The sequence below is a fragment of the Actinoplanes sp. NPDC026670 genome, assembly GCF_040638175.1.
Taxonomy (GTDB): Bacteria; Actinomycetota; Actinomycetes; order Mycobacteriales; family Micromonosporaceae; genus Actinoplanes.
This window is the reverse complement of sequence record NZ_JBEZXU010000078.1, coordinates 1-54,392: the sequence shown is the minus strand read 5'-3', so window position 1 is coordinate 54,392 and position 54,392 is coordinate 1. Positions and strand designations below refer to the sequence as shown.

Annotated in this window: 50 protein-coding genes; 33 read left to right on the top strand and 17 right to left on the bottom strand. The window is 71.1% G+C overall.

Going from position 1 to position 54,392, the window contains the following annotated elements:
- Nucleotides 1–17: 17 nt before the first annotated feature.
- Entirely contained in the window at nt 18–896 is an 879-nt protein-coding gene (locus AB0E94_RS45115; RefSeq protein ID WP_360340243.1) for an AAA family ATPase, read from the bottom strand.
- Nucleotides 897–1,072: 176 nt separating this feature from the next.
- On the opposite strand from AB0E94_RS45115, the gene AB0E94_RS45110 reads away from it, so the two are divergent.
- The 6 genes from AB0E94_RS45110 (at nt 1,073) to AB0E94_RS45085 (ending at nt 7,431) form a co-directional block, all read left to right on the top strand.
- On the top strand, nt 1,073–2,545 hold the full coding sequence (locus AB0E94_RS45110; protein WP_360340240.1) for a dynamin family protein: 1,473 nt from the start codon (nt 1,073–1,075) through the stop codon (nt 2,543–2,545).
- Entirely contained in the window at nt 2,533–4,314 is a 1,782-nt protein-coding gene (locus tag AB0E94_RS45105; RefSeq protein ID WP_360340237.1) for a dynamin family protein, read from the top strand. Before AB0E94_RS45110 ends, AB0E94_RS45105 begins: the two co-directional genes overlap by 13 nt.
- A gap of 1 nt (nt 4,315) precedes the next feature.
- Nucleotides 4,316–4,762 (top strand): hypothetical protein, encoded by a 447-nt coding sequence (locus AB0E94_RS45100; RefSeq protein ID WP_360340234.1) that lies wholly within the window; start codon nt 4,316–4,318, stop codon nt 4,760–4,762.
- A 73-nt stretch (nt 4,763–4,835) separates the two neighbouring features.
- On the top strand, nt 4,836–6,212 hold the full coding sequence (locus AB0E94_RS45095) for an MFS transporter (RefSeq protein ID WP_360340231.1): 1,377 nt from the start codon (nt 4,836–4,838) through the stop codon (nt 6,210–6,212).
- Nucleotides 6,212–6,571, top strand: coding sequence for a GntR family transcriptional regulator (locus AB0E94_RS45090; protein WP_360340228.1), 360 nt, complete (start codon nt 6,212–6,214; stop codon nt 6,569–6,571). The genes AB0E94_RS45095 and AB0E94_RS45090 overlap by 1 nt, the downstream gene beginning before the upstream one ends.
- Nucleotides 6,572–6,804: 233 nt before the next feature.
- A complete protein-coding gene (locus AB0E94_RS45085) occupies nt 6,805–7,431 on the top strand; it encodes a hypothetical protein (RefSeq protein WP_360340225.1) in 627 nt (208 codons plus the stop codon).
- A 476-nt stretch (nt 7,432–7,907) separates the two neighbouring features.
- On the opposite strand, the gene AB0E94_RS45080 is transcribed toward AB0E94_RS45085, so the two are convergent.
- Entirely contained in the window at nt 7,908–8,552 is a 645-nt protein-coding gene (locus AB0E94_RS45080) for a TetR/AcrR family transcriptional regulator (RefSeq protein WP_360340222.1), read from the bottom strand.
- 44 nt (nt 8,553–8,596) lie between these two features.
- Between AB0E94_RS45080 and AB0E94_RS45075 the strand changes: the two genes are divergently transcribed.
- Together AB0E94_RS45075 and AB0E94_RS45070 are read left to right on the top strand one after the other, a co-directional pair.
- Complete coding sequence (locus AB0E94_RS45075) at nt 8,597–9,952, top strand: MFS transporter (RefSeq protein WP_360340219.1); 1,356 nt, start codon at nt 8,597–8,599, stop codon at nt 9,950–9,952.
- Nucleotides 9,953–11,095: 1,143 nt separating this feature from the next.
- Entirely contained in the window at nt 11,096–11,437 is a 342-nt protein-coding gene (locus AB0E94_RS45070; protein ID WP_360340216.1) for a hypothetical protein, read from the top strand.
- On the opposite strand, the gene AB0E94_RS45065 is transcribed toward AB0E94_RS45070, so the two are convergent.
- Entirely contained in the window at nt 11,426–12,073 is a 648-nt protein-coding gene (locus AB0E94_RS45065; RefSeq protein ID WP_360340213.1) for an SGNH/GDSL hydrolase family protein, read from the bottom strand. The two genes, AB0E94_RS45070 and AB0E94_RS45065, sit on opposite strands and share 12 nt — an antisense overlap.
- On the opposite strand from AB0E94_RS45065, the gene AB0E94_RS45060 reads away from it, so the two are divergent.
- Entirely contained in the window at nt 12,072–12,224 is a 153-nt protein-coding gene (locus AB0E94_RS45060; protein WP_360340210.1) for a hypothetical protein, read from the top strand. The two genes, AB0E94_RS45065 and AB0E94_RS45060, sit on opposite strands and share 2 nt — an antisense overlap.
- A 161-nt stretch (nt 12,225–12,385) precedes the next feature.
- Here the strand turns inward: AB0E94_RS45060 and AB0E94_RS45055 are convergent, their stop codons facing one another.
- Nucleotides 12,386–13,090 (bottom strand): class I SAM-dependent methyltransferase, encoded by a 705-nt coding sequence (locus tag AB0E94_RS45055; RefSeq protein ID WP_360340207.1) that lies wholly within the window; start codon nt 13,088–13,090, stop codon nt 12,386–12,388.
- 65 nt (nt 13,091–13,155) lie between these two features.
- Here AB0E94_RS45055 and AB0E94_RS45050 point away from each other — a divergent pair, with 65 nt between their 5' ends.
- Nucleotides 13,156–13,674, top strand: a complete 519-nt coding sequence (locus tag AB0E94_RS45050) for an alpha/beta hydrolase (protein WP_360340204.1) — start codon at nt 13,156–13,158, stop codon at nt 13,672–13,674.
- Here the strand turns inward: AB0E94_RS45050 and AB0E94_RS45045 are convergent.
- The 4 genes from AB0E94_RS45045 to AB0E94_RS45030 all read right to left on the bottom strand — a co-directional run bounded on the left by AB0E94_RS45045 (nt 13,671) and on the right by AB0E94_RS45030 (nt 18,034).
- The gene (locus AB0E94_RS45045; protein ID WP_360340201.1) at nt 13,671–14,552 is read right to left on the bottom strand and encodes a DUF3626 domain-containing protein; all 882 of its coding nucleotides are present in this window, start codon (nt 14,550–14,552) and stop codon (nt 13,671–13,673) included. The two genes, AB0E94_RS45050 and AB0E94_RS45045, sit on opposite strands and share 4 nt — an antisense overlap.
- Nucleotides 14,553–14,554: 2 nt before the next feature.
- Nucleotides 14,555–15,391 (bottom strand): undecaprenyl-diphosphate phosphatase, encoded by an 837-nt coding sequence (locus tag AB0E94_RS45040; protein ID WP_360340198.1) that lies wholly within the window; start codon nt 15,389–15,391, stop codon nt 14,555–14,557.
- A 61-nt stretch (nt 15,392–15,452) separates the two neighbouring features.
- Entirely contained in the window at nt 15,453–16,382 is a 930-nt protein-coding gene (locus AB0E94_RS45035; protein ID WP_360340195.1) for a tyrosine-type recombinase/integrase, read from the bottom strand.
- Between the two features lie 5 nt (nt 16,383–16,387).
- Nucleotides 16,388–18,034 carry an ABC-F family ATP-binding cassette domain-containing protein gene (locus tag AB0E94_RS45030; RefSeq protein WP_360340192.1) on the bottom strand — a complete coding sequence of 549 codons (1,647 nt, stop codon included), beginning with the start codon at nt 18,032–18,034 and terminating at the stop codon, nt 16,388–16,390.
- A gap of 151 nt (nt 18,035–18,185) precedes the next feature.
- Here AB0E94_RS45030 and AB0E94_RS45025 point away from each other — a divergent pair, with 151 nt between their 5' ends.
- Nucleotides 18,186–19,247, top strand: a complete 1,062-nt coding sequence (locus AB0E94_RS45025; protein WP_360340189.1) for a hypothetical protein — start codon at nt 18,186–18,188, stop codon at nt 19,245–19,247.
- On the top strand, nt 19,247–19,576 hold the full coding sequence (locus AB0E94_RS45020; protein WP_360340186.1) for a PadR family transcriptional regulator: 330 nt from the start codon (nt 19,247–19,249) through the stop codon (nt 19,574–19,576). The genes AB0E94_RS45025 and AB0E94_RS45020 overlap by 1 nt, the downstream gene beginning before the upstream one ends.
- A gap of 112 nt (nt 19,577–19,688) precedes the next feature.
- Here the strand turns inward: AB0E94_RS45020 and AB0E94_RS45015 are convergent, their stop codons facing one another.
- Together AB0E94_RS45015 and AB0E94_RS45010 are read right to left on the bottom strand one after the other, a co-directional pair.
- Entirely contained in the window at nt 19,689–20,579 is an 891-nt protein-coding gene (locus AB0E94_RS45015) for a dihydrodipicolinate synthase family protein (protein WP_360340183.1), read from the bottom strand.
- Nucleotides 20,580–20,606: 27 nt separating this feature from the next.
- Nucleotides 20,607–21,380 (bottom strand): endonuclease/exonuclease/phosphatase family protein, encoded by a 774-nt coding sequence (locus AB0E94_RS45010; RefSeq protein ID WP_360340180.1) that lies wholly within the window; start codon nt 21,378–21,380, stop codon nt 20,607–20,609.
- A gap of 116 nt (nt 21,381–21,496) precedes the next feature.
- On the opposite strand from AB0E94_RS45010, the gene AB0E94_RS45005 reads away from it, so the two are divergent.
- Complete coding sequence (locus AB0E94_RS45005) at nt 21,497–22,258, top strand: TSUP family transporter (protein ID WP_360340177.1); 762 nt, start codon at nt 21,497–21,499, stop codon at nt 22,256–22,258.
- 19 nt (nt 22,259–22,277) lie between these two features.
- On the top strand, nt 22,278–22,751 hold the full coding sequence (locus tag AB0E94_RS45000) for a heme-degrading domain-containing protein (RefSeq protein WP_360340174.1): 474 nt from the start codon (nt 22,278–22,280) through the stop codon (nt 22,749–22,751).
- Between the two features lie 91 nt (nt 22,752–22,842).
- Here the strand turns inward: AB0E94_RS45000 and AB0E94_RS44995 are convergent, their stop codons facing one another.
- Nucleotides 22,843–24,513: an FAD-binding dehydrogenase gene (locus AB0E94_RS44995; protein ID WP_360340171.1), complete on the bottom strand. Its 1,671-nt coding sequence runs from the start codon at nt 24,511–24,513 to the stop codon at nt 22,843–22,845.
- Nucleotides 24,514–24,652: 139 nt separating this feature from the next.
- Here AB0E94_RS44995 and AB0E94_RS44990 point away from each other — a divergent pair, with 139 nt between their 5' ends.
- The 4 genes from AB0E94_RS44990 (at nt 24,653) to AB0E94_RS44975 (ending at nt 29,918) form a co-directional block, all read left to right on the top strand.
- The gene (locus tag AB0E94_RS44990; RefSeq protein ID WP_360340168.1) at nt 24,653–26,128 is read left to right on the top strand and encodes an IucA/IucC family protein; all 1,476 of its coding nucleotides are present in this window, start codon (nt 24,653–24,655) and stop codon (nt 26,126–26,128) included.
- A gap of 22 nt (nt 26,129–26,150) precedes the next feature.
- The gene (locus AB0E94_RS44985; protein ID WP_360340165.1) at nt 26,151–27,689 is read left to right on the top strand and encodes an IucA/IucC family protein; all 1,539 of its coding nucleotides are present in this window, start codon (nt 26,151–26,153) and stop codon (nt 27,687–27,689) included.
- Entirely contained in the window at nt 27,682–28,812 is a 1,131-nt protein-coding gene (locus AB0E94_RS44980; protein WP_360340162.1) for an alanine racemase, read from the top strand. Before AB0E94_RS44985 ends, AB0E94_RS44980 begins: the two co-directional genes overlap by 8 nt.
- Before the next feature lie 530 nt (nt 28,813–29,342).
- Nucleotides 29,343–29,918: a hypothetical protein gene (locus AB0E94_RS44975; protein WP_360340159.1), complete on the top strand. Its 576-nt coding sequence runs from the start codon at nt 29,343–29,345 to the stop codon at nt 29,916–29,918.
- Nucleotides 29,919–31,195: 1,277 nt separating this feature from the next.
- On the opposite strand, the gene AB0E94_RS44970 is transcribed toward AB0E94_RS44975, so the two are convergent.
- Complete coding sequence (locus tag AB0E94_RS44970; protein ID WP_360340156.1) at nt 31,196–31,627, bottom strand: GNAT family N-acetyltransferase; 432 nt, start codon at nt 31,625–31,627, stop codon at nt 31,196–31,198.
- A 711-nt stretch (nt 31,628–32,338) separates the two neighbouring features.
- Between AB0E94_RS44970 and AB0E94_RS44965 the strand changes: the two genes are divergently transcribed.
- Nucleotides 32,339–34,282 (top strand): endo-1,4-beta-xylanase, encoded by a 1,944-nt coding sequence (locus AB0E94_RS44965; protein ID WP_360340153.1) that lies wholly within the window; start codon nt 32,339–32,341, stop codon nt 34,280–34,282.
- A gap of 64 nt (nt 34,283–34,346) precedes the next feature.
- Complete coding sequence (locus tag AB0E94_RS44960; protein WP_360340150.1) at nt 34,347–35,072, top strand: hypothetical protein; 726 nt, start codon at nt 34,347–34,349, stop codon at nt 35,070–35,072.
- A gap of 149 nt (nt 35,073–35,221) precedes the next feature.
- Here the strand turns inward: AB0E94_RS44960 and AB0E94_RS44955 are convergent, their stop codons facing one another.
- The 3 genes from AB0E94_RS44955 to AB0E94_RS44945 all read right to left on the bottom strand — a co-directional run bounded on the left by AB0E94_RS44955 (nt 35,222) and on the right by AB0E94_RS44945 (nt 39,034).
- Nucleotides 35,222–36,349 carry a threonine aldolase family protein gene (locus AB0E94_RS44955; RefSeq protein WP_360340147.1) on the bottom strand — a complete coding sequence of 376 codons (1,128 nt, stop codon included), beginning with the start codon at nt 36,347–36,349 and terminating at the stop codon, nt 35,222–35,224.
- Nucleotides 36,350–36,437: 88 nt separating this feature from the next.
- Entirely contained in the window at nt 36,438–37,538 is a 1,101-nt protein-coding gene (locus tag AB0E94_RS44950) for an aminopeptidase P family protein (protein WP_360340144.1), read from the bottom strand.
- Nucleotides 37,535–39,034 (bottom strand): MFS transporter, encoded by a 1,500-nt coding sequence (locus AB0E94_RS44945; protein WP_360340141.1) that lies wholly within the window; start codon nt 39,032–39,034, stop codon nt 37,535–37,537. Before AB0E94_RS44945 ends, AB0E94_RS44950 begins: the two co-directional genes overlap by 4 nt.
- An 88-nt stretch (nt 39,035–39,122) precedes the next feature.
- Between AB0E94_RS44945 and AB0E94_RS44940 the strand changes: the two genes are divergently transcribed.
- From AB0E94_RS44940 to AB0E94_RS44925, 4 genes are all read left to right on the top strand, one after another.
- Entirely contained in the window at nt 39,123–40,373 is a 1,251-nt protein-coding gene (locus AB0E94_RS44940) for a threonine/serine exporter family protein (RefSeq protein WP_360340138.1), read from the top strand.
- A 138-nt stretch (nt 40,374–40,511) separates the two neighbouring features.
- Nucleotides 40,512–41,924, top strand: a complete 1,413-nt coding sequence (locus AB0E94_RS44935; RefSeq protein WP_360340135.1) for an APC family permease — start codon at nt 40,512–40,514, stop codon at nt 41,922–41,924.
- Nucleotides 41,921–42,334: a hypothetical protein gene (locus AB0E94_RS44930; protein ID WP_360340132.1), complete on the top strand. Its 414-nt coding sequence runs from the start codon at nt 41,921–41,923 to the stop codon at nt 42,332–42,334. The genes AB0E94_RS44935 and AB0E94_RS44930 overlap by 4 nt, the downstream gene beginning before the upstream one ends.
- Nucleotides 42,334–43,671: a dipeptidase gene (locus tag AB0E94_RS44925; protein ID WP_360340129.1), complete on the top strand. Its 1,338-nt coding sequence runs from the start codon at nt 42,334–42,336 to the stop codon at nt 43,669–43,671. Before AB0E94_RS44930 ends, AB0E94_RS44925 begins: the two co-directional genes overlap by 1 nt.
- A 54-nt stretch (nt 43,672–43,725) precedes the next feature.
- On the opposite strand, the gene AB0E94_RS44920 is transcribed toward AB0E94_RS44925, so the two are convergent.
- Both AB0E94_RS44920 and AB0E94_RS44915 read right to left on the bottom strand, forming a co-directional pair.
- On the bottom strand, nt 43,726–44,196 hold the full coding sequence (locus AB0E94_RS44920) for a hypothetical protein (protein WP_360340126.1): 471 nt from the start codon (nt 44,194–44,196) through the stop codon (nt 43,726–43,728).
- 98 nt (nt 44,197–44,294) lie between these two features.
- Complete coding sequence (locus tag AB0E94_RS44915) at nt 44,295–45,230, bottom strand: hypothetical protein (RefSeq protein ID WP_360340123.1); 936 nt, start codon at nt 45,228–45,230, stop codon at nt 44,295–44,297.
- Nucleotides 45,231–45,416: 186 nt separating this feature from the next.
- On the opposite strand from AB0E94_RS44915, the gene AB0E94_RS44910 reads away from it, so the two are divergent.
- From AB0E94_RS44910 to AB0E94_RS44870, 9 genes are read left to right on the top strand one after another with little or no spacing between them, the layout of a single operon-like run.
- Nucleotides 45,417–46,436 (top strand): LacI family DNA-binding transcriptional regulator, encoded by a 1,020-nt coding sequence (locus tag AB0E94_RS44910; RefSeq protein WP_360340120.1) that lies wholly within the window; start codon nt 45,417–45,419, stop codon nt 46,434–46,436.
- Between the two features lies 1 nt (nt 46,437).
- Entirely contained in the window at nt 46,438–48,027 is a 1,590-nt protein-coding gene (locus AB0E94_RS44905; protein WP_360340246.1) for an FAD-dependent oxidoreductase, read from the top strand.
- 12 nt (nt 48,028–48,039) lie between these two features.
- Complete coding sequence (locus AB0E94_RS44900; protein ID WP_360340117.1) at nt 48,040–49,266, top strand: sugar ABC transporter substrate-binding protein; 1,227 nt, start codon at nt 48,040–48,042, stop codon at nt 49,264–49,266.
- Complete coding sequence (locus AB0E94_RS44895; protein ID WP_360340114.1) at nt 49,263–50,150, top strand: sugar ABC transporter permease; 888 nt, start codon at nt 49,263–49,265, stop codon at nt 50,148–50,150. Before AB0E94_RS44900 ends, AB0E94_RS44895 begins: the two co-directional genes overlap by 4 nt.
- Nucleotides 50,140–50,964: a carbohydrate ABC transporter permease gene (locus tag AB0E94_RS44890; RefSeq protein ID WP_360340111.1), complete on the top strand. Its 825-nt coding sequence runs from the start codon at nt 50,140–50,142 to the stop codon at nt 50,962–50,964. The genes AB0E94_RS44895 and AB0E94_RS44890 overlap by 11 nt, the downstream gene beginning before the upstream one ends.
- A gap of 18 nt (nt 50,965–50,982) precedes the next feature.
- A complete protein-coding gene (locus AB0E94_RS44885) occupies nt 50,983–51,687 on the top strand; it encodes a hypothetical protein (RefSeq protein ID WP_360340108.1) in 705 nt (234 codons plus the stop codon).
- A gap of 51 nt (nt 51,688–51,738) precedes the next feature.
- A complete protein-coding gene (locus AB0E94_RS44880) occupies nt 51,739–52,041 on the top strand; it encodes a hypothetical protein (protein WP_360340105.1) in 303 nt (100 codons plus the stop codon).
- 46 nt (nt 52,042–52,087) lie between these two features.
- Nucleotides 52,088–52,570 carry a hypothetical protein gene (locus AB0E94_RS44875; protein ID WP_360340102.1) on the top strand — a complete coding sequence of 161 codons (483 nt, stop codon included), beginning with the start codon at nt 52,088–52,090 and terminating at the stop codon, nt 52,568–52,570.
- Between the two features lie 60 nt (nt 52,571–52,630).
- The gene (locus AB0E94_RS44870; protein ID WP_360340099.1) at nt 52,631–54,235 is read left to right on the top strand and encodes a peptide chain release factor 3; all 1,605 of its coding nucleotides are present in this window, start codon (nt 52,631–52,633) and stop codon (nt 54,233–54,235) included.
- The last annotated feature ends 157 nt before the right edge of the window (nt 54,236–54,392 follow it).

Sequence of the window (54,392 nt, the reverse complement as noted above, 5' to 3'; positions counted from 1 at the left end):
GCGAGGTGCCGGGCGGCTTAGGCGGGCGGGGTCAGGTCGGCCAGCCGGGCGTGCAGGTCGGCGCGGGCCGCGGTGTCGAGCAGCCCGGCGGCGGTCTCGGCCACATACGCCGACACCGGCAGCAGCGACCCGCCCGCCTCCGCGGTCACCAGGCCGGCCGCCAGCAGGTCGGCGGCGCCGGTGCCGAGCAGCGCCGGGGCGGCCGGGCGACCCAGCAGGCCGAGCGCGGCCAGGGCGGTACGCGCGGGGCGGGGCAGGTCGGCGAGGGCGGCCGCGATCGCGTACGCCACCTGGTCGATGTCCTCGCCGATCGGCGCGCGGCCCGCGGCTGCCTGCCGGGCCAGCGCGATGATCGCGAGGGGGTTGCCGCCGGCCCGGGCAACCACCGCGGCCGACGCCTGCTCGGGCAGGCCACCGGCGGTCTTACGGACCAGGGCGGACGCCTCGTCGGGGGTGAGCGGCGGCACCGGCAGCCACCGGGTCGCGGCGTCGCGCAGGGCGGCGGCCAGTGGCTCGGCCAGCCGGTGCGGGGTACGCACGGCCACCAGCACCCGGCAGGTGCGGGCCAGGTGCGGCAGCGCGGCGATGGTGGCCGGGTCGGCGTGCTGGAGATCGTCGAGGACCAGCAGCCCGCCCCGGACCCGGGATCGAACCGCTTCGGCCAGCAGCGGCACGTCGTCGGCGGGCAGCCGGGCCCGCACCGCCCGCGACAGGGCCAGCGCCGGGACCTCGGACAGCATCGCCAGGCCGCCACCGAGGTGGGCGGGGCCGGGCACGGCCGCCGCGATGCGCCGCAGCAGGGTGCTGCGGCCGCAGCCGGGCGGCCCGGACAACACGACGAGGGCAGGCGCCTGGCGCAGAGCGGTACGGGCGGCCACCTCTGGCTCGTCCGTCACCTGCGCCCTCCCATCCGTGGAGCGGACATCACTGGCACGATCTCGGGATCCCGGTCACGGGGTCTGCCTCCGTAGGCTCTGCGAGACTGCGGTGAACTACAGGAGGGCCCTTTCGTGACGCCGACTTCCGCGATAAGCACATTGTCGCCGACGGTGTGCTGCGCTGACGAGTCGAAGTGAACGGGCCGCTCACCTCCGGAATCGCGACTCTCTGTCACGAGATCGTCACCCGGGTTTCCTCCGATGCTGGTCAACAGGTCCAGCAGATTAGCAACCGCCTTCACGATCCGTTACGTGTGGCGATCGCGGGCCGCCTTAAAGCCGGAAAGTCGACACTAGTCAACGCACTGATCGGGCGTCGGGTCGCCCCCACCGCGGCCGGCGAGTGCACGCGCGTGGTCACCCGGTTCCGTTACGGGCCCGCCGACCGCATCGACGTGGTCACCCGCGACGGTGACCGGCGCAGTCTGCCGCTGGACGAGGACGGCATGGTCCCGGACCGGCTCGGTGTCCCGGCCGCCCGGATCGCGTACGTCGACGTCGCTCTCACCAGCGACCGGCTGCGGGACCTGACCGTCGTGGACACCCCCGGGCTGGCGTCGACCGACACCGCCGGCAGCGCCCGCGCCGAGGCGGCCGTCGGCATCGACGACGACTCCGCCGGCGAGGTCGCCGCCGCCGAAGCCGTGGTGTACGTGTTCACCCAGGCGGTCCGGGCCGACGACGTGCGCGCGCTGCAGGCGTTCCACACCGCGTCGGCGCGGCTGGCGACCAGCCCGATCAACGCCATCGGGGTGCTCAGCCGCATCGACACCCTCGCCGGCGGGGCGCAGGACCCGTGGCCGGTGGCCGGCCCGCTGGCCCGGCAGCAGGCGGGGCTGCTGGCCCGTACCGTCGGCGATGTCGTGCCGGTGGCCGGCCTGCTGGCCGAGACCGCCGAGGCCGGCCGGCTGACCGGCGCCGACCGCGACGCGCTGGCCCGACTGGCCGCACTGGACACCGCCGACCTGGGATTGTTGCTGCTGTCGGCCGACCTGTTCCGCAGCCGGCCCGCCCCGATCGGCGCCGACCAGCGCGAACGGCTGCTGACCCGGCTCGACCTGTACGGCATCGGGTTCGCCTGCGCCCAGCTGGCCGCCGAACCCCGGCTGGGCACCGGCGAGCTGGTGCGGCGGCTGTCGGCGGCGTCCGGGCTGACCCGGCTGACCGCCACCGTCGACCAGACGTTCCGCTGGCGCTCCGACGCGATCAAGGCCGGCTGGGCGCTGACCCGGCTGGAACGTCTCGCGTCGCTGGACCAGCAGAACCGGGCCACCATCCGCGACGCCGTCGAGCAGGCGCTGCGTGACCCGGCCTACCATCGGCTGCGGCTGCTGGACGCCGCCCAGCGGGCCGCGACCGGCACGGTGCCGCTGCCGGCCGACTGGGAGCAGGAGCTGATCCGCCTGGCCACCTCGACCGACGCCCGCTGGATCCTGAACCTGCCCGGCGCCGGCAGCACCGACCGGGCCGCCGCGGCGGTCGCCGCGGCCGGCCGCTGGCGTGCCTACGCCGTCGACGGCGCCGGGCCCGCGCAGGCCCGGATCGCGCAGGTCGCCCACCGCGGTTTCCAGCTGCTCGCCCAGGAGGTGCGCCAGTGCAGGATCTGACCCCACTGCTCGACGGCGCGGTCCGCGACACCATGTCCTACCTGCGTACCGCCGACCCGGACGCGGCCGCCGACCTGGCCCAGCTACGCCGCGCCCACCTGACCCGGCCCGGGGTGGTCGTCGTCGGCGAAACCAAACGCGGCAAGAGCTCCCTGGTCAACGCGCTGCTCGGGGTGCCCGGCCTGTCCCCGGTGGACGCGGCCGTGACCACCGCCGCCTACCTGAGTTTCGTGCCCGGCGACACGTTCACCGCCCGGGCGTGGCTGCCCGGCGGCGAAGAGATCGAGATCGACAACCTCGACGACTGGGCCCGCGGCCGGCAACGGACCCGCAAGATCGAGGTCACCCATCCGGCGCCGCTGCTGCGCTATCTGACGCTGCTGGACACCCCGGGCGCCGGCGGCCTCGACCCGGTGCACGCCACCATCGCGCTGGACGCGGTCCGCCGGGCGACCGCGCTGCTGTTCGTCGCCGACGCCTCCGCTCCCCTGTCGCAGCCGGAACTCGACTTCCTGGCCGCGGCCACCGAACGCGTCGACGCCGTCGTCTTCGCCCTCACCAAGATCGACGCGTTCGGTCAGTGGCGGACCATCGCCGAGGACAACCGGTCGCTGCTGCAGGCACACGCGCCCCGGTTCGCGGCCGCGCCCTGGTACCCGGTGTCGGCCCGCCTCGCCGAACTCGCCCTGACCGCCGACGCCGCCACCCGTGACACCCTGGCCGCCGAGTCGAAGGTCCCGGCACTGCAGCACGCCCTGGTCGAACTCGCCGGCCGCGGCCACCAGCTGCGCCTGGCCAACGTGCTGCGCGCCGCGCACCGTGACCTGACCCGGCTGCGTGAGGTCGCCGACGAACGGGTCCAGGCAGCCGCCGCCGACGCCGCCGCGCAGGCCGCCACCCGCGCCGAACGGGCCGCGCTGGCCGCCCGCAAACGCACCGAGTCACGCCAGTGGACACTGAAACTCAACGCCGAGATCCAGCACGCCCGGGTCGCGGTCGTCGGCCGGCTACGGACCCGGCTCACCGAGGTCCAGCACGACTATGCGACCCGCATCGACGAGGCCAAGGGCGAGGCACTGACCGCGCTGCCCGACGACCTGGACACCCAGTTGCAGGCGGTCGCGGCCGAACTGTCGGCCACCCTGGAGGACACCTACCGCGACGTGGCCGAGAAGGTGCTGGCCGACACGTTCGACCCGGCCCGGGTCAGCGCCACCCTGCGGCACACGATGACCGCCGGCCCGCCCCGCGACGGCTCCGGCGACAACATGCTGATCGCCCTGTCCGCCGGCGGGATCGCCCTGATCGCCGGCCGCGGCGCGATGCTCGGCGTGTCGGCGCTGGGCATCGCCGGGGCCGGGCTGCTGATGCCGTTCGCCGGCCTGGGACTGGGACTGGCCGCCGGCGGGTACGTCATCTACCGCCGCCGGGTGCACACCGACCGGCGCCACGCCCACACCTGGCTGCGCGACGTGCTGTCCGAAGCGCGGGCGGCGCTGACCGACGAGATCAGCGGCCGGTTCACCGACCTGCAGTACGCGCTGTCGGTCGCCCTCGACGACGCCATCGAACGCCGGCTACGCGAACTGGACGCGCTGATCGCCGAGATCGACGCGGCCGCCGCCGAGGACGCCGCCGGCCGCGCGAAACGGCGGGCGGCCGCCACCAGAGACCGTGACATCGCGGCGGCACGCCTGCGGGCCGCCGACGAAGCCCTGCTACGGGCCCGTTCCCTCACTCCCACTCCCACCGACGAAGGACAGGCCTGAGATGACCGACCACTGGGACCACCACGACGACGACGGGTTCGACCTCGACCTGCCCGACGACCACACCCCGCTGCACGAGCCCCTCGACCACGACACGTGGGATCTGCCCGACACCGACGACGCGCCGCACATCCCGCACGTGCCGGAGCTGCCCGACCTGCCCGACGAGGTCGCCACGGTCGTCGCCGGCGACACCGTGTTCCCGCCGGCGCTGGAGGTCGACCTGCCCGAACCGGTCGACGGTTTCCCGTGGACCGACGCCACCACCCTGGGCGCCGCCGACCCCACCGGCTTCCTGCCCCCGGTCGAGAACGTCACCCCGGAGGAGCTCGCCTCGTACGCCGGCATCGAGATCCCCGACGGCGCCGACCCGTGGACGGTGCTGGCCGCGTCCGACGATCCCGCGACCGCCGCCCTGGCCCGGTGGTGGACGACGGGTGAACAGTGATCCGCGTCTCCCCATAACGTCCCGGTGATGGCATCATGACCGCGCACCGACCACATTCGTAGGAGCGCACCAGATGGCCGTCGACGGCACCACCACCCCCCTCGCGAGCAAGCGGGAACGCACCGGCTGGTATTTCTACGACTGGGCGAACTCGGCTTTCTCCACCACGGTCATCACCGTGTTCCTCGGCCCGTTCCTGACCAGCATCACCGAACGGGCCGCCGGCTGCGCCATCGACGCCGACACCTGTGACGGCACCGTGCACCCGCTGGGCATCCCGGTCGCGGCGGGCTCCTACTACGCGTACCTGGTCAGCCTGTCGGTGCTGTTGACCGTGTTCGTGCTGCCGGTGATGGGCGCGATCGCCGACCGGGCCCCGCGCAAGAAGCCGCTGCTGGCCGTGGCCGCGTTCACCGGCGCCGCGGCCACCGTCGCGATGGCGTTCGTGACCGGCGACCGCTACCTGCTCGGCGGGCTGCTGTTCATCATCGCCAACATCAGCTTCGGCGCGGCGATCGTGGTCTACAACTCGTTCCTGCCGCAGCTGGCCGGCCCCGACGACCGCGACCGGATCTCCAGCCGCGGCTGGGCCGTCGGCTACCTCGGCGGCGGGGTGCTGCTGCTGCTCAACCTGGTCGCCGTGATGAGCCTGTCGCAAGAGGGCAACCCGCAGCGCACCCTCGACCTGGCCCGCTGGTCCATCGTGTCGGCCGGCATCTGGTGGGCGGCGTTCACGATCGTGCCGCTGCTGTGGCTGCGCGAACACCCCGGCGCCGTCCTGAAGGCCGAGCCGGGCGGCAACGTGCTCACCGACGGGTTCCGGCAGCTCGGTCACACCATCAAGGGCATGCGCGCGTACCCGCTGACGCTGGCGTTCCTCGGCGCGTACCTGATCTACAACGACGGCATCCAGACGGTCATCGCCCTGGCCAGCCAGTTCGGCACCGAGGAACTCAAACTCGAGCAGTCGGCGCTGATCCTGACCATCCTCATCGTCCAGTTCCTGGCGTTCGGCGGCGCGCTGGCCCTCGGCGCGCTGGCCACCCGCATCGGCGCCCGCAAGACCATCCTGATCGCCCTGGCCCTGTGGCTGGGCGTGGTGTCGGCCGCGTACTTCCTGCCCGAAGGCGAACCGATCCCGTTCATGCTGCTCGGCGCGGGCATCGGCATCGTCATGGGCGGCAGCCAGGCCCTCTCGCGGAGCCTGTTCTCGCAGCTCATCCCGGCCGGCAAGGAAGGCGAGTACTACGGCTTCTACGAGATCAGCGACAAGGGCACCAGCTGGCTCGGCCCGCTGTTCTTCGGCCTGATCTTCCAGCTCACCAACAGCTACCGGGCCGGCATCGTGTCGCTGGTGGTGTTCTTCCTGCTCGGCGGTGTGCTGCTGGCCCTGGTCCCGATCCGGCGCGCCATCGTCGCGGTCGGCAACACCCCACCCAAGCTGATCTGATGAACATCACCATCGACCCGGCGTCGGCGACTCCACCGTACGAGCAGGTCCGCCTGCGGATCGCCGCCCTGGCCGCCGACGGCGAACTGGCGGCCGGCACCCGCCTGCCACCGGTGCGCCAGCTCGCGACCGATCTGGGTCTGGCGGTCAACACGGTGGCCCGCGCCTACCGCGAGCTCGAACAGGCCGGCCTCGTCGAAACCCGGGGCCGGCACGGCACGGTGATCACCGCGAAAGCCACCAACACCTCCGGCCAGGCCCAGCGCGCCGCCCTGGCCTACGCCGAACGGACCCGGGCGCTGGGCATCCCCGCGGAGACCGCTTTAGCACTGGTCAAGGCCGCTTTAGAAGATCAATGACGGTTGGCGGTACGCCGTCGGCCGCCCCACGCCGAACCACACCCGCCCGGGTGGTGCACCGCGACGCGGCCGGCCGGTCCCGCCCGCCAGCGCGTCTTTCGGGCGGAATCCCGGCTCACCGGCGTGGGTCCCTCCGCAAGCCGGGAACGTCGCCATCACGGGCCGGTGGTCGTTGCGCAGCGGGATCGGTTGATCGCCGACGGTGGTTGCGTGGGCGGGGCAGGATGTTGCCCGTGCCCCGCAATCGCCTGATCCTGCGCCAGATCTCGCTGTCTGCCGGCGCGTTGGCGATCTGCCTGTCGGCGTGGGGTGTGGCGGGTTTCCTGGCCGGTTCGGGTTCGCCGGTTCTGACCGTGGTCGCGGTGGCGCCGATGCTGGCCGGCCTGATCGTCCCGGTCCTGGTGTGGTTCGTCGGTGAGGACCCCCGCGACCGGCGCGGCGGCTGGTTCGTGGCGATCGGCGTGGTGACGTTGCTGTTCGCGGTAGCGGCCGGCGCCGGGGTCTCCGGCGCCTACCTGGAGCTGGCCGGCGACCGCGTGCCGGTCGTGGTGACCGCCGGTGACGACGTGTCCGGCGACGGCTACCAGCTGGTCGAGGTGTCCGCCGCGTCCACTGGCGAGGACCTGGGCGAGGTCCTGTTCTTCGCCGACCGTGACCTGCGGGCCGGCGACCGTCTGGTGGCGGTCTTCGATCCGCTCGGCTGGTTCCCCCCGGCCACCGGCCAGCCGTCCCCGGCCCGGTCCCGTTCCACGTACGCACTGGCCACGGTGGCCGCTCTGCTGCTGACCGCCTTGACGGCCCTCCGGATCCGCCGGGACGTGAACCGCTACGACTTCACCGGCAGCCGCCGCCCCCGCTGACCCCGCCCCACAACCGCCAGCCGTCGCTCACCGCGCTTTCGAGCACCGAATTCCGTCGCTGAACGACGGCCGGCACCGGCGCCGCGACCCCCACAACCGTCAGCCGTCGCTCACCGCGCTTTCGAGCACCGAATTCCGTCGCTGAACGACGGCCGGCGCCAGCGCCGCGACCCCCACAACCGTCAGCCGTCGCTGACCGCGCTTTCGAGCACCGAATTCCGTCGCTGAACGACGGCCGGCGCCAGCGCCGCGACCCCCACAACCGTCAGCCGTCGCTGACCGCGCTTTCGGGCACCGAATTCCGTTGCTGAACGACGGCCGGCGCCAGCGCCGCGACCCCCACAACCGCCGGCCGTCGCTCACCGCGCTTTTGGGTGCTGGATTTCAGGGCTGAGCGACGGCTGGCGGTAGCGCGGCGGCGGCCGCGTCGTCGGAGGCTGGGCCGGGTGGCTGCGGGGGACGGTCGTAGGTCGGGGTCAGGGGGTCAGCAGGCCCGTCACCAGGGCTCGGAGGCCGGAGGGGTAGGTGTCGGTGGTGGCCAGGGTGGGCCACTGGTCGCCGATGGCGGCCAGGTGCGGCAGCCGGGCCGGGTCGAAGCCGGTGAACGTGATGTCGCGGTAGGCGGCCGGGCCGGCGGAGTGGGCGCGGACCAGGATTTCGCCGACGGTGTAGTACCAGATGCTGCGGAACACCGTCACGGCCTGTGCGGGGGTGCGGCCGGCGGCGATGGCGGCGCCGACGATGGTGTCGACCAGGTGCAGGGCCGGGTCGCCGAGCAGGCCCACGAAGCCGTCGGTGGTGAGGATCTCGGCGGCCCACGGCCAGCCGGCCAGCGCGTCGTGCATGGCGGTGGCGGCGGCCACGATCCGGTCCGCGGGGTCGTCGGGCAGGTCCGGCGCCGGCAGTTGGGCGGCGTATTCGTTGAGCAGCAGCAGGAGCAGGTCCTGCTTGTCGCGGACGTGGTGGTACAGGGTGGTGGGCCCGATCCCGAGTTCGGCGGCCAACCGCCGGACGGTGAGTTTCTCCCAGCCGTCGGCGTCGATGAGCGCCCGGGCGGCGGCCAGGATCTGCGGGCGTGAGGTCACCGGTGGCCGGCCGGTCCGGCGCGGGGTTGCGGGCACCCGACCATCTTGATGCATAGATGTCCCCCTGCTACTTTCGGAACATGTTCCGAAAGTCGGGTGTCATTCTCGCCACCGTCGCTCTCGTACAGTTCATGGTGTCGCTGGACCTGTCTGTCGTGAATGTGGGACTCCCCCGCATCGCCGCCGGGCTCGGGTTCAGCACACTCGGCCTGACCTGGGTGATCCACGCCTACGCCCTCACGTTCGGTGGCCTGCTGCTGCTCGGTGGCAAGGCCGCCGACCGGTACGGCCGCAAACGCCTGCTCCTGATCGGCCTGGCCGTGTTCGCGGCCGCGTCACTGGCCGGCGGATTCGCCCAGCAGCCCGGCCAGCTCGTCGCCGCACGCGCCGCCCAGGGCATCGGCGCCGCAGCCCTCGCCCCGGCCGCGCTGGCCCTGCTCAGCGCCGCGTTCCCAGGTGGCCGCCCGCGGGTGCGGGCGTTCGGGGTGTGGGCGGCCGTCAACGCCGCCGGCGGCGCGCTGGGAGTCCTGATCGGCGGACTGCTCACCGAGTACGCCGGCTGGCGCTGGGTGATGTTCGTCAGCGTCCCGATGGCGCTGGCCGCCCTGGCGATGGCCTCGCGGGTCGACGACGTGCCACCGAACCCCGGCCGTGACCCGGACGTGGCCGGGGCGCTGCTGGCCACCTCCGGGATGCTGCTTCTGGTGTACGGCATCGTCCGTACCGAAATCTGGCCGTTGATTGTCGCTGTCGCCCTGCTGGCGGGGTTCGTGGCCGTGCAGCGGCGCACCACCCGTGATCCGCTGATCCGGTTCGGTCTGCTGGCGAACCGGTCGGTGGCCGGGGCGAACCTGTTCAACCTGCTCGCCGGCGCGGCGATGGCGTCGGCGTTCTACTTCGCGTCGCTGTATCTCCAGCAGGTGCTGGGGCACGGGCCGGCGCTGACCGGGGTGATGTTCCTGCCGTTCGCGCTGGCCGTGGTGGCGGGCGCGGTGGCCGCGGTGCGGCTGGGCTACCGGCTGCCGGGCCGGGCGCTGCTGATCGCCGGTGGGCTGGTGACGGCGGCCGGGTTCGCGTTGTTCGGCCGGATAGGGGTGGACGGCTCGTTCGCCGCCGATGTGCTGGCGCCGTCGGTGATCGCCGGTTTCGGGTTCGGGTTCTGTCTCGGGCCGGTGGTGTCGATCGCCACGGCCGGGGTCGCCGATCACGAGTCGGGCACCGCATCGGGGCTGCTCAACAGTTCCCGGCAGGTCGGCGCCGCGCTGGGCCTGGCGGTCCTCGGCACGGTCGCCGACCGGCATCCCGGCGCCGGAGGGTACGCGCTGGGCCTGACCCTGTGCGCGGTGCTGATGGGGGCGGCAGTGCTGATCGCCGTGACCGTCCTGCCACGCCGGGTCGCAGGCGCCGGTGATCCGCAGCCGGCAGCCCACCGGTAGGCCGCCGGCTGCGGATCAGGTCTCCGATTCGTCGCGCGGCACCTCTGGGAGCCGGCGTTCCTGCTGCTCGGAGCAGCCGCGCCGAGCAGCCTGCCCGGAGCCCGCGGCCGTAACTGCCTGCCGTCGCCGGTGCGGCCGCTGGACGCGACCACCCACACCGCCGTGCTGCGGGCCCTGGCGACCGTGGACGCCACCCCACCCGCCTGACACCCGCATTGACCACCTCCTTCCTGCGCCGCCCCCGCGACCACCTGTTCCGCAGTTCGTCCGCAGGGTTCCGCTGGTGGAACAGCGCATCGCGCCGGCCGGGATGCGGCCTTCGGTGGGAGAGCCGTCGTTCAGCGCGGTAATACCGTCCGCATTCCCATGCTCAGCGACGGCCGGGTGGGGCTCGCGGCTCTGGTGCTGCCGGGTGGCGTGAGTTGCGGGTAGGCAACGTCGACCAGCGCACACGTTGGCCGATCGTGGGCTCCTGTAGTTGCCGCAGCGGGGACGGGCGCACACGTTGTGCCGATTGTGAGCGTTCATCCACGCCGGGGCGACGACGCAAGCACACGCAACGTCAATGTGTGCGCCCGTCGTCGCTGGTGCGGAGCCTGTTGCTTTTTGATCGCAACCCGCAATCTCGGCCCAGCGGAAAATGGATCACCGAGGCGGGATCGGCCGTGAGCCGCCGGCACAGCCGTGTCTTTCTGATCACGGTGAGCGACGCTTCTAAGAGCAACAGGCTCACCGGCCGCCGCGTCCCGGGGCGCCGTCGGCGCTCGATCTGCCGGGACTGTCCGATGCCGGGCGGCCGACGCTGCTGCCGATCTTGTCCGGCTGATCGTGACCGCTGTCTTGCGGGCGAGGCAGCGGTCACGATCAGCTGGATCTTGTCCGGCTGGCTGTCACTGCTGCTTCGGCGTTCCGGAGACAGCGGTGACGACCAGCTGGACGTGATCCACCGAAGATCGGACAGTCTCGATGTGACCGGGCGGTGAGAGCGCCGGCAGCGGCTGAGGCGCGCCTACGGCAAGGACGAGACCGTGATCGCGGGAGCTCTGTGAACGCACGGTCAGGAACGGACCGGCTTGAGGCGGGGCCTGGCCGGACGGGCCGGCCGGGGCGCCGGCTCGGAGGCCTTCGGCGATGATGGTGCGCGTGGATTCCAGGGAGCTGACTGATCGGGAACGGGCAGTGCTGACAGCGCTGCTGGCCGTGGATTTCGTGGGGGCGGCGGCGTTGCGGGAGCAGGCCGCCGCCGTCCGGGTGGTCGACGGTTGTCCGTGCGGGTGCCCGACGATCCATTTCGCGGCCGGCGGTGGCCCCGGTGTGATTGCGAAGGTGAACGGCTATCCGCGTGGGTCACACAGCAGTCTGTTCCTCTACACGGTCGTCGGCGCCGACGACCGTGAGCTGCTCGGCGGCATCGAGTGGGCCGGGATCGACGAGTCGCCGGCTGAGTTCCCGCCGCCGGAGTCACTGGAGTTGTCAGTCAGCTGAAAGGGTGTCCCACCAGGTGGTGCGGATGGCGTGGGCGCCCCAGGCGTTGGGTTCGATCACGCCGCAGAACCACAGGTCCCGGTTGGCCGGCCGGGCGTCGGTGCCGGTGATGTCCCCGGCGGTCGCGCCGTGGCCGGTGAACGCGGCGTGCACGTCGGCGAGCAGTGTGCCGTGGCGGGTGGCGAGGTCGGCCAGGATCGTGTTGAGGGCGCCGATCCAGTGTGGGGCGTTGGGCCACGGGGTCAGGCCGGGTGCGGTTCCGGTGCCGTCGCTGGGGTCGTAGACGGTGGTGAGCACGATCCGGCTGGTGCGGGGCAGCTTGGCCAGCACGGCTTGCGCCTGGGCGGCGAACCGTCCGACGACGGCTGCGGCGGCGGTGTCGTCGCCGTAGGCGGTGAGCAGGTCGTTGCCGCCCATGGTGATGGTGACCAGGTCCGGCGGCGCGGTCAGCTGGGGCAACTGGCGGTGCAGGATGTCGGCGGTGACGGCGCCGTCACGGGCCAGCACGTCCAGCGTCCAGTCGTCGCCGGTGTCGCCGAGGGTGTGGTGCAGCAGGCTGGCCGCGCCGTGGCCGGGCCCGCCGGCGTAGTCGTCGATCGACATGGAGTCGCCGAGGGCGACGTAGCGGCTGGTCATGGTCATCGATGATGAGCGTCGAAACCGCCGGGGGCGAACGATTTCCACCGAGACCGGAAATGATCACCGCGCCGTGAGCGCCGGCGAGAGCGGAACCGGGGCGATCATGGTGGCGGGAAGGCCGGTGAAGCCGGAGCCGGAGCCGGAGTGATCACACGGCGCCGGAAGGAGCGGTGCGGGCGCGACCGGGTTGATACCACGGTGGCGGGGAGGCCGGTGCGGGTCGGATTCGGCCCGGCGGCCGCGGTGGCGGCCGGGACGGGCCGCCTGCGTCGCGGTGTAGGGAACGGTGCTCTTCGTGGCCGTACATCATCAGGGTTTCTCGCACAGGAAGACCCGCTCCATGGCGGGCCGGTCAGGGGCCTGGCGCACGTCGGTGATGCGGTAGCCGGCGGCCGTGAGGCTGGCGTCGAGTTCGTGGCGGTCGCGGAACCGGAGGGTGGTTTCGGAGGTCAGGACGTCGCCGTCGGGGAAGGTGTAGGTGTCGCGGAACGACACCAGCGGCAGCCGCACGCCGGTGAGCTGGAAGTCTAGTTTCACGTCGCCGATGCCGGGCACGTGCCGGGTGTCGGGCCGGCGGTGGGCCCATTCGTCCCAGATCCGGTATTCGGGGCGGCGGGTTTCGAAGACGAGGTGCCCGCCGGGCCGCAGCAGGCCGGACACCGTGTGCAGGGTGGTGTTCCAGTCGGTGTCGGTGAGGAACACCTGGGCGACGTTGCCGGTCATCACGACCAGGTCGAAATCGGACAGCCCGCCGGTGTCGGCGGCCCAGGTGACGGCGCTGGTCTTGGCGCGGGCGATGTCCAGGGACGCGGCGGCCGGGTCGTAGCCGGTCACCTGGTGGCCGCGGGCGGTCAGCCGCACGGCGAGGCTGCCGGTGCCGCAGCCGTAGTCGAGGATGTGGTGGGCGCCGAGTTCGGCGGCGATGTCCTCGTAGGCTTCCAGGTCGCCGCGGTCGGCGTCGAAGGTGTCGTAGACGGCGGCGAGCCGGGGGTGGGCGAATTTCTGGTCGGGCACCCGCCGACCATATTCGATGCGCACGATCACGGCAGGTATTCACGTTTGCCGTTACGCTGCCGGGGGTGACCCGTTTTCTGCTGGTGCCCGGCCGCGGGGTGCCGTTTCCGAACCACTGGTCGCGGCAGTGGGCGCGTGCGCACCGTGACTATCGGTGGGCGCCGGAGCCGCCGGGGCCGCCGTATGTGGCCGAGGACCGGGTGGCGGCGTTGCAGGCCGCGATCGCGGTGTCGGACGAGCCGGCGGTGCTGATCGCGCACAGCGCCGGATGTGTGACGGTCGCGTGGTGGGCGCAGCGTTTCGGCGGGCCGGTGGCGGCGGCGTTGCTGGTGACGCCGCCGGAGGGCCCGGACGTGCCGCGGGAGGTGTTGCCGTTCCGGTCGATCGTGGTGGTCAGCCGCGATGATCCGCACGGTTCGTTCGCCTACGGTGAGCAGCTGGCCCGGGACTGGGGTGCGGAGGTGTTCGACGCCGGGCCGGTGGGGCATCTGGATTCGAGTTCCGGTTTCGGGCCGTGGCCGGACGGGGTGAAGCTGGTCGCTAAGCTGGCCGGCCCAAAAACGGCCGGCCCGGCTGGTGGCTAAGCTGGCCGGCCCAGCATGACCAGAATGTGCCACAGGTATTTGACCAGTTGCGGTGGGTCGCCGTCGGCGGCGGCCCGGCCGAGCAGGGCGGCGTCCAGGACGTCACGGTCGTAGCGGCGGGCGATGGCGGCGGCCAGCGGCGGGATCTCGGGTCCGCGCGGGCCGGCGGGGAACGCGCCGGGTTCGAGCTGGAATCCGGGGTGCCAGCGCACCGGCACGCCCAGCGCCTGCAGCCGGCTTTCGAACGGTGTGCCACGAAACGACGGGTCGGCGACCAGGTGGTCGACGTCGCCGGTGATGGCCAGGCCGCCGTGGATCTGCGCTTCGACGTAGTCGTCGAGGGTCCGGCCGGCGCGGGTGCGGGGTGCGGCCAGTGCGGCCTGCCACTGTCCGGCGTCGGTTGCGGTCACTCCCAAAGCTGTTGTGGTACGGGTGACCTGCGCGCCGAGCGCATCCCAGATCGCGCCGAACGTGGCGGCGGTGCCGACGTGCTGGGGCAGGGTGACGCTGTCGCCGAGGCTGAACGTGGCCCGGCCGGTGACGTGCGGGTGCAGCACGAGGTGGCAGCTGCCGAAGCGGGGCGCCGCACCGTCGGGGTGTCCGGGCAGGTTGAGGGCCCCGTAGACAGGCCGGCTGCCGCTGTCGCCGAACATGCGCTGTTCCCAGTGGGGCCGGTCGCCGCCGAGGCCGCCGTTGGAGATGCCGGTTTCGTACTGGGTGCGGTAGACACCGTCGGCGGCGAGGTGGTCGATGACGGTGCGGCCGTCGGCGAGCAGCCGGTCGGGGTGGAAGTTGACCGTGATCGGGGCGGTGACGGCCGGTCCCGGCGCCGGGGACAGCGCCCGCACGTGGGCGAGCGCTTTCTCCCCGGGGGTCATCGCTATTTGGCTTCGATGGTGTTGGTGGCGAGCAGCACCAGCAGCAGGGAACCGAGGGCGAGCCGGTAGAAGATGAAGATGCTGTACGAGTGTTTCGACACGAACTTGAGCAGCCAGGTGACCGAGGCGTAGGCGACGACGAAACTGACGACGGTGGCGACGATGGTGTTGGTCCAGCCGACGCCGTTGGCGATCCGGTCGGCTTCTTCGACGCCTTGCAGGATCGACGCGCCGGTCAGGGCGGGGATCGACAGGAAGAACGACAGTTTCGTGACGGTGACCCGGTCGAGGTCGCGCAGCAGGCCGGCGGACATGGTGGCGCCGGAGCGGGAGATGCCGGGGATCAGGGCCATGCACTGCACGACACCGATGATGAGGGTGTCTTTCCAGCCGACGTCTTCCTGGTGGCGGACCTGGGTGGCGGCGTGGTCGGCGAACGCCATCACCCCGGACCACAGGATGAGGGCGCCGGCGACGAACCAGAGGCTGCGCAGGGTCCCTTCGATCTGGTCTTTGAACAGCAGGGCCGCGATCACGATGGGGATGGAGCCGAGCAGCACGGCCCACCCGAACCGGAAGTCCTCGTGGTCGCGGTGTGCTTTGTTGAACAGGCCTTTGAAGAAGGCCGGGACGACCCGCAGGATGTCCTTGCGCAGGAACAGGATGGTGGCCAGCACGGCGCCCGACTGGATGATCACCGTGAAGGCGGTGATGTCCGGGTCGTCGATCGTGTGACCGAACAGTTTCTCCAGGATCGTCAAGTGTCCGGTGCTCGACACCGGCAGGAACTCGGTGACGCCTTCGACCGCGCCGAGGATGACGGCCTCGACGATGCTCATTTCCGTGCTCAAAACCCCGCCCGCTCTCTGTTGCCGCGGGTTCAGAGCATAGGTGGCATGGTCACGGGTTGTTGCGGCGGGCACGGGCCGCGGCGATCGTGTACGCGGGGTCACGGTCGAGGTTGAACCGGTCACGGTCGTAGCGGCGGGTGGTGCGGGGGTCGGCGTGGCCCATGGCGTCCTGGACGTCTTCGAGGGCGACGCCTTCGGCGCGGGCGGTGGTGGCGAACGCGTGCCGCAGTGAGTGCGGCGACAGCCGGTCGGCTTCGGCGATGCCGGCGTGCGCGGCGAGCCGGCGGACCAGCCGGAACACGGCGTGCCGGTCGACGCGGGCGCCGGTGGCGGTGACGAACAGCGGCCCGGGCGTCAGGCCGCGTTCGCGCAGCCAGTCGTCGAGGGTGGCCGACACGGTGGGGGTGAGGGCCCGGCGGCGGGGTTTGCCGCCTTTGCCGGTGAACCGGACGGTGCGGTGGCCGCGGTCGTGACCGATGTCGATCAGGTCGAGGCCGACGAGTTCGCTGACGCGCAGCCCGAGGTCGGCCAGCATGGTGATCATGGCGTGGGTGCGGGCGCCGGCCTGCCCGGCGGCGGCCAGCAGCGCGTCGACTTCGCCGGGGGTCAGGCCGAGGGTGGCCGAGTGGTCGCGGTCGAGTTGCGGCCGGTCGGCGCCGCCGACCGGGTTGGTGGTGACGGCCTGGAGTTTGAGCAGGAAGTCGTACCAGCTGGACACGCCGGACAGTTTCCGGGCCACCGAGGCGGGGGCGAGGGGTTTGGCTTCCAGTTCGCGGGCGTAGGCGTTGACGTCGAGGAAGGTGGCGTGCAGCGGGTCGAGGTTGCGCCCGGCGCACCAGGTGAGCCAGGAGGTGACGTCCCGGCGGTACGCGGCGCGGGTGTGTTCGGACAGTCGCCGGTTGGCCAGCCAGGCTTCGGTGAACGCGGTGGCCGATCCGGTGGTGGCCGGGGGCAGGATCCGGTGCGGCTGCACTGTCATGCCGGTCAGTTTCTCAAGTCTTCGATCACCTGTGCGTCTGCGACATGCCAGTGGCGGGTGTGCCCGACGGCGTCGGCGAAGTATCTGTCGTGGCTGACGGTCAGCAGGGTGCCCCGGTAGCGGCGCAGGGCTTCCTCGATGACGTCGAGGGCGGCGAAGTCGAGGAAGTTGGTCGGCTCGTCGAGCAGCAGGATCCTCGACGGGCTGTTGACCAGGACGGCCAGCAGCAGCCGGCGCAGTTCCCCGGCCGACAGCTCCCGCACCGGCTGTGCCCACTGGTCGGGGTCGAACTGGTGGCCGCGCAGCAGGGTCTCGGCGTCGTCGACGTAGACCGGGACCCGGTTACGGAAGAAGTCGATCACCGTGGTGGTGTCGCGCAGGCCGTCGTCGGTCTGCGGCAGCACCGCCACGCCGGGATGCTGCGCGGCGATGGCGTTGAGCAGGGTCGTCTTGCCGGCGCCGTTACGGCCGGTGATCAGGATCCGGTCGCCGCGGCGTACATCCAGGTCGATGTGGCGCAGCAGGTCACGTACCGTCAGGTCCCGGATCTCCAGGATCGTCTCGTGCGGGTCGCCGGTGTCGCCGGGAAACGCCAGGGTCAGCGGCGGCCGCGTTCTCGGCCGGGCGATCCACGACACCGACGCCATCTGCCGCCGCAACCTGCGTTCGCGGACCTTGGCTTTGCGGGCGACGAGTTTCGCGACGCGTTTGATGTGGGGTGCGGCGGCGCTGGCCGGGGTGGACAGTTCGGTGTGCCGCGCGTACGCCCGGGTCCGGTCGATGTCGGCTTCCCAGCGGCGCCGGTCCTTCTCCTGGGCTTCGTAGTCGAGCAGCAGTTTCTCCCAGCGGCGTTGTTTCTCCTGCCGGTAGCTGGTGTAGCCGCCGCCCGGATAGTCGTGCGGGGTCTCGTCGATGCCGTCGAGTTCGATGATGCGGGTGACGACCTCGTCGAGGAACGCCCGGTCGTGGCTGACCGCGAGGACCGCGCCACCGAAACCGGCCAGCCACTGCCGGAGCCAGGCGGCGCCTTCAGCGTCGAGGTGGTTGGTGGGTTCGTCGAGCAGCAGCACATCGGGCTGCTCGAGCAGGGCGCGGGCCAGCATGAGCCGGGCCTGTTCGCCGCCGGACACGGCCCGTAACGGCAGGTCGTCGTCGAGGTGGTCGATGTCGAGACGCTGGCGGATCTCGGTGAGCCGGGTCTCGGCGGTCCAGCCTTCCAGCACGGTCCAGCGTTCCTGGGCGGCGGCGTAGGCGTCGAGCGCGTCCTCCCCGCCGGCCAGACGTTTCTCCAGGTCCCGCAGGGTCGCGGTCACGTCCGCGAGCTCACCGAGACCGGCGGACAGAAACGCGCCGACCGCGCCGCCGGGGTCGGGCATCGCCTGCGCGACGTACGCGACCCGCGTGCCGGGGCTGACGCTGAGGTGTCCCCGCGTCGGCGCCAGATGCCCGGCCAGCACCCGCAGCAGGGTGGTCTTGCCGGCGCCGTTGGGGCCGACGATCCCGATCCGGTCGCCGGGGCGCAGCACCAGGTCGAGGCCGGCGAAGAGCAGGTCGCCGTCGTGGGCGCGGGCGAGGTCGACTGTTTTGACGTGCACGGGGCGGCTCCAGGGCAGGTGCGGGGTGGCGGACACCGGGTCAAGGGGGTCTCTCACTTCACCGCGACTGTGCTCCTGGTTCGTGTCGGCGCCGGGTCTCCCCCACTCTGCGCGTGCCGGGTGGGGTCCGCAACCCGGTTTCCCCGGCGCAGGCTTCACGACTACTGCTCGGTTGACGATATATAGCGGCGGCCGTACGGTGTCGGGTATGTCAGCGTCTGAATGGCCGGCGGCCGAACCCGCCCTCGAACGCATCTACCGCAGGCTGTTGCACGCCTACCCGGGCTCCTACCGGCGCCGGCACGGCGCGGAGATCGTCACCACCCTGCTGGAGATGGCCGAGCCGGGCCGCCGCCGCCCCACCGCCGCCGAGGTGGCCCACCTGCTCGGCTCCGGTCTGCGGCAGCGGTTCCGGCTGCCGTCACGCCGCCCTCTGGCGTGGCTCGCCGCGCTGCTGGCGCTGCTGGCGCTGCTGGCCGGTGGGGCGCTCGGCGCGGCGGCCGGCTCGTGGGCCGGCGTGCACACCTTCACCGCCCTGCCGCCGGCCGGGCAGGCGCGGGCCCTGCACGTGCAGGTCGCCGGCCCGCCCGCCACGACCGTGCCGGTGGATCCGCTGCCGGCCGGCGCCGAGGGCGTGCCGATGTGGTGGACCCACAGCAGCGCCGACGGCACCGTCTGGGACGGCGAGCAGGCCCGGGCCCGGCTGGCCGCCGACGGCTGGCAGGTCGGCCCACTGACGGCCACCGACCGTTTCGAGACCGGCACCGCAGCCCCCGAGCACGGCTTCGACGCGGTCCGTGACGGGCTGCGGGCCACCGTCACCGGCGAAGGCGGGTCGGTGGTGCTCGACCTGGGCCCGTACGACACCGGCTGGTTGCTGCCCCTGATCGGCGCCGGCCTCGCCGCCGGCGCGGTGACCGGCTGGCTGATCGCGGCCGCAGTGGCCCGCCGCCGATCCCGGCCCGCCACGATCACCGCGGTGGTGACGTTCGCGGTGCTGTTCGCGCCGGCCTGGTCGCTGTACGACGACACCGTGATGGCGTTCCAGCTGCACGGCCGTCCCGGGGTGCAGCTGATGACCGTGCACGCTCAACTGACCTCCGGGCATTTCGATCCGCCCGGCCCGGCCTGGCTGTCGTGGATCTGGCCGCAGGTGACGTGGATCAACCTGGCCCTGGCCGGCACCGGGGTGCTGCTGGCCGTCGTGACCGTGGCGCTGGCGCTGGCGTTCCCGGCCCGCACCACCACCGCCAGGCAGGTGGCCGTCTGATGCAGGAGCCGACGTTTCTGATCCTGACCGCGCTGGCCGGGCGCGCCCTGCACGGTTACGGCATCATCCAGGCCGTGTCGGCACTGTCCGACGGTGACGTGACGCTACGGCCCGGCACCCTGTACGGGGCCCTGGACCGGCTCGCCGAGCAGTCCCTGATCGCCGTCGAACGTGAGGAGGCCGTCGAAGGGCGGCTGCGCCGCTACTACCGGCTCACCGACAGCGGCGCGCAGACCCTGGCGGTGGAGGCCGGACGGTTACGGCGGCGGGCGGCGGCCGCCGAGTCACAACTGCGCTCACGGGGCGGTCTGGCGCCGGGCCCGGCCTGACCGGCGGCGGGGCTCCTGCCCGCGGGGGAGGCAGGGGCCCCACCGCCGTCGATCTTGTTGAACTGCGCGATACAGGGCGGAAGTCCGCAAGATCGGCGGCGGTGGGCGGGTGTCAGGCGGGTGGGGTGGCGTCCACGGTCGCCAGGGCCCGCAGCACAGCGGTGTGGGTGGCCGCGTCCAGCGGCCGCAACGGCGACGGCAGACAGTCACGGCCGGTCAGGCCCAGGTGCTCGGCGATCGCCGCGACCACCCGCAGACTGCCGTGGGCGGCGAACAGTTCGAACAGCGGCCGCAGCCGGTCCGACGCTGCTTTCGCGACCGCCGGCGTGCCGGCCCGCACGATCGGCAGCGCCAGGTCGGGCAGCGTCCCGGCGATCACCGAATACCAGGCGTCGCAGCCGGCCCGCAACGACACCGCAGCAACCTGGTCACCGGACACCCCGATACTCACCTCCGGCGGCAGCAGCGTCCGCAGGGCACCGACCCGGTCACGGGCGATCGCCGGGTCGGCCGGCAGCGGCGGCACCTTGATCGACGCGACACCGGAAAGTTTCGCCACCGCCGCGTACAGATCATCGGTGAACGTGAACCCGGTGGTCCGCGGGTTGTCGTACACCACCAGCGGCACCGACAGCCGGGCAGTGACCTGCTCGAACAGGTGATACACCTCGTCGTCGGCCAGCGGCTGATACGACACCGGCGCCAGCAGCACCGCCGCGGCGCCGGCCTGCTGCGCGTCGTCGGCGTGTTCGAACACATGCCGGGTCCGTAACGCGCCGATCCCGGCGATCACCGGCGTGTCCCCGGCGTTCTGCACCGCCAGAGCGACGGCCCGGGCCCGTTCACCGCGGGTCAGGTAGGCGTAGGAGCCGGTGGAACCGAGCGCGCCGATGCTGTCGACGCCGGCGCCGGCCAGCCGGGTGATCAGTTTCGCGTAGGCGTGTTCGTCGAGGCGGTCGTCGTCGAGCGGGGTGAGCGGGAAGGCGCTCAGGCCGGTGAACACGGGTGTTCCTCCTTGTACGGCGGGGGGTCAGCGATCGAGACGTACCACCAGGGGCCGATGGTCGGACACGGCGACGGCCGGGGTGCGCACCTGCACGACCCGGCCCAGCGTGCCGGCGCCGCGCGGGTCGGCGAGCACATGATCAAGCTGCGTCTTCGGGGACTGATTGGGAAACGTCGCCGCACGGGCCAGGGGCCGCCAGCCGGTGAACGCCCGCACCGGCCCGGCCGGCATGTTCAGGTCACCGAGCAGCACCCGCGGTCCGGGCAGCCCCCGTAACGCACGGACCGCGGCCCGCAGCTGCCGCACGTTCCAGCCGGGCACGAACGACAGGTGCGTCGTCGCGACCGTCAACGGCCCGGCCGGGGTGTCCAGAACCGCGGCGAGCAGCACCCGCGGTTCGTCACGCAGCAGCAGCAGACCCCCGTCCGGCACGTACACCGGGGACCGCACCGGCGCGCCGGGCAGCTGGGTGATCTGCCACCGCTGCACCGGGAACCGGCTGACCAGGGCGATCCCGTACTGGGGGTGGCCGATGTCGGCGCCGGAATGCCACGGCTCCCACGTCTGCCCGGGCGTGCCGACCACCGCCGCGGCGAACCGGTGCACGCTCGCGCCGAGCGCGTCGGCGGCCAGCGCGGTCAGGTCGAGCAGCCCCGACCGCGGCTGCGCCCGGTCGACCTCCTGCAGCCCGAGGACGTCGGCGTCGAGGTCGGCGACGGCGGCGTGGATCCGGTCGGCGTGTACGGTGCCGTCCGACAGTGATCTGCCGTGCAGCAGGTTGAAGGTGGCCAGGCGCACGTGCCGACCCTAGCCAACCCGATGGAGGGCGTGTTGTTCAAGGCGTTGTTGTGCCTGTCGTTGCTGTTCGTGGCCGGCGCGCTGTTCGGGATCTGGCTGCAGAAACAGCGCCGCCGGTGATCGCCGCGCTGCTGGTGGCCGCACTGGCCGCGGGCTGGGTCGACGCGGTCGTCGGCGGCGGCGGGCTGCTGCTGCTTCCGGCGCTGCTGGTGGTGGCGCCGCAACTGGGCACCGCGACAGCGCTGGGCACCAACAAACTCGCCGCGATCTGCGGCACGTCCACCGCGGCGGTCGCCTACGCACGGCGTACCAAAATCGATTGGGCGGTGGCGGGCCCGGCCGCCGGACTGGCCCTGGTGTGCGCGGGATCGGGCGCCGCCCTGGCCGGATCGGTCCCGGCCGCCGCCTACCGGCCGGTGATCATCGGGGTGCTGGTGGCGGTGGCCGTGTTCGTGACCGTCCGCCCGCAGATGGGCCTGATCGAACAGCCACAGAAACGCACACTCGCCCGCCGGGGTGTGGTGGTCGGGGTCGCCGGCGCGCTGATCGGCCTGTACGACGGGCTGATCGGGCCGGGCACCGGCACGTTCCTGGTGCTGGCGTTCACCGCGATCGTCGGCGCTGATTTCGTGCACGGCTCGGCGATGGCGAAGATCGTCAACACCGCCACCAACCTGGGCGCGCTGGTGGTGTTCGCCGCGACCGGGCATGTGGCGTGGCTGCTGGGCGCGGCGATGGCGGTCTGCAACATTCTCGGGGCGATCCTCGGCGCCCGGATGGCCCTGAAACGGGGCGCCGGTTTCGTGCGGATCGTGCTGCTGGTGGTGGTGCTGGCGTTGATCGCCCGGCTCGGCTACCTGCACTGGACCGAAACCTGACAGGCGGCACAATGGCGGCATGAGCGAGGATCTGCCGAAACTGATCGCCACCATCGAGGATCAGGAACGCCGTCTGGTGTTCCCGAGTTTCACCGAGGCCGACGCGTGGGCGCTGGGCTGCCTGCTGGTCGATCTGGCCACCCAGCGGAGCCTGCCGGTGGCCGTCGACATCCGCCGCGGACAGCAGCAACTGTTCCACGCCGGGCTGGCCGGGTCGGTCGCCGACAACGACACCTGGATCGACCGGAAGGTCCGCGTCGTCTACCGCTACGGCGCGTCGTCGTTCCTGGTCGGGCGCCGGCTGGCCGCCAAAGGCCGCGAACTCGACGCCTCCCAGGGTGTCGACCCGGCCTCGTATGCGGCGCACGGCGGGGCGTTCCCGGTGCGGATCGCCGGCGCCGGGGTGATCGGTGTCGTGACGGTGTCGGGTCTGCCGCAGGCCGACGACCACGCCCTGGTCGTGGAGGCGATCGAAACGTTCCTGGCCCGCTGATCTCTGCTGTCGGCAGACTCTGCCGGGCGGTGCGCTGTGGCGCACCGCCCAGCCCGTCGTCGGCCTCGACCCCGCGGTGGAGGCGACCCTGCTACAGCTGGGCGGCGGCGTGCCGGCCCGCGGCACGCCCGGAGAACAGGCACCCGCCGAGGAACGTGCCTTCCAGAGCGTTGTAGCCGTGCACCCCGCCACCACCGAACCCGGCGACCTCACCGGCCGCATACAACCCGGAGATCGGCGTGCCGTCCAGGCCCAGAGCCCGCGAGTCGAGGTCGGTCTGCACCCCACCGAGAGTCTTCCGGGTCAGCACGTGCAGTTTCACCGCGATCAGCGGCCCGGCCGCCGGATCGAGCAGCCGATGCGGCGCCGACGTACGCCCGATCCGGTCACCGATGTACCGGCGCGAGTTGTGAATACCCTGGATCTGCGCGTCCTTGGTCACCTTGTTGGCGATCTGCGAATCCCGGGCCACCACCTGCGCCCGCACCGCCGCAGCGTCCAGCAGCGGCGTGTCGGTGAGCCGGTTCATACCCGCCACCAGCTCGTCCAGCCCCGCAGCGACCACGAAATCAGCGCCGTGCTGTTTGAACGCCTCCACCGGGCCGGGCGCGCCCTTACCGAACAGCCGCTGTTTGAGGAAACCGCGCCGGTCGGCGGCGGTGATGTCCGGGTTCTGCTCCGACCCGGACAACGCGAACTCCTTCTCGATGATCCGCTGCGTCAACACGAACCACGAATGGTCGTACCCGGCGATCTCCGGTGTGGTCCGCAGATACTCCAGCGTGCCGAGCGTGTCATAGGACGGGAAGTAGGGGGCCGGCAGCCGGCGGCCGAGCGCGTCCAGCCACAACGGCGACGGCGCCGACAGGATCCGGATACCGTGGCCCGGCCAGATCGGATTCCAGTTCTGCACACCCTCGGTGTAATGCCACATCCGGTCCCGGTTGACCAGCCGCACCCCGGCGTCCTCAGCGATCCGCAGCATCCGCCCGTCGACATACGCCGGCACCCCGGTCACCATCGTGCCCGGCGCGGTACCGAGCCGCTCCGGCCAGTACTGACGCACCAGGTCATGGTTGGCGCCGATCCCACCGGTCGTCACGATCACCGCCTGCGCCCGCATCTCGAAGTCACCGACCTCGTCACGGTTCGACGACACACCCCGCGCAGAATCATCAGGAGCCAACAGCTTCCCGCGTACGCCGACCGCCGCCCCACCCTCAATGATCAACTCGTCGACCCGGTGCCGGTGACAGAAATTCAGCAGCCCGTTCTCCGACGCCGACACCGCCGACGCCACGAACGGCGCCACCACCCCGGTCCCGGTCCCCCACGTGATGTGGAACCGCGGCACCGAATTCCCGTGCCCACCGGCCCGCAGATCACCACGCTCGGCCCAGCCCGCAAACGGCAGCCAGCTCATCCCCAGCGACGACAGCCACGCCCGTTTCTCCCCGGCCGCGAACTCCACATACGCCCGCGCCCACTTCACCGCCTGCGCATCCTCGTCACCGAGCCGGTCGAACCCGGCACTGTTGCTCCAGTCCGCCCACGCCAGCTCGACACTGTCCCTGATCCGGGCCCGTTTCTGCTCCGGACTACCGACGAAGAACAGCCCACCGAACGACCAGAACGCCTGCCCGCCCAAATTGGCGGCATTCTCCTGATCGAGCAGGGCAACCGTCCGCCCGGCCCGGGTGATCTCATGCGCGGCGGCCAGCCCGGCCAGCCCCGCCCCGACCACGATGACGTCGACGTCCACGGCCACTCCCCTCGGATGAATACGAGAATTTATCGGATTCGTGGCGGAGGGGAAACACAACCCACCACCACGATGTGACGCCGACCGCCCCCCACACTCCCCCCAGCGCACCACCCACCCCGACCGCAACAATGGAACCGTGCCGCACCCCACCGCCGAAACCGCCGGCACCCGCACCCAGATCGCCGCCATCCGCCCCGACCTGCTCGACCCCTACGACACCCAGCACCCCGCCGCCCGCGCCGCCATCCTCGGCCGCCTGCTGATCGCCATCGAAACCGAACCACTACCCGGCCTCACCCGCCGCCACCACCACAACGGCCACACCCACGTCCACTTCGGCGACACCCTCCTGACCTACCCCACCAGCGCCGCCACCCCATTCACCGCACCACCCGCCGGCCTGCACGTCACCATCGGCGGACGGCCAACCGACGACCCCGCCCACCTCGCCGCCGCCCTCTGGCCCGGCACCCCCCTCGCCGCCGAACTCGCCGGCAGCGTCGACAACCTCGCCCTCGCCCGCGCCGCCAACCCCACCCCGGCCTGGCCCACCCACCCCCAACCCGGACAGATCGAACAAACCCTCATCGACGGGCACCCCCTGCACCCCTGCTGCCGCACCCGCACCGGCATGACCGTCGCCGACCAACTCGCCTACGCCCCCGAACACCACCCCGTCATCACCCTCCGCCGGCTCCGCGTACCAGCCGACCGCTGGCACGGCACCGGCGAACCCGTCCTGCTCGCCCACCCCTGGCAAGCCGCACGCCTCCAAGACCAATACCCATGGCTCACCGACGACGGCACCACCGGACCGGTCCGGCCCCTCATGTCCCTGCGCACCGTCGCACCCCTCGACGGCGGACCCCACATCAAAACCGCCGTCGACATCCAGATGACCTCCGCCGTCCGCACCGTCTCCCCCGCCGCCGTCCACAACGGCCCCCTACTGTCCGCCCTCCTCCAGGACCTCACCCGCGACCTGCCGATCGACGTACTCGCCGAAACCACCGCCGGCGCCGTCATCACCGACCACGGACCCGACCGGCGCCTCGCCCACCTCATCCGCCAGCCAACCCCCGCCGACGCCGTCCCCCTCGGCATCCTCGCCGACAACCCACGGCGATTCGGAGACCCGTACCAAATCGTCAAAGACCTCGGGGTTGCCTTCTTCACCCCCCTCGCCCAGCTGCTCGACCGCGGCATCGCCCTCGAAGCACACGGCCAGAACAGCCTCGCCATCATCCGCGACGGCCGCATCACCCGCACCCTCTACCGCGACCTCGGCGGCATCCGCGTCCACCCCGCACGCCTGCGCACCGCCGGCTACGACACACCCACCCTGCACGGCGACCTACCCACCGACGACGACACCGAACTACGCACCAAACTCGCCGCCGCCGCCCTCGCCACCGTCGCCCGCCAGCTCATCACCAACGCCGACACCGACCCCGACCCCCTCTGGCGCCTCCTCGCCACCGCCCTCAAAAACCACCCCACCCTCCTCACCGCACCACTACCGGTCAAAGCCACCACCGCCATGCGACTGGCCACCGACCCACTCCACGACCAATGGACCCACCTGCCCAACCCCATGGCGGCGCACGCCTGAAACCACCGCGGAAGGACCCCCGATGATCCGCATCGCCACCAACGGCCGCCTCGCCACCGCCGCCGCCCACACCGAAGCCGCCCTCACCGTCCACGCCCCCCACCTCACCGACGCCTTCACCCACCACCTGCCCACCGCCGCCGACACCGTCGGCCGCCGCCTCCGCGCCGCCCTCGTCCGCGAAGACCTCACCCCCGAAACCCCCGGCGGCCGCCGCCACGCCTTCCACCGCGTCGAATACCCCGACGCCGGCGCCGCCGACCCCGTCGACCTGCTCACCGGCATCGACAACACCGGCACCTTCGCCGCCGAAATCCGCAACGCCGTCCTCAACCTCGCCATCGCCCTCGCCCGCGCCGACCACAACCTCCCCACCGGCAACGACCCCGACACCACCGCCGTACGCCTCGAACGCCTCGCCGTCGCCGGCCACAACCTGCACCCCTGCGGCCGCACCCGCCTCGGCTGGGACACCACCGACGTCCTCACCCACGACCTCGAAGCCGGCCACACCCGCATCCACTTCATCGCCGTCCGCGACGACACCCACCTCGGCGACGACCTCGGCACCTACCTCGGCATCGACCACGACGAACCCGGCTACCGCCTCCAACCCGTCCACGCCTGGCAACTCGACACCGTCCGCACCCGCTACGCCGACCAATTCACCGACGGCACCCTCCGCCACATCGACGGCCACCTCGACGCCATCCCCACCGCAGCCCTACGCACCCTGCTGCTCCCCGACGGCCGCTACCTCAAACTCAGCCTCGACATCCAGGTCACCTCCACCCGCCGCAGCATCAGCGTCGCCTCCACCCGCAACGGCCCCGCCCTCTCCACCCTGCTCACCCGGCTCATCACCGACGACGACCGCATCATCCTCATGACCGAACCCGCCGCCGCCGCCGTCCCCATCGGCACCGGCCGCGACCTCTCCGCCATCACCCGCACCGGCCTCACCGGACACCTCCACCCCGACGAAACCCCCATCCCCGGCGGCGCCCTACCCCTACTCCTCGCCGACCTCGTCGACCAGACCGGCGGCAACCCCGCCACCTGGCTCACCGACTACACCCGCCTGCTCCTGCCACCCCTGCTCCGCCTGCTCGGCCACGGCATCGCCCTCGAAGCCCACCTCCAGAACTGCATCCCCACCTTCACAAACGGCCACCCCCACCGCCTCGCCCTCCGCGACCTCGCCGGCCTACGCATCCACCCCGGCCGCCTCGCACAAGCCGGCCACACCATCGACCTCTGGCCCGGCTCCGTCATCACCACCACCGACACCGAAACCCTGCGCGCCAAACTCGGCTACACCGCACTCCAAGCCCACCTCGGCGAACTCGTCATCCGCCTCGCCGACACCCACAACCTCGACGAACAACTCGCCTGGCGCCTCATCCGCACCGTCATCGACGACACCCGCGACCACGGCCTCACCACCGACGACCACACCTGGCTCACCGCCCGCACCATCCCCCACAAAGCCCTCGTCCGCATGCGCCTCGCCGGCGCCGGCGACATCCACATCCCGGTCAGCAACCCCCTCCATGGCTGACCCCCGCATCACCACCGCGCTACGCCGCCTCCCCGCGCCACGCTGCGCCTACCTCTACGACACCACCGCCCTAAAAGCACGCGCCGCCACCCTAAGGGCAGCATTACCCCCCAAAACCACCATCTTGTACGCCGTAAAAGCCAACGGACACCCAGACGTCATCCACACCCTCGCGTCCGCATGCGACGGACTCGAAGTCGCCTCCGGAGGCGAACTCACCCTCGCCCAGCAAGCCGGCGCCCAACGCATCGCCTTCGGCGGCCCCGCCAAAACCGACACCGAACTCGCCGCAGCCCTCCACACCGGCGCCCTGCTCAACGTCGAAAGCCCCTACGAACTACAACGCCTCGCCGCCCTCGGCGCCACCACCGACATCTGCCTCCGCATCAACCGCACCGGCACCGCCCTCACCGGCAGCCACACCATGACCGGCACACCCACCCCCTTCGGCATCGACGAAAACCAACTCCCCACCGTCCTCGCCGACCTCCCACCCGGCCTCCGCGTCATCGGCTTCCACCTGCACGCCGTCTCCAACAACCTCGACGGCCACGCCCACGCCCGATTCCTCACCGACGCCATCGACTGGTCACAACGCACCGCCCACACCCACGACATCCCCCTGCGCATCGTCAACGCCGGCGGCGGCCTCGGCATCGACTACCTCACCGGCCACACCATCGACCTACGCCCACTCTCCACAGTCACCGTCCCCGACCACCTCGAACTCATCCTCGAACCAGGCCGCTACCTCACCGCCGACGCCGGCTGGTACGCCACCGAAGTCCTCGACCTCAAAACCACCCACGGCCGCACCTTCGCCATCCTCCGCGGCGGCACCCACCACTTCCGCCTACCCGCCGCCTGGGGCTACTCCCACCCCTTCACCGTCATCCCCATCGAACAATGGCCCCACCCCTACCCCCGCCTCACCGTCACCGACACCCACATCGACGCCGTCGGCGAACTCTGCACCCCCCGCGACGTCCTCACCCGCAACCAACACGTCCCCCGGCTCCGCACCGGCGACCTGCTCCTGTTCCCCCGCGCCGGCGCCTACGGCTACGACATCTCCCACCACGACTTCCTCCGCCACGACCCCCCAACCTTCATCACCCTCTAGCTCCGAAGTAGGCCCACCTTCTCCCGGCCACGACCGCTCCGCGCAGCGGAGCGACGGCGACGAACCCGGAAGTAGACCTACCTCCTCCCGGTCAGGGCCGCTCCGCGCAGAGGAGCGGCCCTGACCCACACACCACCAGCCGTCGCTCACCGACCCTTCGACACCCCGATACCCCACCTCAGCGACGGCCGGCCCGCCACCCGTCGCCACACACCACCGTGACCTGCGGGTATCCCACGACGGGCGAATCCACACTGCCTCGACCTCGACCAAAGCAGCCCACACACGCCCACCCCGGTCCAGCCCTCACCAACGAACCGCAACCCAACCCGCGCGGCATCGTGGGTCAAGACCGCCAGCCGTCGCTCACACGGCTTTCCCGGGGCCGATAACCACACTCAGCGACGGCTGGCGGGGTGAAACCTCCCCCTTCCGGGGCACCCCGACGAATTCGTCAGGGGACTCTCAGGGACGACCACCCGGGAACCACCGGAGGCGCCACCACCACGACCACCACAAGGATCGTCAATATGACGAAACTCCCGCTCGTGGCCGCGCCCCTCGCCATGACCGCCTACGGCATCACCCGCATCATCGGCCGCCTCGACGGCCGATACGGCCCAGGCCCCGACTGGCAGATCGCCCACCTACTCGGACTCACCGGCATGATCCTCTTCATCCCGGTGATCCTCACCCTCCGCCGACACATCACCACCGGCCGCAACCTCGTCACCGCCATCACCCTGCTCGGCCTCACCACCACCGTCATCCAGTTCACCGCCGACATCCTCCTGGCCCTCGCCGCCACCGACCGCGACGCCCTCCGCCGCCTCCAACAACAGGTCACCGACATCCCCGGCGCCCAACTCGCCATCTACGACGCCGGCCCACTGCTGTTCTTCCTCGGCATCGTCGCCATGGCCACCCTCGCCGCCATCACCCGCAACCTGACCTGGTGGAGCCCCGCCACCATGCTCATCGCCGTAGTGCTCCCCGCCGTCGACCTCAACCTCATGCCCCTCACCGGCCTGCTGATGCTCGCCGCCCTGCACCCCCTCCACACCACCACCCGAACCACCAAGCCCACCCTCACCCCGGCCCGATGACCGACACCCCCTCACCTGGTCCGATGACCGACCCGGGTGGCGTAACCTCCCCAGCGTCGCGGCAGCGAACCCAGACATCCGGCCACCCCAGCGGTGCGCCAGGAACCCCAAAACACCGCGCAGGTGGCCCCGGCGGTGCGAGGGAAACCCTAAAACGCCGCGGAAGCAGCCGTGCAGTGCCGCCGACCGCCCGGCCGGGCCCCGGAAACAGCCATACCGTGCCGCCGGCCGGTCGATGAGAGCCGGAAACAGCCATGCCGCGCCGCCGGCCCCGGGCCTCGGCAGCGGAAACCGGACCTCGATCAAGAGCCGGAGGCCCATGGGCGACTGTCAGCCGACGGTCACCACCACGTTCCACAGGTATACAGGCACCTCAATTGGCGTCACGGTTGACGACCAGCGCACACAATCACCGAACGCGTGCTCTCATCCACGTCCTGACGCGGACAGACGCACGCAATGCGCTGATCGTGTGCGTTCAACCGGCCAGGAACGACGGTGGACTCGCACGTTCACCGATTGTGTGAGCTGGTAGTCGCTGCAAACCGCCAGAACCATCGAACCGGCCCCGCGTCCACGATCCTTATCCGGCTGTCTCCGCATGGGCGGTTCACCACCGCGGATGCCGACCAACCCTCCGAATCGACGGCACCCGACGCACCCCTGCCCGCGCGAGAGCAGCGGCAACGACGCCTCGAACCCCGTCCAGCATTGCCAAGCAGGATCCGGATGCTCTGGGCGTACCCGATCAAAAGTATTTGCGTCTGTCGGCGAAGCCGGCTTTTTCGTGGGTTTGTAGTGCGGCTTGCCGCACTACGTCTAAGCCATCCTAGGATGAAAGGGGTGGCCAACCGGGCGCGGCATACGGGATACGAAGGCCGGGAACCTCTCCTAGCGATAGGTGGCCGACAACACCGAGCTGCGACACCTGGTCCCGCTCGCCGGTGCCGCCACGCCCTACGGCGCGGGCTTGCCCTCGGACCGAGCCTGTCCCGTGTCACCGAAGACCTCGTCGTTCTCGGTCGAGACCGCGCGGGCTCCCCAGCGGGCGCGAAGATCGGAACGTCCGAGCGCGACACTGTCCTCTCGGCGTGACACCGTCTTGCCGCCCAGGGCGGCGGATGTCGGTCCAGGAGGCACACTGCCGGTCCTGTCTTGATGCCCGAACGGTATTGCCCGAACGGTCTCTGCGAATCGGGTGCCGACAAAACCAGGGTTGTCGGCGAAGCCGTCGTTTGTGCTGTTGGTGCGGCTTGCCGCACACCGTCTGAGGCGTCCTAGGATAATAGGTTGGAAGGGTCGGGCATCGGCTTGCTGCACAGTACGTCCGGGTAGGACAGGTAACCGAGGCTTGCCCAGAAGCGCAGGCCGGCGTCGTTGTCCGGCATCACCAGCAGGTTGATCCGCGGGCAGCCGAGGGCTTGCAGGCGGCTCTCCAACTCGGCGACGAGTTGCGTGGCCACGCCCTGGCGGCGGTACCCGGGATGGACACCGAGCCGGAAGATCCAGCCCCGCCGGCCGTCGTAGGTGCCGAGCACGACACCGGACACGTCCTCCCCTGACTCCGGCTCGGCCACCAGGAAGAGCTCGGGGTCGCGTAGCAGCTTGGCCTCGAGTTCCGGCCGGGACAGCACACCGATGCCGGACGCCTCCCAGACCACGACGACCCGCTCATAGTCACCCCACCGGAACTGCCGGACGCCACCCATCCGACCTCCTCCCCATCGATCGACCCTCACCTGATTCGATCATGGACGGCCGGCGGGCATGTTCGAGACTCGCCGCACCCCCGCTAGGGCATCCTAGGATTCTAGCCTGATTGCCTCTTCTCGAGGAGCGGACTCAGCGAGCGCGGGCCGCGCCTCGGAGTGCTAGCGGAAACGCGAAAATCCTTGTCAGCGGACAGTTGAGTCCCGGCTCGCGGACACCGGAATTCTGCTGTCCGCCTACGACGAGATCAGAAGACCATCAGCCAAGACTTCGTCTTGGCCGTTGACACGGAGGAAGCCCGGCCACGGGCGGTCATGACGAGGTGCGGGCCGCGCTCGTTGAGGTGCGGGCGGAGATGACGAGGGGCGGGAATGGTCAACGGCCGTGGCTTCGGCGAAACGATCCGCAGCATCAACTGCTCCCTCGAATGGCGCACAGCGGGATCGGCGATACAGGAAAGGGGCGCCGAGCGAGATCGCCGCCGCCGGCGTGCTGCATCGGTTGGTCGGCTGGCTGCATCTGCTCGTCGCCGAGAGCGCTGAAGCGGGTGCCGGGCGACCGGAGCCGAGCAGGCACGGGAAGGTCAGCCGGGCACGATCGGCAGGCCCGGAGGAGGCGTCGGACACCGGGCGGCAACACCGTTGTAATGGGAGCGCTCCCATGTAACGATGTCGCTCAATCTCCCTCCTCTCCCCCGAAGGAGCCCGCGAATGCGCGCTCTCCCCCGGCTGGCCCTGGCCGCCCTGACCGCGCTGGCAACCGTCGCCGTGGTCAGCGCGACCGCCGACGCCGCCGCCGATCCAACCCCCATCACCGTTCTGACCAGCGACTTCGAGGACGGCACCGTCCAGAGCTGGGCCGGCCGGTCCGCCGAGACGCTCGCCAACAGCACCACCGTCGCGCACGGCGGGGCCGCCAGCCTGCTGGTCAGCGGCCGCACCGCCACCTGGCAGGGGCCGTCCCTGAACGTGCTCGGCACGTTCGAGAAGGGCACCGCCTACACCATTTCCGTCTGGGTACGGATGGCCTCCGCCTCGGACAACGCCCGCCTCAGTGTGGAACGCCGCACCGGTGGGGTCGCCGCCTACGACCAGGTGGTCGGCAACACCGCGGTGACCAGCGGCGCCTGGGTGAACCTGACCGGCCGGTACACCCTGGCGACCGATGTGGAGTTCCTGCGTGTCTACGTGGAGACCGCGTCGACCACCGGTGACTTCCACATCGACGACGTCACCGCCAGCTACGTGCCGGCGCTGCCGATCCAGACCGACATCCCCTCGGTCAAGGACGTCGTCACCGAGTTCCCGGTCGGCGCCGCGATCACCGGCGCGGAGACCGTGACCCAGCACGGCCAGCTGCTCACGAAGCACTTCGACTCAGTGACCCCGGGCAACGCGCTGAAGTGGGACGCCACCGAGCCGACCGAGAACACCTTCACGTACGCCCAGGCCGATCCGTTGATCGCGTTCGCGAAGGCGAACGGTCTCGCCATCCGCGGGCACACCCTGGTGTGGCACAACCAGACGCCGTCGTGGGTGTTCACCGGCGCCGACGGCCAGCCGATGACGGCGACCGCCGAGGACAAGACGCTGTTGCTGGCCCGCTTGGAGAACCACATCCGCAACGTGGCCGCCCATTACGGCACCGACATCGGCGTCTGGGACGTGGTCAACGAGGTGATCGACGAGAGCCAGTCGGACGGCCTGCGCCGCAGCAACTGGTACAACGTGGCCGGTCTGGACTACATCCGCACCGCGTTCCGGGTGGCCCGTGAGGTGGCCCCGCACGCCAAGCTGTACATCAACGACTACAACACCAATGTGGCGGCCAAGCGGGACTTCCTGTTCGGCCTGGTGCAGCAGCTGAAGGCGGAGGGTGTGCCGATCGACGGGGTCGGCCACCAGGTGCACATCAACATCAACTGGCCGACGGTCGCCGATACTGAATCAATGTTGACGAAGTTCATTCCACTCAACATCGATCAACAGGTCACCGAGATGGACGTCAGCATCTACACCAGCAGCAGCGAGAGCTTCCCGACGCCGCCCGCCGATCGGCTGCTCAAGCAGGCGTACGTCTACCGCGACATGTTCGCCCTGTTCCGCAAGTACCAGGGCGAGGTCACCTCGGTCACGTTGTGGGGGCTGGCCGACGACAACACCTGGCTGGACACCTACCCGGTGGCCCGCAAGGACGCGCCGCTGCTGTTCGACACCACGTTGCAGGCCAAGTCGGCGTACTGGGGAGTGGTCGATCCCTCCAAGATCGGAACGAGCCCCAGCGTCAGCCCGAGTGTGAGTGTCAGCCCGAGCACCAGCACGAACCCGGGCACCGGCTCGTGCGCGGTCACCTACCGGATCACCGGCAGCTGGCCGGGCGGCTTCCAGGGTGACGTCAAGGTCGCCAACACCGGCAGTGCCGCGCTCACCTCGTGGAAGCTGGCCTGGCAGTTCACCGGCGGACAGCAGATCAGCCAGCTGTGGGGCGGCGCCCACACGCAGTCCGGCGCCGCGGTGACAGTCAGCAATGCCGCCTGGAACGGGAGCATCGCCGCCGGCGGTTCCACCTCGTTCGGCTTCCTCGGCAGCTGGACCGGCAGCAACCCGGTCCCGGCCGCGTTCACCCTGAACGGGACCGCCTGCACGGTCCTCTGACCGGCGTCGTCGGGGGCCGCCCCTGGCGGCCCCCGGGATGCGCCGATAAGGCACGATCGGTCGGGTGCACTACGTAACGGCGACAGCGATCGATATGACCGGAAACTGGCCCGTCCGGGTCGAGGTGCACCTGGCCGAGTGGGACGGGTCGGCGGCGGTGATCCTCGGCCGCGCGCCGCTGATCGACATCGGCGACATCCGCGGCTCACGGCTGCCGACACCGCTCGATCTGTGCTGTGACGTGGTGGGCCGCGACGACGACACCGTGGTGATCCGGCTCGGGCACGGCGCCACCGACCGGCGGGGCCGGGACACCTTCCGGGTCGCGGCCGAGGCCGTACGCCCGGAGACGCCTGGCGAGATCTTTGAGCGGCTGCTGCTGAGCCATCATGTGGATCCGGACAGCGTCACCGACGTCGAGTCGGCGTGGCTGGCGTTCACCGAGTTCGTCCAGACCGGCTTCGACGGGCTCGGCGACGACTGTTTCCAGGTCCAGTGGGGCCGTTACTCGTGGTCGGATCGCACCGCCACCCTCGGTCTGACCCGCCGGTTCACCCTCCCGGCGCCGGGCGGCCCGGCTCTGTGGCAGGTCAGTCTCGACATGCGGTTCGCCGGATTCCACACCCTGACCACCGGGGGCACCGGTTTCGACGGGACCCCGCCGGGGCCGGCACGGGCGGCTGCGCTCGCCGCGGTCCGGGCAACGATTCCCGAACATCCGCATCTGTACGATTTGTGGCGCGCCGTTCCCAGGCACAGCGCCCTGACCTTCGAGCGCGCCGACCAGTGAGGACCACGTCGAACAAGACCGCGCCGAACAGCGGGGATCGCGCCGAGCGGTGCGGACCCGCCTCGAGCCGCGGTGACCTCACCGAACGGTGCGAACCGCGCCGAGCCGCAGGGCCCGCGCGAAGCGATGGGGACCGGTGAAACCCCGGCTCAGCGCCAGGTTCGGCTCTGCGCCTGCGCGGACACCGTGACCGGGTCGGACGGGCCGATCCGGTCCCACCAGGGCACCCGGCCCAGGTTCAAGGTGCGGGTAGGCCGGCACTGCCCGGCCACGGCGATCAGCCGTTCGGCCGCGCGGATCGCCAGCCGCCGGGGCGTGCCGCTGCTGAAGACGGCACGGATCTCGGCGCGCCCAGCGGGCACGCCACGGCCGGCGAGCACCCGGACCCCGGTCTCGGCGGCCCGCGCGACGAACTCGGTCGGCGCCCGGTGCAGGCGGCTCACGTCGACGTGCACGATGTTGGTGTCCGGCCGGGTGACCTCGAAGTGTGGCGACTCGGCCAGCATGGCGGCGAATAGGGCGGCGTTGGCGTGGTCCTCGGCGAGCCGGGCGCTGTTGTGGCGCAGCGCCCACAGCGCGGCCGCGGCGGACGGGCCGGACTGGTGCAGCGCGCCGCCGTACCACAGACGGTAGCGGCGGGCCGCCCGGATGAAGTCGGCGGTGCCCAGCAGCACCGACCCGAGCGGCGCACCGAGGCCCTTGGTGAAACACAGCGACATCGCGTCGCTGGTGGCGGCCCAGGCGGCCGGGGCGATGCCGGTGGCCACGACGGCGTGCATGATCCGTGCCCCGTCCAGGTAGACCGGGATGCCGTGCCGGCTGCTCCACGCCTTCAACGAGGTGAGCAGCGGCAGCGGGTGGATCCGGCCGCCGTGGGCGGTGATCGTGTTCTCGGTCCACACCAGTCCGGTGGCCGCTGGGCCGGCGGCCGGAGGGCGGAGAAAGCCGTCGTGGGTGGTGACGGCGTCGACGGTCACTCCGGCGAGGTCACCGGCGGCGGCGGCGAACTGGTCGAGGTGATGCCCGGTCTCGCAGAGCACCGTGCTGCCACGGGCGGCGAGGACCTTCAGGGCGATCTGGTTGCTCATCGTCGCGGACGGCAGGAACAGCCCGGACTCCTTGCCGAACAGGGCCGCGCAGTGTTCCTCGAGCTCCCGGGTGGCGGTGCTCTCGCCGTACCGGTCGTCGCCAAGGCCGGCGGCCGTCATGGCCTGGACCATCGCGGGGGCGGGCCGGCTCAGGGTGTCACTGCGCAGATCTATCGACTCCACGGACATGTCGGCTCCCCGTTCGGCTCAGACGGCTGCTCCATATGTCTGATGGCCGAACGGCCGAGGTGATACCCGCCCTGCCGGTAGGGACATTTCAGGCCACGATGCGCAACTCCCGGCTGGTGTTGTTGAGCCGCCGGCCACCGTCGGCGGTCACCGTGACGATGTCCTCGATCCGCACCCCGAACCGGCCCGGCAGGTAGATGCCCGGCTCGATCGAGAAACACATGCCCGGCACCAGCGGACGCTGCTCCCCCGCGACCAGGTACGGCGGCTCGTGCGTGGTCAGCCCGATCCCGTGGCCGGTGCGGTGGATGAAGAACTCGCCGTACCCGGCCCGGGTGATCACGTCCCGGGCGACCCGGTCGATCTGTTCGCACGCCACGCCGGGACGGACCGCCTCGAACGCCGCCTGCTGCGCCTCCCGCACGATCTCGAACACCTCCCGTTCGTGCGCGGTCGGCTCGCCCACGTGCACGGTACGGGTGGTGTCCGACCCGTAGCCGTCCTTGAGGCCACCGAAGTCGAGGACCACCATGTCGCCGTCGGCGATCACCCGCTCGCCCATCTCGTGGTGCGGGTTCGCGCCGTTCGGGCCGGAGCCGACCACGGTGAAGTCGACCTGCGAGTGCCCGTGCGCCCGCAGCAGCGCGGCCAGGTCGGTGCCGATCTCGTGTTCGGTGCGGCCGGCGAAGCGTACCCCCACGATCTGCTCGTAGGCCGCGTCGGCGGCCGCGCCCGCGGCAGCCAGCCGGGCCACCTCGTCGTCGTCCTTGACCGCCCGCAACATCGGCAGCGACCCGGTCATCGACGTGTAGGCCGAACCGGGCAGCGCCTCCTGGAGGCCGAGCAGATGCAGCGCCCACGCGTTGTCGGAGACCGCGTAGCGGCCCTTCGGGTCGAGCAGGCGCGCGGCCGCCGCGAACGGATCGGTCCCGTCGGCCCAGTCGGTGATCGTCACCGCGCCCGCCCCGGCGGCCTTCGCGGCGTCCGGGCGTTCCAGCACCGGGACGATCAGGTGCGGATCGTGGCCGGCGTCGAGCACCAGCATGGTGATCCGCTCGGTGATCGCGGTCGGCCGGTAGCCGGTGAAATAGGTCAGGTCCGGGCCGGGGGTGACGAGCAGGCCGGTCAGCCCGGCCTCGGCGGCCTGGGTGACCGCGCGGTCCATCCGGCGGCGGAAAAGGTCCGTCATGTCGGGGTTCCTCCTGTGGGGACGGGCCGGGTGGGGATGGTGTGGCTGGTCGAGGCCGCGGCGGCGGCCAGGTGCACGGCACGCGGCTTCTCGGCCCGGTGCCGGCGCATCAACACGATAAGGGCGACCCCGGCGGCGGACATCACGGTCATCAGGATCGACGCGCCGGCCAGGCCGGCGGCCAGCGCGTCCGCGGTGGAGGCCCCTTCGGCGGTACGGGACTCGGTCACCGCCGTGGACACGGTGGCGACCGCCGCGACGGCCAGGGAGCCGCCGACGTAGCGGGCCATGTTGGAGATGCCGGACGCCTGCCCTACCTGGTCCTCCGGCACGGCCGAGGTGGATGCCGACGACGCCGGGCCGTTGGCCAGCCCGAGCCCGACCGCGATCACGATCAGCGGCAGCACGAAGGTGGAGTAGGTCCAGCTCGCGTCGACCAGGATGAGCGCGGCGCTGGCCAGGGCGGCCAGCCCGAACCCGAGCGCGACGGCCCGGCCCGCCCCGATCTTCACGGCGAGCGGGGTGATCAGCGGAGTGATCGCGATCATCGCGGCCGCCGCGGGCAGGGTGGCCAGGCCGGCTTCGAGGGGGGTCATGCCGAACGCGGCCGGGTCCTGGAAGTAGAGGCTGAGCAGGTACATCAGGGCGTTGATGGCCCCGGCCACGAGCAGGATGGCGATGGTCGCGCCGACCAGCACCCGGTTGCGCAGCAGCGCCAGATCGACCAGCGGGGCGGCGGCGCGCTTCTCGGCGGCCACGAACCCGAACCCGCCGACGACCGCGAGCAGCAGGCAGCCGATGGTCGGGGCGGACAGCCAGCCCCACGAGCTGCCCTCACTGAGCGCCAGCACGAGCGGGGCCAGCGCGACCGCGACCAGGATCGTGCCGAGCACGTCGATCGACCGGCTGCGCTGCTCGTCGCGGGACTCCCGCACGGTGAACCGGGCGATCGGGATGCAGATCGCGGCGACGACCGCGTCGATCCAGAACAGGCCCTGCCAGCCGGTGGAGTCGACCAGGACCCCGCCGATCAGCGGCCCGGCGGCCGCGCCGACCGCCGACGCCGCGCCCCACATGGTGATCGCCCTCATCTGCTCGGCGCCCGCCGAGCCGACCGACAGCAGGCTCATGCCGCAGGCCAGGATGGTGGAGCCGGCCGCGCCCTGGATCATCCGGCCGGCGATCACCCCGCCGCCCGAGCCGGCCAGGGCGATCAGCGCGCACGAGACGACGAACAGCAGCAGCCCGCCGATGAACACGCGCCGCCGGCCGAAGACGTCGCCGAGCGCGCCCGAGGTGACGATGACCGCCGCACCGACCAGCATGTATCCGGTCACCGCCCACTGGAGCTGGTCGACCGGGACACCGAGGTCGGCGCTGATCGCCGGGAGCAGGATCGTCACCGCCGAGGTGTTGGCGTTGACCACGAGCGCCGAGACGCAGGCCGCCAGCAGCACGCCCGGTCCGGCCTTCTTCGACTGCACTTCAATGGACACGCCGGTCAGCCTCGCGCCTTCGCGGGCACGGTGGATCACCCGCCCGGGGTGAGCCGTCGGCCACTGCTGTGGACCTACCGTCCAGCCGATGAACAACGTCGGGTTGCAGGAGTTCCTGCAGTATCTCGGCAGTGCGCTCACCTCGGCCGGTGAGGCGGTCAACCAGATCGAGGAGCGGTTGCTGCGGGTCGCCCGGGCGTACGGCGCGCCGCAGGCCCGGGTCAGTGTGCTGCCGACCTATCTGGTGGTCGCCCTGGAACCGGGTCAAGCGGCCACCATGGAACCGACCCGGATGCTCAACGGCGGCTTGCGGCTGGACCAGACGGCCGCGGTCTACGACGTTCTGAAGGCGGCCGAACGGACCGAGATCACCCCGGTGGAGGGCATCGAACGGTTGCGGACGATCTCCCGGATGCGGCCCCGGTTCCACCTGTCGGTCCAGGCCCTCGGCTACGCCGTGCTCACCGTCGGGATCTGCCTGATCCTCCAGCCGACCTGGTCGGACCTGCTGCTCGCCGGGATCTTCGGCGCCCTGGTCGGGGTGTTCAAGATGGTCGGCGTGCGCTGGGCCAGCGTACAGATGATCATGCCGGTGACCGCGTCGTTCCTGGTCGCCGCGACCACGTTCCTGCTCGCCGACAGCGGCTGGGCGGACGCCGACCTGCGGGCCATGGTCGCCCCGCTGGCCACCTTCCTGCCCGGCGCCATGCTCACCATGGCCGTGGTCGAGCTGTCCGCGGCCGAGATGGTGACCGGAGCGAGCCGGCTGGTCGCCGGGATCCTGCAGCTGATGCTGCTCGCCTTCGGGATCATCGGGGCCGCGCAGGTGGTCGACCTGCCCCGGTACGAGGTGCCGGTGAGCGCCCCGGAGAACTCGATCGGCACGTGGGCGCCGTGGCTGGGCGCGCTGGTCGTGGGGATCGGCTGCTATCTGGTGTACTCAGGCCCGCCCCGTACCCTCGGCTGGCTCTGTTTCGTGCTCTACGCCGGCTGGACCGGCCAGTACCTGGGCGGCATCGTGCTCGGCGGCTACCTGAGCGGGTTCGTCGGCGCTCTGGTGCTGACCGTGGTGGCGTACATCGTGGAGCGTCTGCCGTCCGGGCCACCGGCGCTGGTCTCCTTCCTGCCCGGGTTCTGGCTGCTGGTGCCGGGGGCGCTGAGCCTGATCGGGCTGACCGAATACCTGGCCCAGAGCGCCACGCTGGGTTCGGAGGATCTGCTCGGCGCGGCCGGGTCGATGGTGGCGGTGGCGCTCGGCGTCCTCTGCGGGCACCCGATCTTCCGGGCCCTGGCGCGCACCTTCGGCCGGACCGGGCTGCTGCGCACCGAACGCAGGTAACGGGCTGATACGCACCGAACGCAGGTAACGGCTCTGCGCATCGAACGCAGGTAAACCGCTCTCCACGGATGAGGCGACAACCGCCCGCCGACACCGACGATGCCGCCAGAAGCCGCTCTGTCACGAAGGGAGGCGGCGTTGAGCTCCACTGACGTGTCCGCCAAGCGGACCATCAACTACATATCCTGGGTCGCGCTGGCGTTGATGACCACGAGTTCGGTGGCCAGTCTGCGCCCGTCCCCGACGATGGCCGTCTACGGCCTGGCCAGCATCTTCCTGTACCTGGTGCCGGCCATCGTGTTCCTGCTGCCGACCGCGCTGGTGTCGGCGGAACTGGCGTCCGGCTGGTCCGGCGGCGTCTACAAGTGGGTGAGCGAGGGACTGAACAAGCCACTGGGCTTCCTCGCGGTGTGGTGCCAGTTCGCCATGACGATCTTCTACTACCCGAGCCTGCTCGGGTTCGTGGCGAGCACGCTGGCGTACGTCATCAATCCCGAACTGGCCTCCAGCGGCGTCTGGACCGCCATCGTGATCATGGTCTGCTACTGGACCGGCGTGTGGATCTCGTCGCGCGGCACCAGCGGGGTCGCCGGCCTGGCCAGCGGCGGCCTGATCATCGGCACGCTGATCCCGGGCGCCCTCCTGGTGATCCTCGGCACGGTGTTCCTGGGTCAGGGCAACGAGTCGGCCGCCCCGATGACCGCCGACCACCTGCTGCCGGCCTGGGCCGGGCTGTCCAGCCTGGTGCTGATCGTCAACAACTTCCTGTCCTACTCGGGCATGGAGATGAACGCGGTGCACGTCGGCTCGCTGAAGAACCCGGGCCGGGAGTTCCCGCGGGCGATGTTCCTGGCCATGGGCCTGGTGCTGCTGATCTTCATCCTGCCCGCGCTGGCGATCAGCTGGGTGGTGCCGGCCGAACAGCTGTCGCTGACCGCCGGGGTGATGCAGGCGTTCGACGCGGTGTTCGCCGAGTTCGGCACCCAGTGGCTGACCCCGATCCTGGGCATCATGCTGGTCGCCGCGTCGCTGGGCGGCATGCTGACCTGGCTGGCCGGGCCGTCCAAGGGCCTGCTGCTGATCTCCCGGCAGGAGGGCTATCTGCCACCGTTCCTGCAGAAGCTGAACAAGCACGGCGTGCAGCAGAACATCCTGGTCACCCAGGGGCTGGTGACGACCGTGATCGCGCTGGCCTACGCGTTCATCCCGGACGTGTCCAGCGCGTACTGGATCTTCTCGGTGATCACCACACAGGTGTACCTGATCATGTACCTGCTGATGTTCGTGGCTGCCGTACGCCTGCGCAGGACCCAGCCCGACCACCCGCGCGGCTACCGGGCCCCGATGATCACCGGGCTCTGCGGCGTCGGGTTCGCGGCGTCGTTGGCCGCCCTGCTGATCGGCTTCATCCCGCCGTCGCAGTTCGGCTCCGGCAGCGTCGGCACCTACCTGCTGATCGTCGCCGGTGGCGCGCTCGGCCTGGGCCTGCTGGTGCCGTACCTCTTCTACCGGCTGCGCAAACCGTCCTGGAAGGAGGCGTCGGCGGCATGAGAGCCAACACGCTGCTCTACACCATCTGCGGGGCGACGGTGGTGCTGTTCGCCGGCATCGGCCTGATCACCTACAGCAACGACTACCAGGCCGACAAGGCCGCCGAGAAGGCCGCCCAGCTGCAGGCCGAACTCACCGCGGCCGGGCTGCGGGTGCCGTCGACCGAGCAGATCGTCAACACGCTCGGCGCCGACGGCGGGGCGGTCTGCCTCGACCCGGACGACGCGCTGCGTCGCGGCATCCTCTACGGCCAGCTCACCAACGGCGCCGGCGGGCCCGGGCTGCGGCCCGTGATCGCCGACAACAAGGTGGTCCAGGGCCAGCTGCTGATCATCAAGGTGTACTGCCCGACATACCTCGAACCGTTCCAAGAGGTCGTCGACGGCCTCAAACTCGAGGACGTGGCCTGATGGGGCTGCGCGAGGACGTCGCCGCCCTGATGGGCCGGGCCCGCAGCGACCTGGCCGAGCTGGTGGCGATCCCGTCGGTGGCCGACCCCCGGCAGTTCCCGCCCGAGGAGTGCACGAAGGCGGCGAACTGGGTGGTGGACCGGTTCGCCGAGGCCGGCTTCACCGGCCTGGCCCTGCACGACACCAGCGACGGCAGCAAAGCAGTCCATGGGGTACGCCCGTCGCGTGACCCGGACGCGCCGACCGTGCTGCTGTACGCCCACTACGACGTGCAGCCGCCGTTGGACGAGGCGGCCTGGCGTACCCCGCCGTTCACCCTCACCGAGGTGAACGGACGCTGGTACGGCCGGGGCGCCGCCGACTGCAAGGGCAACATCGTCATGCACCTGACCGCGCTGCGGGCCCTGGGCGACGACCTCGGCGTCAACCTGAAACTGATCGTGGAGGGTTCCGAGGAACAGGGCACCGGCGGCCTGGAGGATTTCGTCGAACGCCATCCGGACCTGCTCGCCGCCGACGCGATCCTGGTCTGCGACACCGGCAACGCGGCGGTCGGAGCGCCGGCCGCCACAGTGACGCTGCGCGGCCTGGCCAACGTGGTGGTGACGGTCGACGCGCTGGCCGGCGAGGTCCACTCGGGCATGTTCGGCGGCCCGGCCCCGGACGCGCTGGCCGCGCTGATCCAGATCCTGTCGTCCCTGCGCGACCGGGTCGGCAACACCACGATCGCCGGGCTGGACAGCGGCCAGACCTGGACCGGGGCGCCCTACCCGGCCGAGCAGTTCCGGGCCGACGCCGGACTGCACGACGGGGTGGCGCTGCTCGGTGACGGCACGGTGTCCGACATGGTGTGGGCGCGGCCCGCGGTCACCGTGCTCGGCATCGACTGCCCGCCGGTGGTCGGTTCGGCGGCGGCGATCCAGCCGCGCGCCCGGGCCCGGCTCAATCTGCGGGTGCCGCCGGGCACCGACGCCGCCAAGGCGCAGGACGCGCTGATCGCGCACCTGCACGCGGCGGCGCCGTGGGGCGTGCGGGTGAGCGTCGAGCCGGAGGCCCTGGGCCAGCCGTTCGAGGCCCGCACCGGCGGCCCGGCCTACCGCACGCTGGAGTCGGCGATGCGGGAGGCGTACGGCCGGGACATGGCCACCCTCGGTCAGGGCGGCTCGATCCCGCTGTGCAACGTGTTCGCCGCCACCTACCCGGAAGCCGAGATCATCCTGATCGGGGTGGAGGAGCCACTGGCCGCGATCCACGCCCCGAACGAGAGCGTCGACCCGGGCGAGATCGCCCGCCTGGCGCACGCCGAGGCGCTGTTCCTGAGGCATTACCGGAAGTAGGAGGGGACGGAACAGGCCCGGCAGCGTGCTGCCGGGCCTGTTCCGTTGTTCCGGTCAGGAGCGCCGGCGGCGGTCGCGGCGGCGCTGGGGGGCCCGGGGCAGGTGGCTGATGCCGGCCGCCAGATACGGGCCGACCAGTTCCACCCGGTCCCCGGACGGCGCGGTGACCTCGAGCAACGCGCCGTCCGGCAGGCGCAGGTGCACGGCGAGGGCGCCCCGCCGCCCGGACAGGCCGTACACCCCGGCCACGGTGATCTGGGCGAACATCCGCAACCGGCGGTCGAGGACCGGCCCCCGGCGGATCACCAGCACGTCGTCGCGCCAGTATGCCCACATCCGCCGGGACCAGCGCCGGCGCAGGAACCGCCAGCAGGCCGGCCGGGGCCCGGCGGACCGGAACCGGGCGGCGAACACCGGGCCCTCGCGGATGAACGCCCGCTGCCGGCGGCGGTCCCAGGCGATGCCGGCCAGTAGTGACAAACCCAGCGCCAGCAGAGCGGCCGACGCGACGATCGATACGTTCAACCCGCAACTCCTCCGCGTTCCGTCCTGGCTACAGCCTCGACGGGTCAGCGGGCGGGCGCGTCACCCCGCAATGATGAGATCAGGAGCCCCGGATGAGATCAGGAGGCACGGGCGATGCAGATGCGGGCGTTCAGCCGGGCCCCGGCCTCGTAGAACATGTACTGCACGCCGCCGTCGGTGCCGAACGACGGCGCGGCGGTGCGGCCGTTGTCGGAGGCGATCGGGGTGTGGAAGACGCCGAGGTGGACCTCCCGGTCGAAGCCGTTGCCGACCTCGGTGATCCGCATCTTCCCGTCGTTGCCGTGGTAGGCGACGTAGGTGGTGCCGTTGCGCTCGACCACGTGCGGGCCGGAGATGTCGGTGAGCCCGTCCGGGGCCGGGCTGATCAACGGGGTCTGGGCGAACTGCCACTGGTCCCAGCCGTTGGGTGACCAGCCGTGGTAGATGTGCCGCTTCCCGCCGAGCACACCCATGTAGACCATCACGTACCGGCCGCTGTGCGCGAACACCCGGGCGTAGGAGGTCTCGGTGAGGCCGGGCACGAGCCGGGTGCTGAGGATCGGCGTCTCGTCACGGAAGGTGAGCCCGTCCGAGGACCGGGCGACCCGGGTGGTGGTGTTCTCCCCGTGGTAGTAGAGGTAGAACTGCCGGGCCGACGGGATCCAGGTGACGTGCGGTGACGACACGTGCGACACGGTGGTGCTGGGCAGCACGTTGTCGATGACCGGGTTCGCGGTGTGCTCGGTGAACGGCCCGGCCAGCGAGTTCGCCCAGGCCACGCAGATGCCGCCGGGCTTCTCGTGCGGTGCGTAGTACAGGTAGTAACGGCCGCGGGCGCCGCTGATCTTGTCGTAGACGCCGCGGATGCACGGGAAGATGAACTCCCCGGTCGGGTTGTAGGCCAGCGGCATGGTCAGCGCATCCCGCAGGTAGGTGTAGGCAGGCATGCCGGCCGGCCCGGCGGCCTGCGCCGCGCGGGGCACGGAAGCGACGAACAGGCCGGCGGTCCCGGCGATCAACGAGCGTCGTTTCACAATCAAACCCTTTCTTGGGTACGGACGACGGGCCCCCGAATGACCTGAAGTTTCGCGACCGTTAACGATGCAGGTCAAGGTGCTAATACCTATTACTGCTGGACTTTCCTTGACGCCCGCCGATGCCGTGTCCCACGATTTCCCCAGTTTGTTAATGCGTATTACCGGCGCAACAAAGGGGACCCAGTGTCGAGCAGCAGGCGGGTGACGCAGCAGGACATCGCCCGGATGACAGGCGTCAGCCAGACCACCGTGTCGATGGTGCTCAACGAGCGGGAGGACGCCGCCCGGATCGCCCCGGAGACCAGGGAGCGGGTGCTCGCGGCGATCCGCCGCACCGGCTACGTCGCCGACCCGATCGCCCGGCGGCTGGCCGACCGGCGCAACCGGTTCCTGGGGGTGTTCACCTACGAGCCGGTGTTCCCGGCCGGGCTCGGCGACTTCTACCACCCGTTCCTGGTCGGCATCGAGGAGTGTGCCGAGAGCATCGGCTGTGACCTGCTGCTGTTCACCAGCGCGCCGGTGGTGGACGGGCGGCGGCGGATCTTCCACTCGGACAACCGGCTGCGGCTGGCCGACGGGTGCATCCTGCTCGGCCGCTGGCTCGACCCGGACGAGCTGGCCCGGCTGATCGCCGAGGGGCAGCCGTTCGTGAGCGTGGGCCGCCGCGACGACGCCGGCGGGCCGGTGCCCTATGTCGGCGCCGACTACCCGGCGGCCACCGCGGCGCAGGTCAGGCGGGCGGTCGAGCTGGGCCACCGGCGGATCGCCTACGTGGGTGAGGGCGCGGGCGCCGAGTCGCACGCCGACCGGCTGAGCGGCTTCACGGCCGCGGTCGGGGAGGCCGGGATCAGCGGCGTGCACGTGCCGTTCACCGCGGCCGCACAGGTCATGGATCGACTACTGGAGCAGGAGGTCACGGCGATTTTCGTGGAAGAGTTCGCGGACGGGGCGATGCTGGCCGAGGAGGCTGGGCGGCGCGCGCTGGCCGTACCCGATGATCTGTCTTTTGTGGCTCTCGGGGATCCGACCCGGCCGGTCGGCACGGACCTGGAGTTCACCGGATTCCGGATTCCGCGGCGGGAGATGGGCTGGCAGGCCGTCGAGGTGCTGTCGGCGATCCTGGACGGAACTGGCGGGTCGATTCAGCGGCTGCTGCCGTGCGAGCCGGTGGCCGGGGCGACGCTGGCGGTGGCCCGTGCGTGAGATGCAGGCCGACGTGGTGATCATCGGTGGTGGGCTCGGTGGGGTGGCGGCGGCGCTGGCCGCGCTGCGGGCCGGCCGGTCGGTGCTGCTGACCGAGGAGCACGCCTGGCTCGGCGGGCAGCTGACCAGCCAGGCGGTGCCGCCGGACGAGCACAGCTGGGTCGAGCGGTTCGGGGTGACGGCGAGTTACCGGGCGCTGCGCGACGGCATCCGCGACTACTACCGCGCCCACTATCCGCTGACCGATCGGGCCCGCCGCACCCGGGACCTCAACCCGGGCGCCGGGCACGTCAGCCGGCTGTGTCACGAACCGCGGGTGGCGGTGGCCGTCCTGGAGGCGATGCTCGCGCCCTACCGCGGTTCGGGGCGGTTGCGGCTGCTGCAACCGGCCGTGCCGGTGTCGGCGGAGACCGACGGCGACCGGGTCACCTCGGTGACCGTCCGGCACCACGGCGACCCGATCGTGCTCACCGCGCCGTACGTGCTGGACGCCACCGAGACCGGCGAGCTGCTGCCGATGACCGGAACCGAACACGTCACCGGCGCCGAGTCGCAGGCCGACACCGGGGAGCCGAGCGCCGCCGAGATCGCCGACCCGGCGAACATGCAGGCGATGTCGGTGTGCTTCGCGATCGACCACGTCGACGGCGACCACACCGTCGACCGGCCGGAGCGCTACGACTTCTGGCGCGCCTACCAGCCGCCGTTCTGGGGCGCGCCGATGCTGTCCTGGCAGACCCCGAACCCGCGCACCCTGCAGATCTCCACCCGGTCGTTCACCCCGAACCCGGACGACGACCCGTGGCTGGTCGACGCCGACCAGCGGGTCAACCCCGGTGACGGCAACCTGTGGACGTTCCGGCGGATCGCCGCCCGCCGCAACTTCGCTGGCGGCGCCTATCCGAGCGACATCTGCCTGGTCAACTGGCCGATGATCGACTACTTCGAGGAGCCGTACGTAGGCGCCCCCGACCCGGCCGCGGTGGAACGGGCCGCCCGGGAGCTGTCCCGCTCGGTCCTGTACTGGCTGCAGACCGAGGCGCCCCGGCCGGACGGCGGCACCGGCTGGCCCGGCCTGCGGCTGCGCGGCGACGTCACCGGAAGCCCGGACGGGCTGGCCATGGCGCCGTACGTCCGCGAGTCGCGCCGGATCCGCGCCGAGTACACGGTCGTCGAGCAGGACCTGTCGCTGGCCGTGCGCGGCGACAAGGGCGCGGTGTCCTATCCCGACGCGGTCGGGGTCGGCATGTACCGGATCGACCTGCACCCGTCCACCGGGGGCGACAACTACATCGATGTGGCGTCCTGCCCGTTCGAGATCCCGCTCGGCGCGCTGCTGCCCCAGCGGATGGAGAACCTGCTGGCGGCCGGCAAGAACATCGGCACCACGCACATCACCAACGGCTCGTTCCGGCTGCACCCGGTCGAGTGGAACGCCGGCGAGGTGGCGGGGGCGCTGGCCGCCTTCTGCCTCGACCGCGCGGTGTCCCCACGCGCCGTCCGGAACACCCCTTCGCTTCTCACCGAGTTCCAGAACCACCTGAGCGCCGACGGTGTCGAGCTGCGCTGGCCCGACATCAGCGGTTACTGAGAAAGGACCCTCATGCGAAAGTTCGCTCCCATAGCCGCATTGCTCCTGCTCACCGCCTGCGGCAGTCAGCCCGAGGCGGACGGTCCGGTCACGCTGCGGATGACCACCTGGTCGGCGAACCCGGCCCACGTCGAACTGTTCAACGCGATCGCCGCCGACTACAAGACGACCCACCCGGACGTGACGGTCGCGTTCGAGGCGCTGCCGCTGGAGAACTACACCACCACGGTGACCACGCAGATCGCCGGCGGCAACCCACCCGACATCGCATGGATCCTCGAAGGCGCCGCCCCCGACTTCGTGGCGTCCGGCGCTCTGGTCCCGCTGGACGACAGCATCGAGAACACCGCCGACCTCGCGCCCACGGCGACCGCGTTGTGGAAGCAGGACGGCAAGCTGATCGGGTACCCGTTCTCCACCTCGCCGTTCGGTGTGTTCGTCAACACCGACCTGCTGAAACAGGCCGGTCAGACGCTGCCCGCCGGCGAACAGTGGACCTGGGAGAACGCGATCGCGGTGGCCGGCGCGACGGCCGCGAAGACCGGAAAACAGGGTCTGGTCATCCGCGACTTCGACTACAAGGACTGGACCAACCTGGCGACCGTCTTCCGTGGCTGGGGCGCCGACGCCTGGACCGCCGACGGCAAGACCTGCGGCTTCGACCAGCAGCCGATGGTCGACGCGATGACCTTCCTGCACCAGGCCGTCTTCACCGGCAAGGCGCTGCCCGCACCGGGCGTGGCCGCCGACTTCTTCGCCGGCGAGTCGGCCATGACCATCGCCCAGATCTCCCGGGCGTCGCTGCTCAAGGACGGCACGTTCGCCTGGACCCTGGTGCCGCTGCCGGCCGGGCCGGCCGGCGCCTACTCGGTGATCGGGCAGGGCGGGCTCGGCGTGCTCAAGAAGGGGAAGAACACGGCCGCCGCCAGCGAGTTCGTCAAATTCTTCACCAGCCAGGCCAACTCGGAGAAACTCGCCCAGTTCTTCCCGCCGCCCCGGCAGTCGCAGCTGAACGCGACCACCCTGGCCAAGGCGAACCCGCTGCTCAAGCCGGAACAGCTGCAGGACGTGGTGATCGACGGCATCGCCACCGGCAAGGTCAAGCCCAGCCACGCCGGCAGCGCCGAGATCAACCAGGCGGTCCGGGCCGCGCTCGACCCGCTGTGGAAGCCCGGCGCCGACGTCAAGGCGGTCCTCGGCGGCGTGTGCACAGCCATCAACCCGCTGCTGGCGAAGTGAGCTACTGGACCACCCGGCGGCGCGACCATCTGACCGGCTACCTGTTCGTCACCCCGGCCCTGATCGGCGCGGTCGCCTTCGTGTTCGTTCCCCTCGTGCTGGTCGTCTGGTACAGCCTGCACGAGTGGAACGTGCTCGCCGACACGTTCGACTTCGTCGGGGCCCAGAACTACCGGGCGCTCGCCGAGGATCCGCAGTTCCCGGGCGTGCTCCGGGCGACCGCGCTGTTCTCGGCGGGCCTGGTCGTACTCAATCTGGGTCTTGCTCTGGTCCTGGCCGTGCTCCTCAACCAGAAGCTGCGGGGCACGACGTTCTTCCGGGTGCTGTTCTTCTCGCCGGTCGTGGTGTCGCTGCTGGCCTGGACCATCGTGTGGGGTTTCCTGCTGCAGGACAACGGCGGCATCAACGCGTTCCTCGACCTGGCCGGCGTCGACGGCCCGAACTGGCTGCGATCCGAGGGCACGGCGATGGCCTCGGTCGTGATCGTGCAGGTGTTCAAGAACGTCGGCCTCAACATGGTGCTGTTCCTGGCCGCGTTGCAGGGTGTCCCGCCGGAACTGTACGAGGCGGCCCGCACCGACGGCGCCGGCGCGTGGACCGTCTTCCGGCGGATCACGCTGCCACTGATCAGCCCGACGATCCTGCTCACCTCGATCATCACGGTGGTCGGCTCGTTGCAGGTGTTCGCGCAGATCAGCGTCCTCACCCAGGGCGGGCCGGGCACCTCCACCACGGTCCTCGTCTACTACCTGTACCAGCAGGCGTTCCAGTTCCACGCCTTCGGCTACGGCTCCACCCTGTCCGTCGTGCTGTTCCTGATCGTGCTGGCGCTGACCGTTCTCCAATGGCAGATGCGCAAGAAGTGGGTCTTCCATGAGAACTAAGAACAAGCTTCTGCTGTACGGCCTGCTGCTGGCGCTGTGCGTGCCGTTCGTCTTCCCCACCTGGTGGATGGTCACCAGCTCGTTCAAGCCGAACGCTTCGATCTTCGCGTTCGACTTCGCGCCGGGCACCTGGACACTCGAGCCGTGGCGGCAGGTGTTCACCATGCAGCCGTTCGCTCAGCAGTACTGGAACAGCGCGTACATCGCGGTCGTGGTCACGCTGGGCACCCTGGTGGTGGCGTCGACGGCCGGCTACGCGTTCGCGCGGATCCGGTTCCCCGGGCAGAACGCCCTCTTCCTGGTGGTGCTGACCGGGCTGCTGATCCCGAGCGAGGTGACGATCGTGCCGCTGTTCCGGATGTTCAACAGCCTCGGCCTGGTCGACACGCACTGGCCGCTCATCCTGGTCCCGATGCTGGGCCCGCCGAGCGTGCTGGCGACGTTCATCATGCGGCAGTTCTTCATCACGCTGCCCGGCGAACTGGAGGAGGCGGCCCGCATCGACGGGCTGGGCCGGCCCGCCATCTTCCGGCGGATCGCGCTGCCGCTGGCCCGCCCGGCCCTCGGCGCGGTCGCGATCTTCACCTTCCTGCACAGCTGGAACCTGTACCTGGAACCGGTGGTCTACATCTCGTCCCGGACGAAATACACGCTGCCCCAGGCGCTCACCCAGTTCACCGACGCCTACCAGGGACAACTGTGGAACGTGCAGCTGTCGGCGGCGTCGATGACCGCGATCCCGGTGCTGATCGTGTTCGTGATCGCCCAGCGGCAGTTCATCGAAGGTTTGGCCCATACCGGCCTGAAGGGGTGAGGCGCTAGGTTCTCCAGCATGAATCGATGGTGGTTGTGGGCGGTCGGGGGCGTCGGCGCGGTCATCCTGGCGGTGGCCGGGTGGAAGACCTTCTTCTCCCCCGATCCGGGCGCGGCGCTCATCGTGCTGGTGATCACCGGCGGCCTGCTGCTGATCAGCCCGTTCCTGCTGCCCCGCCTGGAGGCCCTCGTCCTCGGCACCGACGGCTTCAAGCTGCGGGTGGTCCGGGAGATGGCGCTGCACGGCGCGCCGGAGACGGCCCGGCTGCTCGACAACACCGAACTGGCGGAGATCGCCGAGGCGTACGGGGTGATCCACACCCAGCTGGTCGGCGGCACCTTCTACACCGTCCGCAAGCAGGTGCAGGATCACCTCGTCACCCGGGCCGCGGCGTTCGCCAGCCAGCGGACCCTCAACCCGGACGAGATCAGGGCTCTCTTCCCGACCGCGTCCGGGCCGGTGCGGGTGCTGCTGCTCGGGCTGATGCAGGGCGATCCGCGGCTGGTCGACGTGGCGGCGCTGGCCGAGGGGATCAGTGTCCCGGTCACCCGTAACGAGCAGTTCCAGGCGCTGGTGCTGGTGCTGGCCAACCTGCGGCGCTTCACCGAGACCGAGCGGGCCGCCCTGATGGCCGCGATCGACGGCGCCGACCTGGGCCAGGACGACAGCGACCGCCGCAAGATGGTGGACCGGATCCGGGCGGCCGATCACTCGCCGCAGTGAATCCGCGGCCCGGCGGCGGTCCGGGAGCGTCCGGCGGCTGATGCTGAGGGCATGTCCGTCATGATGATCCTCAAGTTGAAGGCCGACCCGGACGCTCTGGAGCGCTTCGCGAACGCCAACCCCGAGCTGATGGCCCGCGTCGAGAAGGCGGGCCGTGAGCTCGGCAACGTCAGGCACTCCTTCGCCGCCGGCGACGGCGAGGTGGTCGTCGTCGACGAGTGGCCGGACGAGGCGGCGTTCCACACGTTCTTCGCGAGCCAGCCCGACGTGGGGCAGATCATGCACGCGGCCGGCGCCGAGGGCACGCCGGAGATCACCTTCTACCGGAAGCTGGACACCCCAGGGCAGTTCTGAACGGGCGGACGACAGGCCGGGACGGCGCGTCGGGCAGGATGATCACATGCCTGACGCGCCGTTCGCCGTGTTCGACGTGGACGGGGTGGTCGCCGATGTCCGGCACCGGCTCCGGCACGTCGCGCGGCAGCCGAAGAACTGGGCGGCGTTCTTCCGCGCCGCCGACCGGGACACGCCGCTGGCCGACGGGACCGACCTGGTCCACCGCTATGCCGGCGATCACCGGCTGGTGTGGCTGACCGGGCGGCCGGAGTGGCTGCGGCCGGTGACCGAGGCCTGGTTCGCGCGGCACGGGCTGCCGGCCGGGCGGCTGCTGATGCGGCCCGACGACGACCGGCGGCCCGCCCGGGACTACAAGCTCAGCCGGCTGCGGCGGCTCGCCCGGGACGGGGCGATCGCGGTCGTCGTGGACGACGATCCGGCCGTCGTGAAACGGCTGAAAAGCGAGGGGTTTCCGGTGCGGCTGGCCGACTGGGTGCCGTACGAACGCTCGCTGCGACAGGCACAGGAACGCGACGGCCGTACCTGAACTATGGTTGCGGGGTGTGGCGGCCGGTGGCCGCCATCGTTTCGTGAGGGGTGTGGATCGGTGAGTCAAAACGTGCTGACATCGGCGGCGGGGGTTGCCGCCCAGGCGGCGCGACGGCGTACGTTCGCGGTGATCTCCCACCCGGACGCCGGCAAGTCGACGATGACCGAGGCCCTCGCCCTGCACGCGCGTGTGATCGGCCAGGCCGGCGCGGTGCACGGCAAGGGCGACCGCAAGGGTGTCGTCTCCGACTGGATGGCGATGGAGCAGCAGCGTGGCATCTCGGTCACGTCGGCGGCTCTCCAGTTCTCCTACGGCGACACCGTCATCAACCTGCTCGACACGCCCGGTCACGCCGACTTCTCCGAGGACACGTACCGGGTGCTGACCGCCGTCGACAGCGCGGTGATGCTGCTGGACGCGGCCAAGGGCCTGGAGCCGCAGACGCTGAAGCTGTTCGAGGTGTGCCGGCAGCGCAGCATCCCGGTGATCACGTTCATCAACAAGTGGGACCGGCCGGGCCATGAGGCGCTCGCGCTGATGGACGAGATCGAGCAGCGGATCGGGCTCAAGCCGACCCCGCTGACCTGGCCGGTCGGGATCGCCGGGCACTTCCACGGCGTCATCGACAGGCGGACCGGGGTGTTCACCCGGATGCAGCGCTCCCCCGGCGGCGCCGACCTGGCGATCGAGGAGGAGATGGGCGACGCCGAGGCGGCCGAGCGGTACGGCGCCGAGTGGGTGACCGCCAACGAGGAGCTGGAGCTGCTCGGGATGACCGGCGCCGACCACGACCAGGCGACGTTCCTGGCCGCCACCAGCACGCCTGTGCTGTTCGGGGCGGCGGTCGCCAACCTGGGTGTCCGGCAGCTGCTGAACATCCTGGTCGAGATGGCCCCGCCGGCCACCGCCCGGCCCACCGCGGCCGGTGGCGAGCAGCCGGTGGACAGCCCGTTCTCCGGGTTCGTGTTCAAGATCCAGGCGAACATGAACCGCGCCCACCGCGACCAGGTCGCGTTCATGCGGATCTGCTCGGGCCGGTTCGAGCGCGGCATGATCGTCACGCACGCCGGGACCGGGCGGCCGTTCACCACCAAGTACGCGCAGCAGGTCTTCGGGCAGGGCCGCGACACCATCGACGAGGCGTTCCCGGGTGACGTGGTGGGCCTGGTCAACGCGACCGCGCTCGGTATCGGTGACACGCTCTACGCCGACAAGGCGGTCCAGTACCCGGCGCTGCCGTCGTTCCCGCCGGAGCACTTCGCGGTGTGCCGGACCGATGACACCGGCGCCTACAAGCGGTTCCGCCGGGGCATCGAGCAGCTCGACGGCGAGGGTGTGGTGCAGGTGCTCCGGTCCGACCTGCGTGGTGACGGCCTGCCGGTGCTGGCCGCGGTCGGGCCGATGCAGTTCGAGGTGGCCAGTTTCCGCCTGGAGGCCGAGTTCGGGGTCAAGGTGCATCTGGACCGGCTGCCGTACGAGATCGCGGCCGTCACCGACGCCGAGGGCAAGGAGATGCTGCGCGGGGAGTCCCAGGTCGAGGTGATGACCCGGGTCCGGGACGGTGCGCTGCTCGCGGTGTTCGCGCACCGCTGGCGGATGCGGACGGTGGCCGGCCGCCACCCGAACCTGAAGCTGGACGCCCCGCTGGACGCCGGCCTCTGAGCGGAGCGGCGGGGGCCGGCCCGGGGGGGGGGGCGGGCCCCACCGTGCGGGGGTGGCCCGTGGTGGTGCCCACCGTTTGGGGCGCGCGGGTGCCCCCGAACTTCTCGGTGGCCACCGGCGCCACGATCGCCAGTTTCTGGACCATCAAGGCCGGGCC

Bases quoted from the DNA above. Each gene is read 5' to 3' on its own strand.
- AB0E94_RS45100 (WP_360340234.1), top strand. From the start codon at position 4,316: ATGACCGACCACTGGGACCACCACGACGACGACGGGTTCGACCTCGAC.
- AB0E94_RS45095 (WP_360340231.1), top strand. From the start codon at position 4,836: ATGGCCGTCGACGGCACCACCACCCCCCTCGCGAGCAAGCGGGAACGC.
- AB0E94_RS45090 (WP_360340228.1), top strand. From the start codon at position 6,212: ATGAACATCACCATCGACCCGGCGTCGGCGACTCCACCGTACGAGCAG.
- AB0E94_RS45075 (WP_360340219.1), top strand. From the start codon at position 8,597: ATGTTCCGAAAGTCGGGTGTCATTCTCGCCACCGTCGCTCTCGTACAG.
- AB0E94_RS45060 (WP_360340210.1), top strand. From the start codon at position 12,072: ATGGTCATCGATGATGAGCGTCGAAACCGCCGGGGGCGAACGATTTCC.
- AB0E94_RS45065 (WP_360340213.1), bottom strand. From the start codon at position 12,073: ATGACCAGCCGCTACGTCGCCCTCGGCGACTCCATGTCGATCGACGAC.
- AB0E94_RS45045 (WP_360340201.1), bottom strand. From the start codon at position 14,552: ATGACCCCCGGGGAGAAAGCGCTCGCCCACGTGCGGGCGCTGTCCCCG.
- AB0E94_RS45040 (WP_360340198.1), bottom strand. From the start codon at position 15,391: ATGAGCATCGTCGAGGCCGTCATCCTCGGCGCGGTCGAAGGCGTCACC.
- AB0E94_RS45035 (WP_360340195.1), bottom strand. From the start codon at position 16,382: ATGACAGTGCAGCCGCACCGGATCCTGCCCCCGGCCACCACCGGATCG.
- AB0E94_RS45025 (WP_360340189.1), top strand. From the start codon at position 18,186: ATGTCAGCGTCTGAATGGCCGGCGGCCGAACCCGCCCTCGAACGCATC.
- AB0E94_RS45020 (WP_360340186.1), top strand. From the start codon at position 19,247: ATGCAGGAGCCGACGTTTCTGATCCTGACCGCGCTGGCCGGGCGCGCC.
- AB0E94_RS45000 (WP_360340174.1), top strand. From the start codon at position 22,278: ATGAGCGAGGATCTGCCGAAACTGATCGCCACCATCGAGGATCAGGAA.
- AB0E94_RS44985 (WP_360340165.1), top strand. From the start codon at position 26,151: ATGATCCGCATCGCCACCAACGGCCGCCTCGCCACCGCCGCCGCCCAC.
- AB0E94_RS44980 (WP_360340162.1), top strand. From the start codon at position 27,682: ATGGCTGACCCCCGCATCACCACCGCGCTACGCCGCCTCCCCGCGCCA.
- AB0E94_RS44975 (WP_360340159.1), top strand. From the start codon at position 29,343: ATGACGAAACTCCCGCTCGTGGCCGCGCCCCTCGCCATGACCGCCTAC.
- AB0E94_RS44970 (WP_360340156.1), bottom strand. From the start codon at position 31,627: ATGGGTGGCGTCCGGCAGTTCCGGTGGGGTGACTATGAGCGGGTCGTC.
- AB0E94_RS44965 (WP_360340153.1), top strand. From the start codon at position 32,339: ATGCGCGCTCTCCCCCGGCTGGCCCTGGCCGCCCTGACCGCGCTGGCA.
- AB0E94_RS44955 (WP_360340147.1), bottom strand. From the start codon at position 36,349: ATGTCCGTGGAGTCGATAGATCTGCGCAGTGACACCCTGAGCCGGCCC.
- AB0E94_RS44950 (WP_360340144.1), bottom strand. From the start codon at position 37,538: ATGACGGACCTTTTCCGCCGCCGGATGGACCGCGCGGTCACCCAGGCC.
- AB0E94_RS44940 (WP_360340138.1), top strand. From the start codon at position 39,123: ATGAACAACGTCGGGTTGCAGGAGTTCCTGCAGTATCTCGGCAGTGCG.
- AB0E94_RS44930 (WP_360340132.1), top strand. From the start codon at position 41,921: ATGAGAGCCAACACGCTGCTCTACACCATCTGCGGGGCGACGGTGGTG.
- AB0E94_RS44925 (WP_360340129.1), top strand. From the start codon at position 42,334: ATGGGGCTGCGCGAGGACGTCGCCGCCCTGATGGGCCGGGCCCGCAGC.
- AB0E94_RS44905 (WP_360340246.1), top strand. From the start codon at position 46,438: ATGCAGGCCGACGTGGTGATCATCGGTGGTGGGCTCGGTGGGGTGGCG.
- AB0E94_RS44900 (WP_360340117.1), top strand. From the start codon at position 48,040: ATGCGAAAGTTCGCTCCCATAGCCGCATTGCTCCTGCTCACCGCCTGC.
- AB0E94_RS44890 (WP_360340111.1), top strand. From the start codon at position 50,140: ATGAGAACTAAGAACAAGCTTCTGCTGTACGGCCTGCTGCTGGCGCTG.
- AB0E94_RS44885 (WP_360340108.1), top strand. From the start codon at position 50,983: ATGAATCGATGGTGGTTGTGGGCGGTCGGGGGCGTCGGCGCGGTCATC.
- AB0E94_RS44880 (WP_360340105.1), top strand. From the start codon at position 51,739: ATGTCCGTCATGATGATCCTCAAGTTGAAGGCCGACCCGGACGCTCTG.
- AB0E94_RS44875 (WP_360340102.1), top strand. From the start codon at position 52,088: ATGCCTGACGCGCCGTTCGCCGTGTTCGACGTGGACGGGGTGGTCGCC.